The 57,671-nt window shown below is 71.4% G+C and carries 45 protein-coding genes (1 of these 45 cut by a window edge); 13 read left to right on the top strand and 32 right to left on the bottom strand.

All coding sequences use genetic code 11. The annotated features are described in order from the left end of the window. On the top strand, positions 1–1,073 hold the 3' portion of the coding sequence (locus tag ACYVK5_RS04715; RefSeq protein WP_460702302.1) for a LacI family DNA-binding transcriptional regulator. It extends 115 nt beyond the left edge of the window; the window shows 1,073 of its 1,188 coding nt (coding positions 116–1,188); its start codon lies off the left edge, out of view; it ends in the stop codon at positions 1,071–1,073. A gap of 54 nt (positions 1,074–1,127) precedes the next feature. Here the strand turns inward: ACYVK5_RS04715 and ACYVK5_RS04710 are convergent, their stop codons facing one another. Together ACYVK5_RS04710 and ACYVK5_RS04705 are read right to left on the bottom strand one after the other, a co-directional pair. Beyond that, positions 1,128–2,543: an RICIN domain-containing protein gene (locus ACYVK5_RS04710; RefSeq protein ID WP_460702300.1), complete on the bottom strand. Its 1,416-nt coding sequence runs from the start codon at positions 2,541–2,543 to the stop codon at positions 1,128–1,130. A 218-nt stretch (positions 2,544–2,761) separates the two neighbouring features. Further along, positions 2,762–3,235, bottom strand: a complete 474-nt coding sequence (locus ACYVK5_RS04705) for a nitroreductase/quinone reductase family protein (RefSeq protein WP_460702298.1) — start codon at positions 3,233–3,235, stop codon at positions 2,762–2,764. Positions 3,236–3,514: 279 nt separating this feature from the next. On the opposite strand from ACYVK5_RS04705, the gene ACYVK5_RS04700 reads away from it, so the two are divergent. After that, entirely contained in the window at positions 3,515–3,967 is a 453-nt protein-coding gene (locus ACYVK5_RS04700) for an SRPBCC family protein (RefSeq protein WP_460702296.1), read from the top strand. A gap of 59 nt (positions 3,968–4,026) precedes the next feature. Here ACYVK5_RS04700 and ACYVK5_RS04695 read toward each other — a convergent pair whose 3' ends face one another. The 4 genes from ACYVK5_RS04695 to ACYVK5_RS04680 all read right to left on the bottom strand — a co-directional run bounded on the left by ACYVK5_RS04695 (position 4,027) and on the right by ACYVK5_RS04680 (position 9,209). Beyond that, entirely contained in the window at positions 4,027–5,829 is a 1,803-nt protein-coding gene (locus ACYVK5_RS04695; protein ID WP_460702294.1) for a glycoside hydrolase family 35 protein, read from the bottom strand. A gap of 115 nt (positions 5,830–5,944) precedes the next feature. After that, positions 5,945–7,285, bottom strand: coding sequence for an extracellular solute-binding protein (locus tag ACYVK5_RS04690; protein WP_460702292.1), 1,341 nt, complete (start codon positions 7,283–7,285; stop codon positions 5,945–5,947). A 77-nt stretch (positions 7,286–7,362) separates the two neighbouring features. Then, positions 7,363–8,268: a carbohydrate ABC transporter permease gene (locus tag ACYVK5_RS04685; protein ID WP_460702290.1), complete on the bottom strand. Its 906-nt coding sequence runs from the start codon at positions 8,266–8,268 to the stop codon at positions 7,363–7,365. Further along, complete coding sequence (locus ACYVK5_RS04680; protein ID WP_460702288.1) at positions 8,268–9,209, bottom strand: carbohydrate ABC transporter permease; 942 nt, start codon at positions 9,207–9,209, stop codon at positions 8,268–8,270. Before ACYVK5_RS04680 ends, ACYVK5_RS04685 begins: the two co-directional genes overlap by 1 nt. Before the next feature lie 182 nt (positions 9,210–9,391). On the opposite strand from ACYVK5_RS04680, the gene ACYVK5_RS04675 reads away from it, so the two are divergent. Then, positions 9,392–10,381: a LacI family DNA-binding transcriptional regulator gene (locus ACYVK5_RS04675; protein ID WP_460702286.1), complete on the top strand. Its 990-nt coding sequence runs from the start codon at positions 9,392–9,394 to the stop codon at positions 10,379–10,381. On the opposite strand, the gene mmsB is transcribed toward ACYVK5_RS04675, so the two are convergent. The 3 genes from mmsB to chvE form a co-directional block, all read right to left on the bottom strand. Then, positions 10,372–11,538 (bottom strand): multiple monosaccharide ABC transporter permease, encoded by a 1,167-nt coding sequence (mmsB, locus tag ACYVK5_RS04670; RefSeq protein ID WP_460702284.1) that lies wholly within the window; start codon positions 11,536–11,538, stop codon positions 10,372–10,374. The genes ACYVK5_RS04675 and mmsB overlap by 10 nt on opposite strands. Continuing rightward, complete coding sequence (gene mmsA, locus ACYVK5_RS04665) at positions 11,535–13,085, bottom strand: multiple monosaccharide ABC transporter ATP-binding protein (protein WP_460702282.1); 1,551 nt, start codon at positions 13,083–13,085, stop codon at positions 11,535–11,537. Before mmsA ends, mmsB begins: the two co-directional genes overlap by 4 nt. Positions 13,086–13,199: 114 nt before the next feature. Further along, the gene (gene chvE, locus ACYVK5_RS04660; RefSeq protein ID WP_460702280.1) at positions 13,200–14,336 is read right to left on the bottom strand and encodes a multiple monosaccharide ABC transporter substrate-binding protein; all 1,137 of its coding nucleotides are present in this window, start codon (positions 14,334–14,336) and stop codon (positions 13,200–13,202) included. Positions 14,337–14,491: 155 nt separating this feature from the next. Here chvE and ACYVK5_RS04655 point away from each other — a divergent pair, with 155 nt between their 5' ends. Further along, entirely contained in the window at positions 14,492–15,658 is a 1,167-nt protein-coding gene (locus tag ACYVK5_RS04655) for an ROK family transcriptional regulator (RefSeq protein ID WP_460702278.1), read from the top strand. 15 nt (positions 15,659–15,673) lie between these two features. Then, the gene (locus ACYVK5_RS04650; RefSeq protein WP_460702276.1) at positions 15,674–16,450 is read left to right on the top strand and encodes an ATP-binding cassette domain-containing protein; all 777 of its coding nucleotides are present in this window, start codon (positions 15,674–15,676) and stop codon (positions 16,448–16,450) included. Here the strand turns inward: ACYVK5_RS04650 and ACYVK5_RS04645 are convergent. Beyond that, on the bottom strand, positions 16,428–16,934 hold the full coding sequence (locus tag ACYVK5_RS04645; protein ID WP_460702274.1) for a GNAT family N-acetyltransferase: 507 nt from the start codon (positions 16,932–16,934) through the stop codon (positions 16,428–16,430). The two genes, ACYVK5_RS04650 and ACYVK5_RS04645, sit on opposite strands and share 23 nt — an antisense overlap. 6 nt (positions 16,935–16,940) lie before the next feature. Between ACYVK5_RS04645 and purU the strand changes: the two genes are divergently transcribed. Then, positions 16,941–17,822, top strand: coding sequence for a formyltetrahydrofolate deformylase (gene purU, locus ACYVK5_RS04640; RefSeq protein WP_460702272.1), 882 nt, complete (start codon positions 16,941–16,943; stop codon positions 17,820–17,822). A gap of 48 nt (positions 17,823–17,870) precedes the next feature. Here the strand turns inward: purU and ACYVK5_RS04635 are convergent, their stop codons facing one another. The 5 genes from ACYVK5_RS04635 to ACYVK5_RS04615 form a co-directional block, all read right to left on the bottom strand. Then, positions 17,871–18,257, bottom strand: a complete 387-nt coding sequence (locus ACYVK5_RS04635) for a DUF4190 domain-containing protein (protein ID WP_460702270.1) — start codon at positions 18,255–18,257, stop codon at positions 17,871–17,873. Positions 18,258–18,375: 118 nt separating this feature from the next. After that, positions 18,376–23,868, bottom strand: coding sequence for a pullulanase-type alpha-1,6-glucosidase (pulA, locus tag ACYVK5_RS04630; RefSeq protein WP_460702268.1), 5,493 nt, complete (start codon positions 23,866–23,868; stop codon positions 18,376–18,378). A 119-nt stretch (positions 23,869–23,987) separates the two neighbouring features. Then, positions 23,988–24,515 carry a GNAT family N-acetyltransferase gene (locus ACYVK5_RS04625; protein WP_460702266.1) on the bottom strand — a complete coding sequence of 176 codons (528 nt, stop codon included), beginning with the start codon at positions 24,513–24,515 and terminating at the stop codon, positions 23,988–23,990. A 54-nt stretch (positions 24,516–24,569) separates the two neighbouring features. Continuing rightward, positions 24,570–28,277, bottom strand: coding sequence for an ATP-binding cassette domain-containing protein (locus ACYVK5_RS04620; RefSeq protein WP_460702264.1), 3,708 nt, complete (start codon positions 28,275–28,277; stop codon positions 24,570–24,572). Between the two features lie 74 nt (positions 28,278–28,351). Continuing rightward, positions 28,352–30,151, bottom strand: a complete 1,800-nt coding sequence (locus ACYVK5_RS04615) for an HNH endonuclease signature motif containing protein (RefSeq protein ID WP_460702262.1) — start codon at positions 30,149–30,151, stop codon at positions 28,352–28,354. A 268-nt stretch (positions 30,152–30,419) separates the two neighbouring features. Between ACYVK5_RS04615 and ACYVK5_RS04610 the strand changes: the two genes are divergently transcribed. Further along, entirely contained in the window at positions 30,420–30,623 is a 204-nt protein-coding gene (locus ACYVK5_RS04610) for a helix-turn-helix domain-containing protein (RefSeq protein WP_460702260.1), read from the top strand. Positions 30,624–30,673: 50 nt separating this feature from the next. Continuing rightward, on the top strand, positions 30,674–31,207 hold the full coding sequence (locus ACYVK5_RS04605) for a Clp protease N-terminal domain-containing protein (protein WP_460702258.1): 534 nt from the start codon (positions 30,674–30,676) through the stop codon (positions 31,205–31,207). A 39-nt stretch (positions 31,208–31,246) separates the two neighbouring features. On the opposite strand, the gene ACYVK5_RS04600 is transcribed toward ACYVK5_RS04605, so the two are convergent. Then, positions 31,247–31,858, bottom strand: coding sequence for a TetR/AcrR family transcriptional regulator (locus ACYVK5_RS04600; protein ID WP_460702256.1), 612 nt, complete (start codon positions 31,856–31,858; stop codon positions 31,247–31,249). A gap of 50 nt (positions 31,859–31,908) precedes the next feature. Here ACYVK5_RS04600 and ACYVK5_RS04595 point away from each other — a divergent pair, with 50 nt between their 5' ends. Next, positions 31,909–32,544, top strand: a complete 636-nt coding sequence (locus ACYVK5_RS04595) for an NAD(P)-dependent oxidoreductase (RefSeq protein ID WP_460702254.1) — start codon at positions 31,909–31,911, stop codon at positions 32,542–32,544. Between the two features lie 103 nt (positions 32,545–32,647). Here the strand turns inward: ACYVK5_RS04595 and ACYVK5_RS04590 are convergent, their stop codons facing one another. Both ACYVK5_RS04590 and ACYVK5_RS04585 read right to left on the bottom strand, forming a co-directional pair. Next, a complete protein-coding gene (locus ACYVK5_RS04590; protein ID WP_460702252.1) occupies positions 32,648–34,867 on the bottom strand; it encodes an NADP-dependent isocitrate dehydrogenase in 2,220 nt (739 codons plus the stop codon). A gap of 134 nt (positions 34,868–35,001) precedes the next feature. Then, positions 35,002–35,988 carry a malate dehydrogenase gene (locus ACYVK5_RS04585; RefSeq protein ID WP_460702250.1) on the bottom strand — a complete coding sequence of 329 codons (987 nt, stop codon included), beginning with the start codon at positions 35,986–35,988 and terminating at the stop codon, positions 35,002–35,004. Between the two features lie 189 nt (positions 35,989–36,177). Between ACYVK5_RS04585 and ACYVK5_RS04580 the strand changes: the two genes are divergently transcribed. Then, positions 36,178–37,086 (top strand): MIP/aquaporin family protein, encoded by a 909-nt coding sequence (locus ACYVK5_RS04580; protein ID WP_460702248.1) that lies wholly within the window; start codon positions 36,178–36,180, stop codon positions 37,084–37,086. A gap of 98 nt (positions 37,087–37,184) precedes the next feature. Here ACYVK5_RS04580 and ACYVK5_RS04575 read toward each other — a convergent pair whose 3' ends face one another. Then, on the bottom strand, positions 37,185–38,543 hold the full coding sequence (locus tag ACYVK5_RS04575) for an NAD(P)/FAD-dependent oxidoreductase (RefSeq protein ID WP_460702245.1): 1,359 nt from the start codon (positions 38,541–38,543) through the stop codon (positions 37,185–37,187). Positions 38,544–38,626: 83 nt separating this feature from the next. Here ACYVK5_RS04575 and ACYVK5_RS04570 point away from each other — a divergent pair, with 83 nt between their 5' ends. Continuing rightward, positions 38,627–39,073, top strand: a complete 447-nt coding sequence (locus ACYVK5_RS04570) for a DUF3017 domain-containing protein (protein ID WP_460702243.1) — start codon at positions 38,627–38,629, stop codon at positions 39,071–39,073. A gap of 6 nt (positions 39,074–39,079) precedes the next feature. On the opposite strand, the gene ACYVK5_RS04565 is transcribed toward ACYVK5_RS04570, so the two are convergent. The 8 genes from ACYVK5_RS04565 to ACYVK5_RS04530 all read right to left on the bottom strand — a co-directional run bounded on the left by ACYVK5_RS04565 (position 39,080) and on the right by ACYVK5_RS04530 (position 49,902). Then, entirely contained in the window at positions 39,080–40,072 is a 993-nt protein-coding gene (locus ACYVK5_RS04565; protein WP_460702241.1) for a septum formation family protein, read from the bottom strand. 74 nt (positions 40,073–40,146) lie between these two features. After that, on the bottom strand, positions 40,147–41,781 hold the full coding sequence (purH, locus tag ACYVK5_RS04560; protein WP_460702239.1) for a bifunctional phosphoribosylaminoimidazolecarboxamide formyltransferase/IMP cyclohydrolase: 1,635 nt from the start codon (positions 41,779–41,781) through the stop codon (positions 40,147–40,149). Positions 41,782–42,087: 306 nt separating this feature from the next. After that, a complete protein-coding gene (locus tag ACYVK5_RS04555; protein ID WP_460702237.1) occupies positions 42,088–43,818 on the bottom strand; it encodes a BCCT family transporter in 1,731 nt (576 codons plus the stop codon). Between the two features lie 122 nt (positions 43,819–43,940). Continuing rightward, entirely contained in the window at positions 43,941–44,585 is a 645-nt protein-coding gene (purN, locus tag ACYVK5_RS04550) for a phosphoribosylglycinamide formyltransferase (RefSeq protein ID WP_460702235.1), read from the bottom strand. A gap of 10 nt (positions 44,586–44,595) precedes the next feature. Continuing rightward, the gene (locus ACYVK5_RS04545) at positions 44,596–45,993 is read right to left on the bottom strand and encodes a cell division protein PerM (protein WP_460702233.1); all 1,398 of its coding nucleotides are present in this window, start codon (positions 45,991–45,993) and stop codon (positions 44,596–44,598) included. 251 nt (positions 45,994–46,244) lie between these two features. Then, positions 46,245–47,141 (bottom strand): succinate--CoA ligase subunit alpha, encoded by an 897-nt coding sequence (gene sucD / locus ACYVK5_RS04540; protein WP_460702231.1) that lies wholly within the window; start codon positions 47,139–47,141, stop codon positions 46,245–46,247. 39 nt (positions 47,142–47,180) lie between these two features. Further along, positions 47,181–48,350, bottom strand: a complete 1,170-nt coding sequence (sucC, locus tag ACYVK5_RS04535; RefSeq protein WP_460702229.1) for an ADP-forming succinate--CoA ligase subunit beta — start codon at positions 48,348–48,350, stop codon at positions 47,181–47,183. A gap of 226 nt (positions 48,351–48,576) precedes the next feature. Further along, positions 48,577–49,902 (bottom strand): AGE family epimerase/isomerase, encoded by a 1,326-nt coding sequence (locus ACYVK5_RS04530; protein ID WP_460702227.1) that lies wholly within the window; start codon positions 49,900–49,902, stop codon positions 48,577–48,579. 74 nt (positions 49,903–49,976) lie between these two features. Here ACYVK5_RS04530 and ACYVK5_RS04525 point away from each other — a divergent pair, with 74 nt between their 5' ends. Continuing rightward, the gene (locus tag ACYVK5_RS04525) at positions 49,977–52,109 is read left to right on the top strand and encodes an alpha-galactosidase (protein ID WP_460702225.1); all 2,133 of its coding nucleotides are present in this window, start codon (positions 49,977–49,979) and stop codon (positions 52,107–52,109) included. Between the two features lie 53 nt (positions 52,110–52,162). Continuing rightward, entirely contained in the window at positions 52,163–54,025 is a 1,863-nt protein-coding gene (locus tag ACYVK5_RS04520) for an acyltransferase family protein (RefSeq protein ID WP_460702223.1), read from the top strand. A 182-nt stretch (positions 54,026–54,207) separates the two neighbouring features. On the opposite strand, the gene ACYVK5_RS04515 is transcribed toward ACYVK5_RS04520, so the two are convergent. From ACYVK5_RS04515 to ACYVK5_RS04495, 5 genes are all read right to left on the bottom strand, one after another. Further along, complete coding sequence (locus ACYVK5_RS04515) at positions 54,208–54,693, bottom strand: type II toxin-antitoxin system RelE family toxin (protein ID WP_460702221.1); 486 nt, start codon at positions 54,691–54,693, stop codon at positions 54,208–54,210. Further along, complete coding sequence (locus tag ACYVK5_RS04510) at positions 54,690–55,088, bottom strand: hypothetical protein (protein ID WP_460702219.1); 399 nt, start codon at positions 55,086–55,088, stop codon at positions 54,690–54,692. The genes ACYVK5_RS04515 and ACYVK5_RS04510 overlap by 4 nt, the downstream gene beginning before the upstream one ends. Further along, on the bottom strand, positions 55,085–55,459 hold the full coding sequence (locus ACYVK5_RS04505; protein WP_460702217.1) for a hypothetical protein: 375 nt from the start codon (positions 55,457–55,459) through the stop codon (positions 55,085–55,087). The genes ACYVK5_RS04510 and ACYVK5_RS04505 overlap by 4 nt, the downstream gene beginning before the upstream one ends. A 245-nt stretch (positions 55,460–55,704) precedes the next feature. Further along, positions 55,705–56,925, bottom strand: a complete 1,221-nt coding sequence (locus ACYVK5_RS04500; RefSeq protein WP_460702215.1) for an HAD family hydrolase — start codon at positions 56,923–56,925, stop codon at positions 55,705–55,707. Positions 56,926–57,190: 265 nt separating this feature from the next. Continuing rightward, positions 57,191–57,671 (bottom strand): GntR family transcriptional regulator (locus ACYVK5_RS04495; protein ID WP_460702213.1); only part of this gene is annotated, 481 nt, incomplete at its 5' end.

Raw genomic sequence — 57,671 nt, 5'->3', positions numbered from 1 at the left:
CACCTGTGACGGTACGCCGCGATATCGCCCTGCTCGCCGAGGAGGGCGTGCTGGAGCGCGTGCACGGCGGAGCGCGGCTGGTGCCCGGATCCGGGCGCCCCGACGCGCCGGACGGCGCCGATGTCGTCGCCCGCGCGGCCGCCCCCGACGGCGGGCTAGCCCGCAAGCCCGCGAGCTCGCCGGGCTCCCGGCCCGACGCGATGTGGGCGGACCCGTCCGGCACGGCGACCGGGACCAAGACCCTCACCATCGGCATGGTCGTGCCGAGCCTCGACTACTACTACCCCGAGGTGATCCGCGGAGCACGGGTCGCGGCCGCCGGCGCGAACGTCCGGATCATCCTGCGCAACGGCTCGTACGACGCCGCGGAGGTGCGGCGCCAGGTTGCCGCGCTGGCGGCCGCCACGGACGGGCTGCTGGTCAGTCCGCCCGTGGACGCGCCCGAGCTGACCGAGTGGCTCACCACGCTCGGCGTCCCGGTGGTCCTCGTGGAGCGGCGCGGCCAGGCCGGGCCGTTCCACGAGCCCCTCGAGTCGGCGGTGACGGACCACGCCCTCGGTGCGGCGGTGGGAGTGCGCCATCTCGCGGCCGAGGGGCACAGCCGGATCGGCCTCGTGACCTCGCGGACCAGTCCGACCAGCCGCGGTGTCCGCGCCGGGTGGCGGGAGGCCGTCGCCGAGCTCGGGCTCGGCGACGGCTGTCTCGACCTGGACACGGTCTCGCACCGGGACGGCGGCTGGCACGACGACGCCGAGCGCGTCCTGGACGCCTGCGCCGAGTCGGGGACGACGGCGCTGCTGGTGCACTCCGACCCGGAGGCGATCAGCCTCGTGGAGCGGGCCCGCGATCGCGGCCTGCGCGTCCCGGAGGACCTGGCCGTCATCGCGTACGACGACGAGGTGGCCGGGCTCGCGGACCCGCCCATCACCGGCATCCGGCCGCCCAAGGCCGCACTCGGCGCGGCCGCGCTCGACCTCCTCGCCCGCCGGATCGCCGATCCCGCGCGCCCGGTGCACCGGATCCAGCTGGGTCCGCAGCTGATCGTGCGGGCGTCGAGCAGCACCGCACGATGAGGGATCGCGCGGGTAGGCGTGGTCAGCACCTACCCGCGCGATCCCGAGGACGTGCTAGCCGCGTTCCCACTGCTGGTTGTTCTGGCCGTTGCACGCGTACGTGATGATCTGGGCGCCCGAGCTGGTGCCCGCGCCGCTGACATCCAGGCACTCGCCCGTGTTCCTGGCCAGAATGTTCAGGTAGCCGCCGCCCGCGGACTGGCTCGACCACTCCTGGTCTGTGCCACCGTCACAGGACTCCTGGGTGATCGTGGCGGCGTTCTCCTGAAGGCACATGCTCGAGTGCTCCGTCACGATCTCGACGTAGCCGTTGCCGGCATCGCGGAACCAGAAGCTCTGGTTGCCCTGGCCGTTGCAGGTGTAGGTCTTCAGCTCCTCGCCGGCCGTGGAGTTGTTGTTCGTCACGTCGGCACACGTGCTCGCGTGCCGCGGTTCGAGCGTGAGGAACGGCCCGCCCTGCCCCGTCACCGTGCCGGTGTCGGTGTCGATGACCAGCTCGGCGAAGTAGTCGACCTCCATGGTGGTGCTGTCCGGGAACTCGATCGGGGCCCAGACGTACCGGGAGTCGTTCACCAGCCCCCCGATCGAGTTGCCCCAGCGGTCACCCATGTACAGGTAGTCGGTGCCCTGGCTGCCCTGGATCGGCAGTACGAACGCCGTCTGCGAGCCGTACATCGTCGAGTCGCCGACGTTCTGCATCGCGGTCCAGGGCCCGGTGATGCTCGGCGCGGTCGCGTACTTCTGCTGGTTCGGCGACCAGCCGGTCGAACCGGAGGTCAGCATGAAGTACGTGCCGCCCCGCTTGAACAGTGCGGGCGCCTCACGGTGGTCGCCGTGCCACGGGTCGGCCACGAGCTCGTCGATCTCCGCGTAGTCAGCGGTGAGGCGGTAGATGTGCAGGTCGTAGTTCTCCCGGGCGGCGGAGTACATGTACCCGGTGCCGTCGTCGTCCACGAACACGCCGATGTCGCGGGACATGTGGCCGAGCGGCCGGAAGCTGCCGCGGTAGTCGTAGCTGCCGCACGGCTGGTTCGTGGTGGAGACGGCGACGGCGGCCCGCGCCTCGCTGTAGTCGGCGCCGTTCTCCTTGTGCGCCCAGATCACGTACCGGTCCGTGGCCGCGTTGTACATGATCTTGGGCCGCTCGATCTTGGCGTCCTGCAGCTCCGGGTCGCTGGACTGCGTCAGGACGTTGTTGACGAACTCCCAGTTGGCCAGGTCCGTGGACCGGTAGCAGCTGACGTAGCGGAAGCCGTTGTGGTCCTGGTGCCGGTTCTCGCCGATCCAGTAGTAGTAGCTGCCCGACTTCACGACCCCGCCTCCGTGCGCGTGGACGGGGCTTCCGTTCGTGGTCGTGAACTGGGTCGCGTTCTGCACGGTGACCTCGTCGGCACTGGCCGGCAGGCCCAGCGCCAACGTCGAGGCGACCGCGCAGCACAGGGCCGCGACAACCCCGTAGATGCGTCGCATGACGAACCACACTCCTTCATCGCAGTGCATGTCACTGTCCCGCGGCCGCCATCGGCCCGAGACCGGTTCCGGCCTGGAGCCGACGGACCCCAGGCGCGCACAACGCTATGGGAACGCTAACATCGGGTCAATTTGCTGCCTGACGCAGTTTCGATCGCTTTCGAATGCGCAATTCAACTAGATATCCTGCGAGTGGGTTGCGGCTCAGCCGAGGCTCGTCACACGTCCGGGACCGGGTCCAGCACGACGATCGGAGTCTCGACAGGACGGCGCGCCGCGAATCCTTCGATGTCGCCCCAGCCCTCGGTCGCGCCGAGCTTCTGCCAGAGTTCCTCGCGTTCGGTGCCCGAAGCCTCTCGGGCCCGGACCCGTACGACGCCGTCGACGGTCTGCGCCGTCGCATCCGGATTCGCCTGGAGGTTGAGCCACCACAACGGCGGCGTGTCGCCCCACCCGTTCATCGCGAGCGTCACGAGGCGCGTGCCGTCCTGCACGTACGCGAGGATGACCGCGCGCTCCTCGCCCGTCCTGCGTCCCGTGACGAGCAGCCGGAGCATGCCGCCCTTCCCGGGCGCCGCCTTGCGCAGGAGCCTCTTGCCGCCCACCCGATACAGGAAGCGATGGACGCGCCAGAAGGTCCGGATGAACCATCGCGGCGGGAGCCGCAGAGCCTTGCCATCGGTACTCGTCATCTCGACCTCGGGGGTGCTGATCCGCGAGTGGTCTCACGGGTCGTCGGATGCTGCCAGGTCAACAGGCCTCACCCTATTGCCCGACCGAGCGGCGAGGAAGGAAGCGTTCTGCGAACGGTGGCAACAGGTGTCATGGCACTGATCAACGGCCGGGGCTTCTACCCGGCCCTCCCCAGTTGCATCGCGGCCCTGACCTCGGGCGGCACAGCGTCACCATGCCGTGCCGCCACCGCCTGGTCGACGGCCGCGCAGGGCAGCTTCCCGCCCTACGCTTGCGGCATGCCCCGCATCCGGCTCGAGACAAGCGTTCCGACGACCATCGACGAGTGCTTCCGCATGAGCCTGTCGGTGGACGCCCACACCGAGTCGATGTCCGCGTCCGGGGAACGAGCGATCGCGGGGGTGACGCACGGCCTGATGGATCTCGGTGACACCGTGACCTGGCAGGCGCGGCACTTCGGGATCCCGGTCCGGATGACGTCCGGGATCACGGAACTGGACCGGCCGCGCCGCTTCGTCGACGAGCAGCTTGCCGGACCGTTCGCCCGGTGGCGCCACGAACACCTTTTCACTCAGGTGGATGCCGGCACCCACATGGTCGACGTCATCGACTTCCGTGCGCCCCTGGGACCTCTCGGCGTCCTCGTCGATCGGCTGGTCCTCACGCGGTACATGGCTCACCTGATCCGCGAGCGGAACAGCTGGCTCGTCGCGACCGCGGCCGCCTCATAGGACGGACCCGAGGCGGCCGCTGATCGTGATGCGCAACGGGCACGTTGCCCGTCAGGCGCTCACTCCTCGTCGTTGCCCAGCTCCGGCCCCGCCACGAAGCGCACCTCAGCCGAGGCCGCCCCGTGCAGCTCCAGCACGACGAGCTCGTTGTGCTCGCGCATGACCGGTCCCGGCACGTACATCGTCCGGGTCGGGCCGTGGCTCCAGTAGCGGCCGAGCGGCCAGCCGTTCACCCAGGCCAGGCCCTTGGTCCAGCCGTCTAGCCGCAGGAAGTGGTCCGCTCCCGGCTCGCTCGTGAACTCGCCCCGGCACAGCACGGGCCCGGCCACCGGCCCCGCGGAGCCGCCCGATGTCTCCGCCCCGGCGAGCGCCTCACCCACCGCGGAACCCAGCAACCCGTCCTCGCCCTCCAGCCCCAGCGGCGTCACGCTCCAGTCCGTGATCTCCCGCGTCGCCGTGCGCGCCGGGCCGATCAGCCCCTTCGCCTCGCCGATGCGGGGCCCGTAGTTGACGCGCCCCTGATCCTCGACGAGCAGGGTCAGCTCCCCGTCCACCGCAGGCAGTGGCAGCGTGCGTTCCCCGAGCGTCCGGCTCAGCGTGCCGACGGGCGCCCCGTCGACGAACGCGATCGCCCGGTCGCGGACCTCGCCGAAGGTGATCGCGCCGTCGTCGGCCCGGATGCGGGTCGCGTAGACGCTGAGTCCGGACCAGTGTCCGACGTCGTCGTGCGTGGGGAGGCCGTCGTGCCGCTCGGCGCGCCCCAGGACCCCCGCGACCTGGGCCAGCGGCACCCGCTCCCCCAGCGTCACGGTGAGCACAGGCGCCGGGACCGTCACCGCGGGCACCTCGTCCGGCACCTCGCGGTACCGCCCGATCACCTCGCGCATCGCGAAGAACTTCGGCGTCGTGGCGCCGTGCTCGGCCAGTGGTGCGTCGTAGTCGTACGACGTCGTGATGGGCAGGTACGTGCCCTTGTCGTTCGCGCCGCTGGTCAGCCCGAAGTTGGTCCCGCCGTGGAACATGTACAGGTTCACGGACGCGCCCGCGGCGAGCAGGTCGTCGAGGTCCTGGGCGTTCGTGTCCGGTGCCGCCACGTGGTGGTGCTGTCCCCACGAGTCGAACCAGCCGTTCCAGAACTCCATGGACATCAGCGGTCCGGTCGGCTGGTGGCGGCGCAGCACCTCCAGGCGCTCCGTCGCCCGCGACCCGAACGACGCCATCTTGTGCAGCTCGGGCAGGCCGCCCCGGGACTGGTGGTGGTCGTTCGCCTGGTCGACGGTGAACAGCGGCACGTCGAGGTGTTCGCGCAGCATCCCGACGAGCGCCCGCAGGTACTCCTCGCGGCGCGCGGGCGAGTCGTCGCCGTAGGCGCCGTACTCGTTCTCCACCTGCACCGCCAGCACGGGACCGCCCGCGGTGACCTGCCGCTTCGCGACAATCGGCAGCAGCGCGCCGAAGTACTCGGCGATGGCGGCCAGGAACTCCGGGTCCGCACACCGCACGGCGGCCGCGCCACGACCGCCGTCGTCGGCGAACAGCCAGGCCGGGAGGCCGCCGCCGTCCCACTCCGCGCAGATGTACGGCCCGGGCCGCACGATCGCGTGCAGGCCCTCGGCCGCGACGAGGTCGAGGAACCGCCCCAGGTCGTACCGCCCGATGGTGCGGAACTCCCCGCGCGACGGTGCGTGGAAGTTCCACGGGACGTACGTCTCGATCGCGTTCAGCCCCATGAGCCGTGCCTTGCGGATCCTGTCGGCCCACAGGTCGGGGTGCACCCGGAAGTAGTGCAGCGCCCCGCTGACGAGTTGCACGGGCTCCCCGTCGAGCAGGAAGTCCCGCTCGCCGATCTCGAACGTCCCCATGATTCCCTTCCTCAGCCCGGGCAGCATTTGGCGGCCGCCCGCGTCCCATCCGGTTCAGTAGTCGGCAGGCTGGCAGGCCGGCCGGTCGCCGTGACCGGCCGGCCTGCCCGCTGGATCACTCGGCGACCGTGAAGCCCTGGTCGGTGCCGTACTGCTCGTTCTCCGCCTGCCACGCGGCCAGGCCGTCGGCGAGGGTCGTCTCGCCGAGCCACGCCTGGCCGACGGTGTCGGCGAAGATGCCGTTCGCGTACGACTGCCACGGCAGGTACTGCCAGCCCTCGACGACGTTGTCCGCGCCGCCCGCGAGCACCTCGTTGATCGCCTGGCCGCCGAAGTACTCGGACTCGTACGTGAGGAACTCCTCGGACTCCAGCTGCTTCACGGTGGCGGGGAAGCCGCCGCTTGCCATGAACTCGTCGATCGACTCGTCGCTCGAGTTGAGCCACTTCAGGAAGCCGGCGCCGAGCACCTTGTTGGGCGCGTCGGCGGGCACGGCCTCGGAGGAACCGCCGTTCTCGGCGTTGACCGGGGTGCCGTCGTAGGTCAGCATCGGGGCGATCCGCCAGTCACCGGCGCCGTCGGGCACGCTGCCCTCGAGGATGCCCGGCCCCCACGCACCGAACGTGATCGACGCGATGGTGCCGTCGTTGAGGGCCGCGAACCACTCGTCGGTCCAGCCGGGGATGTCGCAGAGGATCTCGGCGTCGATGACCTGCTGGTACATGTCGGTCCACCGGGTGGTTCCCTCGTCAGTGAGGTCGATCGTGACCTGCTCGCCGTCGGTGCGGAAGGGCTGCCCGCCGGCCTGCCAGATGAGGCTCGTGGTGAGGCCGGCGTCACCGGTGTCGTTGCCGACGCAGACGTCCGGGTCGGCCTCCTTCAGTGCCTTGCCGGCCTCGATGTACTCGTCCCACGTGGTGGGGACGTCCACGCCGTGCTCGGCGAACAGCGCGTCGTTGTAGAAGAACGCCATGGGGCCGCTGTCCTGCGGCAGGCCCCAGATCCCGTCGTTCTGCGACACCGCGCCCCAGGTCGACGGCGTGTACTGGTCCTCGAGCTCGCCGAACCCGTACTCCGTCAGGTCCGTCAGCTGCCCAGGCAGCTGGAACTGCAGCAGGGACTGGTACTCGATCTGCACCACGTCCGGGACACCGTCCCCGGCGGCGATGGCGTTCTGCAACGCCTGGTTGGAGTCGGCCGCGCCGGACGTGTCGACCAGGTTCACGGTCACGTTCGGGTAGGCGGCCTCGAAGGCCTCGACCTGCGCCTCGGCCTGCGGCGTCCACGTCCAGTAGGTGAGCTCGCCACCTTCCTGGAGCGCGGCCTCGATCTCGTCGGCGGTCGCGCCGCCGTCGCCCCCGCCGCCCTCGGACCCGCCGCCGCAGGCGGCGAGCGTTCCGGCCAGGGCCAGTCCCGCACCGGCGGCGAGCGCCCGGCGCATCGTGTGGTTCTTCATGGTCTTTCTCCGCATCGTTGTCGGTGAGATGTGTCGGTGGTGTGGCGCACTCCCGCAGGGGCGCCGCCGTCAGGCCGTCATTGTTTGACAGATCCCGCGCTCAGCCCGGACTGCCAGTACCGCTGCAGCACGAGGAAGACGATGACGATCGGCACGATCGTCAGGAACGCTCCCGTGATGACCAGGTGGAACACGGGCGCGGCCCCGACCCCGGACGCATCCGCGAGCCATCGGTACAGGCCGAGCGTGAGGGGGAAGAGGTTGGGGTCGTTGAGCATGATCAGCGGCAGGAAGTAGTTGTTCCACGTCGCGACGATCGCGAACAGCGCCACCGTGACGATCCCCGGGACCAGGAGGCGCAGCGAGATCGTGAAGAAGGTGCGCAGCTCGCTCGCGCCGTCGACCCGGGCCGCCTCGAGCAGCTCGGTGGGGACGGCCTCGGCGGCGAACACCCACATGAGGTACAGCCCGAACGGGGAGACCAGGGAGGGCAGGATGATCGCCCACATCGTGTTGGTCAGACCGAGCTGGCTGAACAGCAGGAACGTCGGGACCGCCAGGGCCGTGCCCGGAACGGCGATCGCGCCCAGGACCACGGCGAACACCGCGTTGCGGCCGCGGAACCGGTACTTCGCGAGGCCGTAGCCGCCCGCCGTGGCGAGCAGCGTGGCACCGCCGGCGCCCACCACGACGTAGACCAGGGTGTTGAGGAACCAGCGGGAGAAGACCCCGCCGTCGTAGGTGAACACCTGGGCCAGGTTGTCGAACAGCGCGAAGCCGTCGCCGAACCACAGGCCGAACGAGCTGAGCAGGTCCGGCTGGGACTTGGTGACGCTGAACAGCATCCAGGTCAGCGGCAGCACCGAGTAGATCAGCAGGAAGCCCAGCAGCACGGTGAGCGTGATCGACCTGCGGGGGCGGGAGTAGGAGTAGCCCGTCGAACGGCGTGGGCGGGACGACGATCCCGAAATGGTGAGAGCCATCAGCTGTCCCTCCGCATCCCGCGCAGCTGCACGAGGTAGGCGATGCCCGCCGTGATGACGCCCATGACGATCGCGACCGTGGCCGCGTAGCTCACCTGGTTGCCCTGGAAGCTCAGCGTGTAGGCGTAGATGTTGGGCGTGTACGACGTCGAGATCAGGTTCGGCACGAGCCCCTTGAGGATCTGCGGCTCGTTGAACAGCTGGAAGCTCCCGATGATCGAGAACACCGTCGCGATGACGAGCGCACCGCGGATCGCGGGGAGCTTGATGTACCGGACGATCCGGAACTGGCCCGCGCCGTCGATGGCCGCCGCCTCGTAGGTCTCGGAGGGCACCGTCTTCAGCGCGGAGTACAGGATCAGCATGTTGTACCCGACGAATTCCCAGGTCACGATGTTTCCGATGGACACCAGGAGCCACTCCCTGGTGTACGGCACGAGCAGTTCGAAGCCCGCCAGGTCGTTCAGCGAACCGGTGAGGCCCACGCGATCGGAGTACATGAAGCCCCACATCATGGCGGCCACGACGCCGGGCACCGCGTACGGCAGGAAGAGCCCGATACGGAAGAACCTGCGCCCGTGCAGGCGGCCGGAGTCGATCGCGAGCGCCGCCACGAGGGCGATCGCCAGCATGATCGGCACCTGGACCGCGAGGAACAGCATCACGCGGAGCGCGCCGTCCCAGAACTTCGGGTCCACGAACACGGCCGCGTAGTTGTCGAGGCCGACGAACTGCGTGCCGCCCACGAGCTGGTTGCGGAACAGGCTGAGATACAGGGAGTAGACCAGCGGCGCGACGAAGACCAGCGCGAACGCGATCAGGAACGGCATCACGAAGCCTGCCCCCGCGCGGGACACGCGGGCCGTGAGCCGGTCCGCACTGCGCGGCCGAGCCAGCGGCTCTGTGGCCGACGGCCGTGTGGATGGTGGTGCTGCGGACATCCTCGTCCTCTCGCCTCGGTTGTCGGGCACCGCGATTGTTACCCAAGGAATACTGTTAACGCAAACATTTCTGGTGTCAATTCAGCCACGAACCGGCCGCGGCCCAGTATGGTCAAGGCATGAACGCGTCCCGTGGCAGCTCAGGGGCCCGCCGACGGCGGCCGGCACCCCCAGGTCCGTCGATGACCGACGTGGCCGCCCTCGCCGGGGTCTCCGCCCAGACGGTCTCCCGCGTCGCGCGGGACGAGCCGACCGTACGACGGGAGACCGCGTCACGCGTGCGGGCCGCGATGGAGCAGCTCGGGTACACCCCCAACCGCGCGGCGCGGGCGTTGCGGTACGGGCACTACGGGACGGTCGGGATGATCGCGCACCGGCTGGCACGCACCGGCGAGTCGCGCACGGTCGAGGCGGTCGTGGAAGCCGCGCAGGCCGAGGGGTACACGGTGACGCTGGTCGACGTCGCCTCCCCCGCGCCCGACGCCCTCTCCGCGGCCGTCGCACGCCTGTCGCACCAGGACATCGACGGGCTGATCATCGTCCGCGCGGAGACCGTGACGCCGGACACCCTGGTGCTGCCGCCGCACCTGCCGGTCGTCGTGTCCGACTCGCGTTTCGTCGGCCACCATCCCGCCGTCGCCGCCGATCAGGCCGGAGGCGCGCGGGCCGCCGTCGGGCACCTGCTGCGGCTCGGGCACCGCACCGTGCACCACCTGGCCGGGCCGGCGGACTCGACGCCGGCCCGGCAGCGGGAGGAGTCGTGGCGGGAGGTGCTCACGGAGGCCGGCGCGACCGCGCCGGCCCCCGTCCGGGGGGACTGGAGTGCGGCCTCCGGGTACGACGCCGGCGTCCGGCTGGCCGCCGACCCCGAGGTGACAGCCGTGTTCGCCGCCAACGACCAGATGGCTGCCGGGCTGGTCCGGGCCCTGCACGAGGCAGGGCGCGCCGTGCCCGGCGACGTCTCCGTCGTGGGTTTCGACGGGATCGAACTGGCCGCCCAGCTCTGGCCGCCGCTGACCACGGTGGAACAGGACTTCGGGGAGATCGGGCGGCTGCTGGTGGACCTGCTGCTCCGTCAGGTCCGCGACCAGGAGGACCTGACGGGAACCCACCTGGTGGTCCCGGTCTGCCTGGTCGAACGCCAGTCGACGGCCCCGCCCCGTCAGGCGTAGGTGCTGCGGCGCTTGCTGATCACGTCCAGGGCCACCGCCAGGAGCAGGACCAGGCCCTTGATGGTCTGCTGCCAGGCGGAGTCGACCGCCAGGATCGACAGGCCCATGTTGAGCACGCCCATGATGAGCGCGCCGACCATGGCGCCGGAGATCCTGCCGACACCGCCGCGCACGGCGCAGCCGCCGATGAAGCAGGCGGCGATCGCGTCGAGCTCGTAGAGCTGACCGGCCGAGGCCACGCCGGCGCCGGCCCGCGACGTGGTCACGATGGCGGCCACGGCCGCGAGCAGGCCCATGTTGACGAAGATCATGTAGTCGGTGAGACGCGTCCGGACACCCGAGAGCTGGGCCGCGTGCCGGTTGCCGCCGACGGCGTAGATGTGCCGCCCGAACACGGTCCGGTTCAGCACGAACGTGAAGATCATGATGAGGCCGCCCACGATGAGCAGCACGATCGGGGTGGCCCGCAGGGCGAGCCAGTAGGCCACGACGCCGATGAGCGCGACGACCACGATGTTCTTCACGAGGAAGATCCCCATCGGCTCGACCGCGAGGTCGTGCTTGATCAGGCCCCGGCGGGCACGCCACTGGGAGAACACGAAGGCGGCCATACCGATCACGCCGATCAGCAGCGTCACGCCGTCCAGGGCGCCGAGGAACCCGAGCCATGGCGGCAGTTCGCCGCCGGCGATCGCGTTGAAGGCGTCGGGCAGGCCGGCCCGGGTCTCGCTGACCAGCACGATCGCGAGCCCGCGGAAGATGAGCATGCCCGCCAGCGTCACGATGAACGCCGGGATGCCCACGTAGGCGACCCAGAAGCCCTGCCAGGCACCCACCACGAGCCCCAGGACCAGGGCGAGCGCCACGGCGGCCGGCCACGACCAGCCCCAGTCGGCCATCGTGATGGCCGCCGCGCCGCCGATGAACGCGACCACGGACCCGACCGACAGGTCGATGTGGCCCGCGACGATCACCATCACCATCCCGATCGCGAGGATCATGACGTAGGCGTTCTGCTGGATGAGACTCACGACGTTGTTGGGGTCCAGCAGCCTCCCCCCGGTGAGCACCTGGAACAGGGCGACGATCGCGAGCAGGGCGATGACGATGCCGTACTGCCGGGAATTGCGACCCAGGTATTCCGTGATCTCGTTCATCGGGTCTTCTCCATGGTCATGTAGCGCATAAGTGTTTCCTGTGTCGCCCGCTCGCGCGGGACCTCGCCGGTGATCCGGCCCTGCGACATCGCGTAGACACGGTCGCAGACGCCGATCAGCTCGGGCAGCTCGGAGGAGATCACGATCACCGCCTTGCCCGCCTCGGCGAGCTGGTTGACGAGGGTGTAGATCTCGTACTTGGCGCCGACGTCGATGCCTCGCGTCGGCTCGTCGAGGATGAGCACGTCGGGGTCGCTGAAGACCCACTTGGACAGCACGACCTTCTGCTGGTTGCCGCCCGAGAGCTGGCCCACCGTCGACTCGACGGTCGGGGCCTTGATGCCGAAGTCGCGGCGGTACCGCTCGGCGACGGCCGCCTCCTGCTCCCCGCGGATCACGCCCATCCAGTCCATGAGCTTGCCCAGGGCGGAGGAGGAGATGTTCTCCCGGATCGTCTGGATGAGGTTGAGCCCCAGGCTCTTGCGGTCCTCGGTGGTGTACGCCAGGCCGTGCCGGATCGCGTCGGACACGGACCGGATCCGGATCTCCCGGCCGTCCTTGTAGACCCGCCCGGAGATGCCGGTCCCCCACGCGCGGCCGAACAGGGACATCGCCAGCTCCGTGCGGCCGGCGCCCATGAGCCCGGCCAGGCCGACGACCTCACCGGCCCGGACGTTCAGGTTCGCGTGATCCACGACGACGCGTTCGGTATCCGCCGGGTGGTGCACGGTCCAGTCCTCGATCCGCAGCACCTCGTCGCCGATCGTCGCGGCCCGGTGGGGGAACCGGTGCTCCAGCGAGCGCCCGACCATGCCCCGGATGATCCGGTCCTCGTCGACGGACTCGGCGCCGTGCAGGTCGAGGGTCTCGATGGTCCGGCCGTCCCGGATCACGGTGACCCGGTCGGCGACCGCGGTGATCTCGCCGAGCTTGTGGCTGATGATGATGCAGGTCATCCCCTGGTCGCGGAACTCGCGCAGGAGGCCCAGCAGGTGCTCGGAGTCGTCGTCGTTCAGCGCGGCGGTGGGCTCGTCGAGGATGAGCACGTCCACCTTCTTGGACAGCGCCTTCGCGATCTCCACGAGCTGCTGCTTGCCGACGCCGATCTCCGCCGGCGTGATCTCCGGGTTCTCGCGCAGGCCCACGCGGGCGAGCAGGTCCGCGGCCGCGCGGTGCGTGCGGTTCCAGTCCAGCACCCCGGCGCCGGCCTTCTCGTTCCCGAGGAAGATGTTCTCGGCGATCGAGACCTGCGGGATGAGCGCGAGCTCCTGGTGAATGATGACGATCCCGCGATCCTCGCTGTCCCGGATCCCGCGGAAGGCCACCGGCTCGCCGTCGAACACGATCTCGCCGTCGTACGAGCCGTGCGGGTAGACGCCGGACAGCACCTTCATCAGCGTCGACTTGCCGGCTCCGTTCTCGCCGCAGATCGCATGGATCTCACCGCGCCGCACCTGCAGGTTCACATCCTGCAGTGCTTTCACGCCGGGGAACCCCTTGGTGATCCCCAACATCTCGAGGACAACGTCCTCGGAAGTAACTGTCATCGAAGTCTCCTGTACCCCATGGGCAGATCCAGGCCGTATACCTTGCCGACACGGAATCGCCCGGCTGCGCCGGCGGACGGTCCTTACCGTCCGCCGGCGCGGCCAGGCCCCGAGTCAGAGCCCCAGGTCGGACGCTTCGTAGAAGCCGGACCCCACGAGCACGTCCTCGACCTCGTCCTTCGTCACGACCTGCGGCTCGAGCAGGTAGGACGGCACGACCTTGACGCCGTTGTCGTACGTCTCGGTGTCGTTGACCTCGACCTCCTCGCCCGCGACGATCTGGTCGATCATCGTGGCCACCTGGTCACCCAGCGCGCGGGTGTCCTTCCAGACCGTCATGGCCTGCTTGTCGTCGAGCATGTTCTTGACGTTGGCCTCGTCGGCGTCCTGGCCGGAGATGATCGGCCAGTCCTCACCGGTCTCGTAGCCGGCGCCCTCGAGCGCCTGCGCGATGCCGAGCGCGAGCGAGTCGTTCGGGGAGAGCACGACGTCGACCCGCTCGTTGCCCTCGTAGAACGAGTTGAGGCGGTTCTCCATCTCGGCCTGGGCCCGGGTCGACTCCCAGCCCTGGATGCCGATGCCGGTCCACTCGTCGACGGTCGCGGGTGCCTTGCCCGACGGGACCTCGAGCACGCCGTCCTCGACGTACGGCGAGAGCACGTCCCAGGCGCCCTTGAAGAAGAACCGGGCGTTGTTGTCGTCCGGCGAGCCGGCGAAGGGCTCGAGCGTGAACGGCCCTTCCTCGCCGTCCTCGAGGCCGAGCTGCTCCACGATGAACTCGCCCTGGAGCGTGCCCACGAGCTCGTTGTCGAACGTGGCGTAGTAGTCGACGTTCTCCGACTCGTTGATCAGGCGGTCGTACGCGATGACGGTGACGTCGTTGTCGGCGGCGTCCTGCAGCACCGGGGCGAGCGCTGTGCCGTCGATCGACGCGATGACCAGGATGTCGGCGCCTTCGTTGATCATGTTCTGCAGCTGCGTGATCTGTTCGTCGACCTGGTTGTCGGCGTACTGGAGGCTGGTCTCGTAGCCGGCCTCGTCGAGCAGTTCCACGAGGTGTGCCCCGTCGTTGTTCCATCGCTCCAGCGAGCGGGTCGGCATCGCGATGCCGACCATCGTGTCCTCCGGGCCGCCGCCCGAGGTCTCTTCCTCCCCACCGGCGCGCTCGGCGCTGCACGCACCCAGGGCCCCGACGGTGAGCGTGGTGGCGGCCAGGGCCGCGGTGATGCGTCCGAAACGGCGCAGTGACATCGTCGTCTCTCTTTCCTCGTCGAAATGAGTCGTGCGGGACGCTAGCACGATGCGTTCGGCGATCAACCCCAGGATGCCCGATCGTGACCTTTTTGTGTTCGAGTCTCTAACACAAGGTCCCTCCTGGGACCGCCCATCCGGGTTAGAGTCCCAGCGTGCAGAGGAGCCGAACGCCCGGCTCGGCGACCTCCATGCGGGAGGCGAACCGGGCCCGCATCGTTGACGCGGTGAAGCGGTACGGCGGGCTGACCCAGGTCGAGCTCGCGGCCGCCACCGGCGTCTCGACGGCGACCGTGTCCACGATCGTGCGCGAGCTCCTCGCCGCCGGCGTCGTCGAGACGCACTCCACGTCCCGTTCGGGCCGCCGCGCGACCCGCGTGACGATGGCCCGCCAGCTCGGCCTCGTGGCCGGGGTCCAGGTAGGACCGCGCGCCCTGCGCGTCGCGCTGAGCGACCTCGCGCTCGACGTCGTCGCCGACCAGTTCCTGCCCCTGCCGCTCGACCACCGCGTCGACACCACCCTGGACCGGGCCGCGCTGCTCGTCATGGACCTGCTCGACCAGGTGGGCGCCGATGTCGAGGAGCTGCTCGCGCTCGGCCTCGCCCTCCCCGCCCCGGTCGACGCCGGCACCGGCGAGCTCACCGTCCGCGGCGCCATGCGCGGCTGGGAGGACACCGAGCTCGCGCGGGTGCTGTCCCGCCGGATCTCGCGCCCCGTGCACGCCGACAAGGACGCGAACCTCGGCGCGATCGCCGAGCACGACCTCGGCGCGGCGCGCGGCCTGCACGACGTCGTCTACGTCCGCATCGGCCACATCACCACCACCGGGCTCGTCCTCGACGGCCGCGTCCACCGCGGCCGCGCCGGGACCGCCGGCGAGATCGGTCACGTGCAGGTCGACCCCGCCGGCCCCGTCTGCCGGTGCGGGAACCGCGGCTGTCTCGACACCGTCGTCAGCGCCCCGGCCCTGCTCGGCCTGCTCCGCGCCAGCCACGGCGACCTCACCGTGAGCGACCTCCTCACGCACGCCGCCGACGGCGACCCGGGCTGCCGCCGTGTCCTGGCCGACGCCGGCCGCGCCGTCGGTCAGGTGGTCGGCGACCTGGTCACGGCGCTGGGCCCGGAGTCCGTCGTCGTCGGCGGCGAGCTGGCCGCGGCCGGTGGCGTCGTCCTCGACCCGCTGCGCGAGGCCGTCGCCGCCCGGGCCGTCCCCTCCACCCGGGGCGCGGTTCCGGTGATCGGTGGTGAGCTGGGTGACCGAGCCGACATACTGGGCGCGCTCGCCCTGGCGCGCCGCAAGACCCAGATCGAACTGGCCTGAAGGAGGCACGACGACGTGACCCGCCCCCAGCCCGTGCTCTCCGTACGCGGCGTCCACCGTTCCTTCGGACCCGTGCGGGCGCTCGACGGCGTCGACCTGGACGTGCACGCCCACGAGGTGGTCGCCCTCGTCGGCGACAACGCGGCCGGCAAGTCGACGCTCGCCAAGGTCATCGCGGGCGTCCTCGTGCCCGAGGCGGGGACCGTCACCGTGGACGGCAACCCGGTGCCGCCCGGCTCGCCGGCGTCGGCCCGCGCGCTCGGCGTGGCGACCGTCTTCCAGGACCTCGCGCTCGCCGAGAACCTCGACGTGGTGCAGAACCTGTTCCTGGGCCAGGAGATCTCCGGCAGGGCCGGGCTCGGTCTCGACGAGGCCGCGATGGAGAACCGCGCACGCGAGATCCTCGAGTCGCTCACGTCGCGCATCCCGTCGGTGCGCACGCCCCTGTCAGCGCTCTCGGCGGGGCAGCGGCAGACCGTGGCGATCGCGCGCACCCAGCTCGGCTCCCCGAAGGTGGTCGTGCTCGACGAGCCGACCGCGTCCCTGTCCGTGGCCCAGACGGCCGAGGTCCTCACCCATGTCCAGTCCCTGCGGGACCTCGGTCACGGCGTGATCCTCATCAGCCACAGCCTGTCGGACGTGCTCGCCGTCGCCGACCGCGTCGAGGTGCTGCGGCACGGGCACAACAACGGCTCGTTCACGGCGGCCGAGGCCAGCCACGAGGCCGTCGTCGCGGCGATCACCGGTGCGACCCGGATCCCGCGAAGGACTACCCCGTCGTCTCGTCCTTGACCTCGACGGCCCCCAGCACGCGCCGCAGGTAGGTGTACGTCAGGTCGCCGGCCGCCCGGTCGAACTGCTCCTCGTAGCCGTGCTTCGTGTAAAGCGACAGGTTCTGCTTCGAGTCCTTGCCCGTGAACACCCAGATCTCGGTGATCTCCGGCGGCAGGTACGGCGCAACGGCCACGAGCATCTGCGTGCCGATCCCCCGGCCCTGCTTGTCGGGCGCGACGGCGAGCCGGCCGAGCGTCGCCTTCTGCCCCTCCAGCTCCACGCGGATCGAGCCGATCAGCCGGCTGCCCTCCCACGCACCGACGGTCACGATGTCGTCGCGGGCCATGTCCTCACGCAGTTCGTGCAGCGTCTGGGTGAGCGGGGGGATGTGCGGGTCGTCGTAGAGCTGCGCCTCCGTGACGAACGCCGCTCGGCGGAGGGTGAGAAGCTCGCCCGCGTGGTCGTCGTCGACCAGGGCGATCGTCGTAGGTGCGTCGCTCATGGGGCCATGGTCGCATACGCTTCCGGGGTGACCGCACAGACCGAACCCACCCACTGGATCCTCGCGCTCTCCTGCCCCGACGGCCCCGGAATCGTGCACGCCGTCGCCGGCATGCTCGCCGAGCACGGCGGGAACATCACGGAGTCGCAACAGTTCGGGGACCCGTACTCGGGACGGTTCTTCATGCGGGTGCAGGTCGAGTCCGCCGCGTCGCGCGAGGACCTGACCTCGGCGGTCACCGAGCTGGCCGCGCGGTTCGACATGACGTGGAACCTGGACGCGGCAGGGCGGCCGATGCGCACCCTCGTGCTGGTGTCGAAGGCCGCGCACTGCCTGGTCGACCTCCTGTACCGGGAGCGGTCGCAGCACCTGCCGGTCGACGTGGTCGGCGTGGTCGGCAACCACCGCGACCTGGAGGACATCGCCGAGTTCTACGGCAAGCCGTTCCACCACGTCCCCGTCACGAAGGACACCAAGGCGGAGTCGGAGGCGGCGCTGCGGAAGCTCATCGCCGAGACCGACGCGGAGCTGGTCGTCCTGGCCCGGTACATGCAGATCCTGTCGGACGAGATGTGCCGCGACCACGCCGGGCGGATCATCAACATCCACCACTCGTTCCTGCCGTCGTTCAAGGGCGCGGGCCCGTACCGGCAGGCGCACGACCGCGGCGTCAAGATCATCGGTGCCACCAGCCACTACGTCACGGGCGACCTCGACGAGGGGCCCATCATCGAGCAGGACGTGGAGCGGGTGGACCACACGCACACCATCGACGACCTCGTGCGCATCGGCGAGGACACGGAGCGCCGTACCCTCGCCCGCGCGGTCCGCTGGCACGCGGAGCACCGGGTCCTCCTGGACGGCCACCGCACGGTGGTCTTCCGCTGACCGGCGGCAGGCGGACGCCGTCGAGCACGACGGCGTCCGCTGCTGGCGTCACTCGCAGGTGTAGTCCACGCCGTTGACCTCGTACACGCCGGGGCCGGAGACAGCGCAGAACTCCTCCAGGCTCTGCACCGCCGCCGAGCCGGCGTTGACCGCCAGGACGATCGCGATGATCGCGAAGATGACCCCCAGGACCATGAACACGATGCTGAGGATGATGCCCCACTTCGCGAAGGCGTTGTCGAAGCCGGCTGCCTTGGACTTGTTCCGCGCGATGATCGACACGATCAGGCCGGCGAGGGTGAAGACGAAGGCCAGCACGAGACCGACGATGCCGAGCGTCTTGCCGGGGTCCTCCGCTCCGGCCATGGGCTGCTGCCCGTAGGGCTGGGGTGTCGGGGATGCCTGCGGCGGCTGCCCGGCGTCGGAGTGCGTCATGATTTCCTCTCGGTTCCTACAGAAAATGTACGAATACTGCGCGCTGGAGCATGCCACACCCGTACCGCGATGGCTACACCCCACGCGGGTGAATGCGCCGGATGGGTAGTTCTCCCCATCAGCTCGCCGGTTCCAGCAGCACCGCGACCGTGCGGCCCGGGACCGTCGCCGTCCCCGACCCGGCGTCCCACGCGGCCTGCCGGACCACGTCGTCCACGCCGTTCGCCTGGACCGGCGAGAGCACGTACTGCCGGCCCGACAGCTCCGGAAGTTCGGCCGTGGCGTCGTCGGGCGACGCGTTGAACACGATCAGCGCGCCGTCCAGGTCCGGGTCGACGTCGGACGAGCCGGCCAGGTCGTCGATCGACATCGCGATCACGCCCGGCAGGTCCTCCGCGCCCGCGCCCTCGGCCGTCCCCGGGAACGTCACCTTCTCCCGGATCAGGTCCGCGGAACCCAGCCGCAGCAGGTCGGTCGACCCCCGCAGTTCCAGCAGTTCCGCGGCCTGTGCCGACGCGAGGTCGATGTCCTCGGGCGACGGCTTCAGCCCCGGGTCCGCCAGCAGCGGCGCCTGGTACGGCCACTTGTCCTCGTTGTCCGCCGCCATCGGCAGGCCGCGGCCGAACCCGTTGTCCTGCCCCGTCCAGTCGATGGCGTTGAACCAGTCGCCGGAGTCGTAGGAGTTCCGGTCCAGCGACTTGGACCGCAGCAGGTCCGTCCCGGCGTGCCAGAACGAGGGCGTCTGGGCGAGCGCCGTCGTCGACAGGTTCACCGTGTTCATCCGCAGCCGCTCGTCCATCGGCGTGTCGGCCGGGAGCTTGAGCGTCAGGAGGTCGAAGAGTGTCTCGTTGTCGTGCGCGTCGACGTACGTGACGACCTCCTCGGGCGAGTCCGCGTAGCCCGCGGGCGAGCCCCGGTAGTCGATCTCGTCGCCGCGCCGGACCTCGCCGTCCGCGGTCACGAACTCGTAGTCGCGCAGGTTCCCCGCGAGCCCCAGCTTCACCAGGTCCATCTGGTGCGCGAGATCGCCGGCCTCGTCGGAGCCGCCGTCGTTCACGGACCCCGCGTCGCCCAGCCGTGCCTCCCGGCCGTTCGGGTCGGTGAACAGCCCCGTCCCGACCCCCTGCTGGAACAGCGACGAACCGTCCACCGGTGAGCCGCCGTGCATCGCGTCGCGCAGGCGGTCGCTGAACGTCCCGATGCCGGTCCCGCCCAGGTTGCCCTGGGTGGCCTGCTCGAAGCGTGCGCCGTTCGCGACCTCGCCGAAGTTCCAGCCCTCGCCGTACAGGTAGACGGCCGACCCGTCGACGCCGTCCTCCTCGAGCGTCAGCTCGTCGAGCGCCGCGCGGACCGCGAGCATGTTCTCCTTCGAGTGGTGCCCCATGAGGTCGAAACGGAACCCGTCCACGCGGTAGTCACGGGCCCACGTCACCACGGAGTCGACCATGAGCTTCTCCCCCATGGCGTGTTCCGTGGCGAGGTTCTGGCAGCAGGTGGAGGTCTCCACCTCGCCCGACACGACGTTCTGCCGGTGGTAGTACCCCGGCACCACGCGGTCCAGCACGGACTTCTCCGCCTGGCCGGACGCCGCCGTGTGGTTGAACACCTGGTCCAGGATCACCTGGAGGCCGGCGTCGTGCAGCGCCCCGACCATGCCGCGGAACTCCGCGACGCGTGCGCCCCCGTCGGCCCGGCGGGCGTACGAGCCCTCGGGCGTCGTGAAGTGGTAGGGGTCGTAGCCCCAGTTGAAGCCGTCGTCGGCCTGGATCTCCGCGACCGCCGCCTGCTGCTCCTCGCCGTCCGGCGCGAAGCCGGACAGGTCGCCCGTGGTGGCCTGCGCGTCCCGGTCCTCGGGGATGGTCGCGATGTCGAACGTCGGCAGCAGGTGCACGCCGGTGATGCCGGCGTCGGCCAGGTCACGCAGGTGGGTCATGCCGTCGGAGTCCTCGACCCCGAACGCCCCGTACGTCCCGCGCAACCGGGCCGGGACCGTCTCGTCCGCGACCGAGAAGTCGCGCACGTGCAGCTCGTAGATCGTCTGGTCGACGGCGCGCTCCACGACCGGCGCGGGCGTCGTCCGCCACTCGCGCGGCTGGAACCTCTTGTCGTCCAGCGACACGACGACCGAGTGCGTCGAGTCGAGCGTCAGCCCGAGCGAGTAGGGGTCGGTCACCACGTTGGTCTCGACCTGGCCCGTGCTCGGCACGTACACCTCGACCGCGTAGCGGTAGCGCGCGCCGTACCAGGGGTAGCGCTTGTCCTTCCGCTTGCCGGCGACCGTCCACGCGCCGTCGTCCTGCCGCTTCGCGTCGAACCGGTCGGGCTCGGCGTCGAGGTCGCGTCCCCGGGGCCAGACCAGCAGGTCGACGTCGCGCGCCGTCGGAGCCCACAGGGCGAAGGACGCCCACTTCCGGTTCGGGTGCACCACGGCGCCGAGCTCGCGGTCCGTGGCGAACAGGTCGTCGAGCACGCCCGGGACCTGCACGCCCGTGGCCGCGGTGGGCTCGTCGGGCGTCTCCCCTCCGGCGTCGTACCGCTCCACGCCCAGCGGCCCCTGCAGGGCCGCGGTCGCCGCGTCCGTGTCCATGCCGTCGATCACGAGCGCCTGGTGACCCGCCAGGTGCGGGAAGTCCTCGGCGACGTCCCCGGGCAGCTCGCCCGGGCTCATGGCGTACGACGACGACGATGAGACCAGCCGCCAGGAGTCCCCCTGCCCGAAGCCGTCCGCCGGCACCAGCACGACGTCCTCGCGGACCCAGTGCGCCGCCATCTGCCCCTCGCCGGGCGTGCCCGGCTCGCCGGCCTCGACCGCGGGGACCTTTGTGACCGGGTCCCAGGTGAACGTCACCTCGCCGCCGCCCGTGGTGTACGGGATGTTGGCGCCGTCGCGCTCACCCTCGGCCCCGTAGTTCTCCTCCCAGGAGCCGTTGACGGCGACCTTGAACTCGTAGCTGCCGGCCGGGATCTCGAACGTCCCCGCGTAGGTCCCGTCCTCCTGGAGCGTGAGGCGGGCCGCCTCGCAGTCGGGCGTCCAGTCGCCGGCGCAGCCCATCTCGGAGTTGTGGCTGCCGGGGACGGTGACCATCTCGTAGATGTCGCCGGGCCCGTCATCGTCCACCACACCGCTGACGTCGACACCCACGGACCCGTACGACGATGCCGCCGCGCGGTCGCCGTCCGCGTCCCGCGTCACGGCGCGGTACTCGACGAGCGTGCCCTCGGGCAGGCCCGAGACGTCGTGGAAGACGCGCGGGTCCGTGTCCTCGGCGGTGCCGAGCGCGTGCCACTCGCCGGTGCCGACGGCCCGCCAGGCGAAGGAGGTCTCGGCCCAGGCGTCGTCGATCGCGGCCGCGACGGGAGCTGTACCCGTCACGGCGGCGCCGGCGCGCCGGGCCTCGCCCGGTTCGACGGCGATCGTGCCGGTGGTGTCGGCGGCGACCTGCCGGTCGGCAACGAGGACGACGGCGGAGCGTGCCGGGACGGTCAGGGTGACCTCGCCGTTCGCGTCGGCGGAGACCGGCTGCGCGCCGGTGGCGCCGTCGTACAGCACGCTGTAGGAGGCGCCCGGGGTCAGCGTCGTGAACGACGCCGTGGCCGTCTCGCCCGCGTTGTTCAGCGCGACGAGGTGCTCGACCTTCTCGCCGCGGTCCACGCGGGAGAAGGCGTAGATGCCCGCGCCGTCGGCGGCGAAGCGCTCGATCTGGGCGCCCGTGGCGAGGGCCGGGTGCTCCTCGCGGAGTGCGGCGAGTGCTGCGATGTGCTCGTACAGCGGCGCGTCCGTGTCGTAGCGGTCCTGGCTGCCGGCCTGCTCACCGGTGACGAGGGGCTGGTTCGCGTACTCGTCCACCTGGGTGGCGAAGAGGGTCTGGCGGGCGTCCTTGTCACCGCCCGTGCCGGCGAAGCCCTGCTCGTCGCCGTAGTAGACGACCGGCTGGCCGCGCGTCAGGTACATCAGCTCGTGGGCGAGCTCGTCGCGCTCCAGCGGGTCGTGGGTGCCGGCGAGCATGTAGCCGACGCGGCCCATGTCGTGGTTCCCGAGGAACGTCGGCAGCGCCGTGGCCGAGGAGTCCGGCGTGGTGTAGCGGTCGTCGCTCGCGAAGTGGCCGGCGAGACGCTGTGCGCTGTTGCCGCTCGCGTAGCTGATGGCCGAAGACTGGAAGGCGAAGTCCAGCACGGACGACATGTCCGTGTCGCGCACGTAGGGCGAGGTCTTGGCGGCGTCGGCGTCGAACACCTCGCCGAACGTGAAGAACTCGTCCTTGCCCTGGGCGTGGGCGTGGTCCTGGATCGTGGCGGACCACTCCTCCCAGAACTCGAAGTTGACGTGCTTCGCGGTGTCGATGCGGAACCCGTCGATGCCGAGGTCGATCCACGCCTGGTAGATCTCCTCCATGCCGTCGACGACGGTCGGGTGCTCCGTCATGAGGTCGTCGAGGCCGGCGAAGTCGCCGTAGGTGACCGACTCGCCTTCCCACGTCGAGTTGCCGCGGTTGTGGTACAGCGTCGGGTCGTTGAGCCAGGCCGGGACCTTGAGGTCCGCGTCCTCCGCCGCGATCTGCGGGGTGTAGGGAAAGCTCGTGGCGGCGTCGAGTTCCGGGAAGTCGCCGGTGCCGGCGTGGTCGGCCGGGTCGAACGGGTTGCCGTCGGCGTCGGTGTAGGGGCGGGTGGCCTGGTCGACGTAGTCGTAGGTGCCCTCGGCGTAGTCGACGACGTCGGCCGTGTGGTTCGTGATGATGTCGAAGTAGACCTTGATGCCGCGCGCGTGGGCGTCGTCGATCAGGGCCGCGAGTTCCTCGTTGGTGCCCAGGTGCGGGTCGATCCGGGTGAAGTCCGTGATCCAGTAGCCGTGGTAGCCGGCGCTGACGTCGTCGCCGCTGCCCTGGACGGGGCGGTTGAGAAAGCTGGGGGTGAGCCAGATCGCGGTGGTGCCGAGGCCCTCGATGTAGTCGAGGTGCTGCGCCAGGCCCGCGAGGTCGCCGCCCTGGTAGAAGCCCTTGTCCGTGGGGTCGAAGCCGGTCTCGAGCGGGCCGCCGTCCAGGCCGCCCTCGTCGTTGGACTGGTCGCCGTTGGCGAAGCGGTCGGTCATGACGAAGTAGAAGCGCTCGTCGGAGCCGGGCTGGCGGACCGGCGGCGTGACGAGGGCGTCGTCGGCCTCGGTGTAGCCGCCCGCGAGATCCAGCGGGGTGAGGGCGATGCGGTGGGTGGCGTCGTCGTAGGTGACGCGGACGGTGGTGGGGCCCTCCAGGTTGAGGGGCGCGTTGTCGGTGGTGCCCTCGCGGCCGTACGACTCGTCCCAGGCCCCGTCGAGGGCGACCTTGTACTCGTAGGCGCCGGCGGGGAGCTCGAACTCGGCCGTGAACGTGCCGTCGCCCGCCGGGGTCAGCGTGGTGTCCGCGCAGGTGGGATCCCAGTTCTCGGCGCAGCCGAGGGCGGTCTGGAGGTCGCCGACGAGGGTGGCGGACTCGGCGGTGGTGTCGGCGGCCGAGGCGGTGGCCGAGGCCGCGGCGAGGCCGGCGACGGCGAGCAGGGAGCCGACGGCGGTCAGCGCCGCCGGGCGTCGGAGCAGGCGGCGCGCGCGGCGAGGTGGGCGGACAGGGGGTGCGGCGGGCATGGAGACTCCTTCGTCGTCCTCGGGGGATCCCACGCGTCTGGGCTGGGGCCTCGCCGACTGTAACGCTTGCAACAGTTTGCAGCAACACCCGACAGGAACGCCCGGGAAGGCCGCGCCTCCTACCCGAGGGGTGCGAGAGGCAGCTTGAAGCCCTCGTGGGACTGCTCGTAGCCCAGGGAGCGGTAGAAGCGGTGGGCCTCTGGGCGTCGCTTGTCGCTCGTGAGCTGCGCGAGGACGCAGCCCCGGGCGCGGCCGCGCTCGTGGGCGTGCTCCATCATGAGGCGGCCGATCCCCTGGCCGCGGAGCCCGGCGTCGACGCGGACCGCCTCGACGAGGAGGCGGGCCGCGCCGTTACGGGAGACGCCCGGGACGTAGGTGAGCTGCATGACACCGACGACGGCGAACGCCCGCGCACCTTCATCCGGGGCGCTCGGACGTGCCCAGGCCCGCACGCCATCCGGCAGCTCGGTGACGGGCAGCTCGACGACCACCAGGTCGTTGTCCGGGCTCGCCTGGACGGCCTCGAAGCCGCGCACGTGCGGATCGCCGAACGAACCGGTGCGTGCAGCCGCCACGGCGTCGTCGGCGATCAGCTCGACGATGCGCGGGAGGTCGTCATGGCGTGCGTCCCGGAAGGTGATGTCCACGCCGTCACCGTAACCGCCTGTGCGGCAACGGTGACGACATGCGCATCCGGCCTCTCACCCCGCCAGGTGGGACCACCGCGAAGCCAGCTCGCGCCACGGGCCGACCGCGGCCACCTCGCCCTCGTCCAGGACCACCACCCGGTCGGCGCGAGCCAGGGCGGCTCGCTTCGAGGTCGCGCCGATCACTGTGGTGCCGCGCTCGCGCAGCGCCGCCCACAGCTCGATCTCCGTCGTGGCGTCCAGTGCGGACGACACGTCGTCGGCGAGCAGCAGCTCGGCGTCGGCCGCGAGCGCCCGGGCGAGCGCGAGACGCTGGACCTGGCCTCCCGACAGGCGCACGCCGCGGTGGCCCACGAGGGAGTGGGGGCCGCCGGCGTCGGCGATGTCGGGGGCGAGCCGCGCCGCCTCGACCGGGCCGTCGAGCTCGCGCTCGTGGTCCAGCCGCACGTTGTCGGCGAACGTGCCCGACAGCACGCGCGGGATCTGGGCGACATACGCCACCTGGCCGGGCCGGAGGAACGACTGGGCGTCGGTCACCTCGGTGTCGTTCCAGCGGATCTCGCCGGTGTGCTCCATGAGTCCGGCCATGGAGGAGAGCAGGCTCGATTTGCCGGAGCCGACCTGACCGAGCAGCAGCACGAGCTCGCCGCGCCGCACGGTGAGGTCCACGTCGGACACGCCGATGGTCCCGTCGTCGTGGACGGCGGTGAGGCCTCGCAGGCGGAGGTGGTCCAGCGGCTCGCGGGGGCCGGGCGTCGGCCGGGGCGCCACGCCCGTGTACAGGTCGACGCCTTCGCACCGTTCCACGAGATCGACGCCGCCGGCGAACCGGCTGGTCGCCTTCTGCCAGTTGCGCGTTCCGGGTGCCTCGGTGATCACCATGCCCGCGACCATGCCGAACCAGCCGAACCCGGAGACCGCGCCGGCCACCATGAGCGTGGTCGCGAGGTTCCAGGTGCCCTGGAGCAGCAGGGCCCACGCGACGACGACGCCGGACTGCAGCACCACGCCCGGCACGCCTTCGAGCACGGCGTACACGCGGTGCTCGAAGATCGCCGCCTTCACGCGCCCGCCGTCGACCTGCCGCAGGTGCGCGTGCACCTCCGGGGTCCGGGCGGCGAGCTTCACGGTCCTCGCCGAGTCGAGCGCGGAGACCAGCGCGCGCCCGAACTGCGCGCGTGCCGCCGACGACTTGGTCGCGGACCGCCCGGCGATCGGGCGGCCGATCGCGGACGCCGCCGCCGAGATCACCATGACGCTCACGAGCACGACACCCACGAGCCAGGATCGCGAGAGCAGCGCCGCGACGGTGACCACGATCAGGCCGTTGGCGAAGTCGATCCAGCGGTCCGTGTAGTTCACGAAGCGGTCGGCATCCATCGAGCGCGCGACGATCTCCCCCGGCGGCGCCGCGGGCAGGCGGCGCTGCTTGGTCTGCCCCGCCATGACCGACATCCGCACCCGCAGCAGGATCTCGATCCACCACTTCGGGTAGATGTAGATGGCGTGTGCGAGCAGGACCGGCGAGGCGATGAGCAGGATCGGCAACCCGATGAACTCGACGAGCGGGATCCCCGCACCGCTGTCGACGTCCTCGACGATGCGACCCCACACGAACGTGGTGAGCACGCCCGCCGCGTTGATCATGCTGAACAGGAGGAACAGCACCACGCCGAACAGGCCCCACTGCGGCCGGACGAACACCGCGTGCAGCACGCTGCGCGCGAGGCTCGGGCCGTCGCCCGGGTCCTCGATCTCCGGCGGGGCGCCGCGGCGGCGGCGGGTCCCGACGCTGCCGGTCCGGGTATCGTCGGCCCCGACGGCGGCTCTGGACCTGTCTCCCGACGACGGCGACGCGGCGGCCCCTGCTGCGGCCAGCTCCGCCCCGCCGACGGGCGGGACGCCCTCCGACACGATGACCGACGGCGGCCTCGCTCCGGTCGCGTCCTGCGCGACCGCCTGCGTGGTGATGGTCGCCTTCCCGTCGTGCCCTTCCTCCAACAACCCGTCCTCTGTGGCGTGCGAGGCGCTGGCCGCCAGCAGGTCACGGAACGGACCGGGGGCCGTGGCGAGCTCGGCCCTCCGTCCCTGCTGCACGACCCGGCCGTGGTCGAGGACGGCCACGTGCCCGGCCCGTTCGATCGTCGTGAGCCGGTGGGCGATGAGGACGCCGGTGCGCCCGGTGAGCAGCCGGTCGGCAGCGGCCACGACGCGAGCCTCGGTCAGCGGGTCCATGCGTGCGGTCGCCTCGTCCAGCACGACCACCTGCACGTGACGCACGAGCAGCCGCGCGAACGCGACGAGCTGCTCCTCCCCTGCCGACAGCCGGGTGCCGCCGGGTCCGAGGAGGGTGTCCAGGCCCTCGGACAGCCCGTCCACCCAGTCGGTGAGGCCGAGTTCCGCCACGGCTGCCTCGACCTGTTCCCGCGACACGTCGGCGAACAGGGTGATGTTCTCCGCGAGGGTCCCGCCCAGAATCTCGGTTCGCTGCGTCACGACGCCGACCGATCTTCGCAACGCCTGCAGGTCGAGGTGCCGGACGTCGACACCGCCCAGGAACACGGCGCCCTCCGGGGGCTCCACGGCCCGGGACAGCAGCGACGCCAGGGTCGACTTCCCCGATCCGGTGCGGCCGACCAGCGCAACGGTCTCGCCCGCGGGCACCGACAGGCTCACGCCCTGCAGGGCGAACGTCCCCTCGGCGTACGAGAAATGCAGGTCCCGCAGCTCCAGGTCGAGCGGCGGCTCCGGTACGGGTTCGCCGCCCGCGGGCTCCGGCGCGACGGACAGCATCTGCTTGATGCGGGTCAGCGCGCCGAGGCCCTCCTGGATGTTCGGCAGGTGGTGGATCAGCTGATCGGTCTGCGCCACGAACCCGGCCGTGACCAGGAACAGCGTGACGAGCTGCGCCACCGACAAGTTCCCGCCCGCAGCGAGTGCCACGCCGACGACGGCGACACCCGCGAGCATGGCGTGCAGCACCACGCCGGCCCGCCGGAGCATCACCGACTCGACCCTCACGACGTCGCCGAGACGCTTGTGCACCTCCGCGGACAGCCCGGCCAGGCGCCGGATCGCGAAGGCGCGGCCGAGGCTGGTGCGCAGATCGTCCCGGGCGGCGACGGCCTCCTCGAAGGCTGCGGCGTGGTCGGTCCAGGCCATCTCCTCGACGACCTTGAGCTTCACGATCCGGCCCAGCAGCCCGCGGATCAGGAGGACGGTCAGCGCGACGATCCCGGGGAAGAGGAGCCATGCGGGCCACCACTGCAGCCCGGCGATGATCCACATCGGCACGCACCCGATCACCGAGCGCGCCGCGCCCCACAACTGGCGTCGCACGAGCTGCCCGACGGCATGCGTGTCATCGTCGACGCGGTCCAGGATCTCCCCGACCGCCTGCTCGTTGAGCGTGCCCAGGGGCTGGTGCAGGGCCGCGCGCAGCAGGTCGCCACGCAGCTTCCCCTCCGCCCGGTCCGTGACCCCGGCCCAGGCCACCTGGCCGGCGCTGTCCAGGACGGCGCTGCCGACCAGGCACGCAGCGAGGAACACGATGCCGATCGTGGTGGCGCTCTCGGCGAGCTGTCCCGCGATCACGGACCCGTACGCCTGCACCGTGACCGCCACCATGAGCGCGAGCAGCGAGATCGCCGCGACGGGACCGCGCAACCGCCGCCAGTCGAGCTGTCGCGAAGGGTCGTCAGCCACGCGCTCGTCCCGGGTATCGGTGGCGCGCTGCTGAGGGGTAATCGTTGCCTGGACCATCACCGCTCACGCTACGTGGGGACACTGACATCCCCCTCCTCTTTTTTCTCCAGGCCGACGGGCCGCCTCGCGAGTCAGAACGGCGGCTCCTCGGTACTGCCGGGTGGGACGGTCGACTCGCCCGGGATCGCCGGTTTCCTGGGCGGGCGTGCAAGGGTGAGCCCACTGGGCAGGTCCAGGAACGGAGCGGCGTCGGTGTCAGCGGTCAGGTCCTTGTCAGTGATCAGGGCGTACCGGATCGCTGGGTCGGTGGGATCTGGCCGGTAGACCTGGGTGTGGCCGGTGGGGCTGGTCCAGGTTTCGGTGCCGGTAGCGGGGTCGCGTTCGACGTGCCAGCCGGCGTGGGTCTTGATGTTGTGGTGTTTGCGGCACAGGGCGTGCAGGTTGTCGGCACGGGTCTGTCCGGGCTGGTCGGGGCGGTGGTCGTGGTCGAAGGGGTCGATATGGTCCAGGTCGCAGCGTGTGGCGGGCCGGTCACAGCCGGCGTGGGCGCAGGTGTGGTCGCGGGCCTGGACGGCCTTCCGGAGGCGGGGTGGGGGCTGGTAAGTGGTGGTGGAGTAGTCGGTGAGGATGCCGGTGACCGGGTCGGTCACCAGGCGGTGCCAGACACCCTCGCCCGCGATCTCGCGTGCGGTCTGGGCCGGGATCGGGCCCAGCAGGTCCAGGATGCCGGGCGTGTGGTCGGCCGGGTCGGCGAGCATGCTGGCGGGGACCGTGACGTTGATGGTGGCGGGCACCTCGATGCCGCGCACCACGACGCCGGCTTCCGCCGCATCGGTGGGCGCGGGAGCGGTGGACCACACGCCGTCATCCTCGTCGGGAACGGGCACCAGGTCGGTGTCCTGCACGGGCACCACGAGCACGCCCGGGTCCGTGACCGGGACGCGCAGGGACCCCGGCACAGCCCCAGCAGGCTCGCCCTCGCCGCCTTCCTCGATCGCGTGCGGCACCATGCGCCCGGTGACCAGCGACGTGAGTGCCGCGGCGCGAGCCTGCCCACGCCGGCGTCGCCGGCCCGGCTGCCGCATGAGCTGGTCCGCACCGGCCTGCACGGAGTTGAACACCCGTGCGGCGTCCTTGGCGGGCATGAGCGCGGTCAACAGCGCCATCCCCGGCGCGGCCGTCTCCAGCCACACGTTCGACCCCGCCGCGGCCTCCTGCAGTTCCTCCCCGCTGCCGTGCAGCCGGTTGGCCAGCGCGTTCAACTGATCCGACAGCCACTTCCACGTGCGACGCGGCGCCTCGGGCAGCAGGATCTGGATCGCCGCGGCCCGCTCCTCGTCGGTCAGCTCCGGGGCCGCGCCCAGGAGCGTGTCAGCCTTGCGCGTGTCGATGCATCCGGCGTCCAAGGCGACCAGCACGGCCGGAAAGCGGGTGCACCGATCTGCGCGGTTGACGATCACGCTGCCCTCACCCGCGGTCACCCGCAGCCGGTCCTTGACCACGGTCCCTGCCTGATCCACCCCCAGGATCCCGCCCTGGGCGTCGACCAGCGCCGCGGCTGCCCGCGCCTGCAGGCTCCGCGCCCAGGACGCCAGCCGCTCCGTCGCCGCGACCACGCCGGCCAGCTCCACGGCATCCAACCGGCCCAGTACACCCGCCCGCCCGGAACTGCCGTCCTCGGACCCGCTCAGGGTGGGCTCGGCAGCAGCGGGCACAGCACCGGGCGCGGCAAGCAGCTCCAGCACGCCCGCGAGCCACGGACCGGGCTCACCCGAGCGCAGCTGCGCCACCAGCACATCCACCGAGGCGTCGTCCAGTGCGCCGTCGTCCGGTCGTCCACGGCCCAGGGCTTCTCCACCGGCCCACCACGCCCCCGGCAGCACGACATCCAGCCGCGCGGACCCGCCGTCGTGCAACCTCGGCTCGCCCATCCTGCTCACCCCCTGAACGCCTGGAACCCGGCCCTGTCATCTACGTGTTCGCTCTGCGTTCGATCCTATAATTGCCATCCGCCAGCAGCCACCCGAGGACAGAATCTGTGGATAATCGGCATCGACGGCTGAGCCATGAGCGACTCCAGGCGACCCATACACCAGATGCCGACCGCCCTGCGGACCGTCGATCCACGTCGGCGCCTGCCCGCCCTGCGCCCGTCAACCTAGGTTGACAGCTTGCCAATCCGTCAACCATGGTTGACACATGAACTCCTCTCTCACCGCCAGCGCCACCGGGGACGACCCCCGCGCCGGGCTGCGCGCCGTGCGTTCGCTGCGCGAGCTGGCCGATCGCCTCGAGATCCTTCAGGTGGAACGCGCCCGCGACCTCGGCTGGTCGTGGCAGGAGATCGCCGACGCGCTCGGCGTCAGCCGCCAGGCCGTCCACAAGAAGCACCGGCGCGCGTAGCCGACCCGCACCCGCACCCACCGCCCGCCCACCACCCAGGAGGCCCTGACATGTTCGAACGGTTCACCCGCCAGGCACGCGCCGTCGTCACCGACGCACAGATCGTGGCGCGCGGCCTGCACTCACCCGCCATCGACAGCCGCCACGTCGTCATCGCGCTCGCGGAGACCGACGGTTCCGCGGCCCGCGCCCTGCGCTCGACCGGCCTCACGCCCGGCACGATCGCCTCGGCCGTCCGGCGCGAGATCGCCGGCGACGGCGGACTGGACAGCGAGGCCCTCGCCTCGCTCGGCATCGACCTCGAGGCCGTGCGCGTGACCACCGACGCCACGTTCGGCGACGGCGCGTTCGACGCCGCAGCTCGCCGGAGCGGCCCGAAGGGCCACATCCCGTTCACCAGGGACGCCAAGAAGTCACTGGAACTCGCGCTGCGCGAGGCCGTGCGCCTGCGCAGCAAAGACATCGACGAGACCCACCTCCTGCTCGGCATCCTGCGCGACGGCCACGCTCCCGGCGCCAAGGCGCTGTCCGACGCCGGGGTCGACGTCCCGGCCCTCCGGGCGGCCCTGGAGTCACCGGCCTGAGGCCGCCGCACCGCCCGCCTGCACCGCCCGCCGACACCGTCAGCCGGGATCGCCCGGCACCAGCCCCGGCAGCAGCATGCCCACCAGCGCACGCGCATGCTCCCCGGCTTCCGGCCGCTCGACGAACTGCCCGAGAAACGCGTACTGCAGGCACGCCCCGAGGAGCAGCGACGCCGCGGCGTCGGGGGCCGCGTCGGCACGGACGCGCCCCAGCTCCTGCTCGGCCCGCAGGTAGTCCGCGAGCCAGCGGTTCACCACCTGCGGCCCCGCGCCACGCTCCAGGAGGGCAGCCCGGTACGCCTCGAACATCTGCCGCTCGAAGAAGATCGAGACCGCGGTGAGGAACGACTCGCAGTAGAAGGCGAGCGCCCGGTCGGCCACCTGGACGAGGTGCTCCTCCACGGTCCGCTGCCCGGCGGCGTCGCGCAGCCCGACGAGGAACGCGGCCAGCTCCCCGGGCGTGCGCTCCTGCAGCACCGCGACGAACAGGTCGACCTTGGCCCGGAAGTGCTTGTACAGCAGCGCCTCCGAACAGCCGGCGACGGCTGCGATCTGCTTCGTGGTCGCCCGCGCGATGCCCTGCTCCCGCATGACGGCCGCGGCGGCATCGAGGATCCGGTCACGCGTGGTCCTTGACAGGTGAGTGTTCACTCACCCATCGTAAGGGTGAGTGAGTACTCACCCACCCCTGAGGAGGAACCATGCAGGTCGTCGTCATCGGTGCCAGCGGACGGACCGGAAGTGCCGTCGCACAGCAGGCGCTCGACGCCGGGCACGCCGTCACGGCAGTCGGCCGTGAGTCGTCGTCGTTCCCGTTCGACCCCCACGAGCGGCTCCGCACGGTCCGCACCGACGTGCTCGACGCCGCGGCGCTCGCCCCCGTCGTCAAGGGCGCCGACGCGGTGGTGTCGGCGCTCGGGCCGCGCGAGTCCGGCCCGAGCGAGGTGTGCCGCCGGGGCGCGGCCGCCGTCGTCGACGCCATGTACGACGTCGGCGTGCGCCGCCTGGCGGTCGTGAGCGCCAGCGGCGCGTTCCACGGCCCGGGTGACGGGCCCGTCACCCGGGCGATCGCCAAGCCGATCCTGCAGCGGGTCCTGCGGCACTCGTTCGAGGACACGCGCGCCATGGAGGGCGTGGTGCGCGCCAGTGGCCTGGACTGGACGCTCGTCCGCCCGCCGCGCCTGCTCGACAAGCCCCGCACCGGCAGGTACCGGCATGTCATCGACGCATTCGTCCCCGGCGGCATCCAGATCGGCCGGGCCGACGTCGCCGACTACCTGCTCCGCTCGCTCGACGACCCCGGGACCACCGGCCGCTGGGTGGGCCTCGGCTACTGATCCGAACGACGACGGCGGTCGTGGTGGCGTCCCGTACGGAACGGCACCACGACCGCCGTCGTGCATGCAACCCACGCGGGCGAGGCCACGCGCGGGAAGACCGTCAGAGCGAAGCGAGGGCCTCGTTGAAGATCGCGCTCGGGCGCATCACGGCGCTCGCCTTCTCGTCGTCCGGCTGGTAGTAGCCGCCGATGTCGGCGGGCTTGCCCTGGACGGCGATCAGTTCGGCGACGATCGCCTCCTCCTCGGCACCCAGCTTCTCGGCCAGGGGCGCGAAGGCGGCGGCCAGTTCGGCGTCGTCGGTCTGCGCGGCGAGCTCCCGCGCCCAGTACAGGGCGAGGTAGAAGTGCGAGCCGCGGTTGTCGATGGTGCCGAGCTTGCGGCCGGGGGAACGGTCCTCGTGGAGGAACGTCCCGGTCGCCGCGTCGAGCGTGTCGGCGAGGACCTGGGCGCGGGCGTTGCCGGTGAACTTCGCCAGGTGCTCAAAGGACGCGGCCAGCGCGAAGAACTCACCGAGCGAGTCCCAGCGCAGGTAGTCGTCCTCGACGAGCTGCTGCACGTGCTTCGGCGCGGAGCCGCCCGCGCCCGTCTCGAAGAGGCCGCCGCCGTTCATGAGCGGGACGATCGAGAGCATCTTCGCCGACGTGCCCACCTCGAGGATGGGGAACAGGTCGGTGTTGTAGTCACGGAGCACGTTCCCGGTGACCGAGATGGTGTCCTCGCCCTTGCGGATACGTTCGAGGGAGTACGTCGTGGCCTCGGCGGGCGCCATGATCTCGAGCGTCAGCCCGCCGAGCTCGCCGGCGGAGCCGTCGTCGAGGTACTCGCGGACCTTCTCGATGAGGCGGGCGTCGTGGGCGCGGTTCTGGTCGAGCCAGAACACGGCCGGCACGCCGGTGGCGCGGGCACGGGTGACGGCCAGCTTGACCCAGTCGCGGATGGCGACGTCCTTGGCCTGGCAGGCACGCCAGATGTCACCGGCGCGGACCTCGTGCTCCATGACGGTCCCGCCGGCGCCGTCGACGATGCGGACCACGCCGTCGGACGGGATCTCGAACGTCTTGTCGTGCGAGCCGTACTCCTCGGCCTTCTTGGCCATCAGGCCGACGTTCGGCACGGAACCCATCGTGGCCGGGTCGAGCGCGCCGTTGGCCTTGCAGTCCTCGATGACGGCCTGGTACACCCCGGCGTACGACGAGTCGGGGATGACGGCGAGGGCGTCCGCCTCGTTGCCGTCGGGGCCCCACATGTGGCCGCCGCCGCGGATCATGGCCGGCATCGAGGCGTCGACGATGACGTCGGACGGGACGTGCAGGTTGGTGATGCCCTTGTCGGAGTTCACCATGGCGAGCTCCGGACCGGCGGCGAGCGCGGCGTCGAACGCGGCGCGGATCTCGGCGCCGTTCGGCAGGCCCGCCAGGCCGGCGTAGATCGTGCCGAGGCCGTCGTTGGCGGACAGCCCGGCCGCGGCCAGGTCGGCGCCGTACTTCTCGAAGACGCCGCCGAAGAACGCCTTGACCACGTGGCCGAAGATGATCGGGTCCGAGACCTTCATCATCGTGGCCTTGAGGTGCACGGAGAAGAGCACGCCCTGCTCCTTGGCCTGCCGGATGGCGTCGGCGAGGAACGCGTCGAGCGCAGCCGCCGACATGAAGGTGCCGTCCAGGACCTCGCCGGCGTCGACCTTCAGGCCGTCCTTGAGGACCGTGACGGCGCCGTCGGCGGCGACGTGCTCGATCCGCAGGGTGTCGGCGGCCGGGACGACCACGGACTTCTCGTTCGAGAAGAAGTCGTCGTGGCCCATCGTCGCGACGACGGTCTTCGAGTCGGCGCTCCACGCGCCCATGCGGTGCGGGTGCGCCTTGGCGTAGTTCTTGACCGACGCCGGGGCGCGGCGGTCGGAGTTCCCCTCGCGGAGCACCGGGTTGACGGCCGAGCCCTTGACCCTGTCGTAGCGGGCGCGGGTGTCGCGCTCCTCGTCGGTCGTGGGCTCCTCCGGGTAGTCGGGCAGGTCGTAGCCCTTGCCCTGGAGCTCGGCGATCGCGGCCTTGAGCTGCGGCACGGACGCGGAGATGTTCGGCAGCTTGATGATGTTGGCGTCCGGCTGCGTGGCCAGCTCACCGAGCTCCGCCAGCGCGTCCGGCTGGGCCTGTTCCGGGGTCAGGCGCTCCGGAAACTGCGTGACGATACGGCCGGCCAGCGAGATGTCGCGGGTCTCGACGTCCACGCCCGCCTTGGCCGCGTAGGCCGAGACGATCGGGAGGAAGGAGTAGGTCGCCAGCAGCGGCGCCTCGTCCGTATGGGTGTAGATGATCTTGGCCATGGGCAGAACAGGCTCCTGGATCAGTTGGCAGACGATTTCTTGACATCAAGATACCGTGCCGAAACCTGGATCGAGGCATCGGGTAATCAGCCTCACACCCTGCCCTTCCGGGCCAGATCGTCAGATCCAGACCGTCAGATCAGGCCCAGGGATCGCACCGCGTCCCGCTCGGCCGACAGCTCGGCCACGGACGCGTCGATCCGCTCGCGGGAGAACGGGTCGATCTCCAGCCCCTCCACGATCTGCCAGTCCCCTCCGGCCGACGTCACCGGGAACGAGGACACCAGGCCCTCCGGCACACCGTACTCGCCGTGACTGTGCACGCCCGCGCTGGTCCAGTCCCCCTCGCGGGTGCCGAGGGTCCAGTCCCGCACGTGCTCGATCGCCGCGTTCGCCGCCGACGCCGCCGACGACGCACCGCGCGCCTCGATGATCGCGGCGCCGCGCTTCGCGACCGTCGGGATGAACGTGTCGGTCAGCCATTCGCGGTCCGCCGCCACGTCCGAGCCGGGGATGTCACCCACCGTGGCCTGGAACAGGTCCGGGTACTGGGTCGCGGAGTGGTTGCCCCAGATCGTCAGCCCGCTGATCCTGCTGACCGGCGTCCCGGTCCGGGCTGCCACCTGCGAGAGCGCGCGGTTGTGGTCCAGCCGGGTCATCGCGGTGAAGCGCTCCGGCGGCACATCGGGAGCGTGGGCCGACGCGATGAGCGCGTTCGTGTTCGCGGGGTTGCCGACCACGAGCACCTTGACGTCCGACGCCGCTCCGTCGTTGATCGCCCTGCCCTGCGGCCCGAAGATCCCGCCGTTGGCCTCGAGCAGGTCGGCCCGCTCCATCCCGGCGCCGCGCGGCCTGGCCCCGACCAGCAGGGCGACGTTCGCCCCCTCGAACGCCTTGACCGGGTCGTCGAAGATGTCGACGCCGGCCAGCGTGCCGAAGGCGCAGTCGTCAAGTTCCATCGCCGTACCCTCGGCCGCCTTGACGGCGGCGGGGATCTCCAGGAGGCGGAGCCGGACCGGTACGTCCGCGCCGAGCATCTCTCCCGCTGCGATGCGGAAAAGGAGCGCGTACCCGATCTGGCCAGCGGCTCCGGTGACGGTGACGTTCACGGGTTCAGTCATGGGGCCCACTCTTGCATCCCACGGATGGCCGTGCCCAGTGCTCACGCGAAATTCTTCGCGAAGTCGTGACCGAAATCGTGACCAGGGTCCGAACTCGCCGCATTCAGGTCATGTTCAGGTGATTGCTGGCAGGATGCTCCCCGAAACCCGGCACGCATCCGCGTGCGCCACCCGAAAGGATCATCCCTCATGGCCAACGCGTACGCCGTGTCCGACGGCGCGCTCGACGCCCCCACCGAGTCCTCCGGCTCCGGCACCCTCTCCCGCGTGCTCGCCGAGGCGTTCGGCACCTTCGTCCTCGTCCTCGGTGTGCTAAGCATCGGTGTGTACAGCTTCCTCAACCAGTCGGGCGCCATCGGCGTCGCGCTGACCGCAGGCTTCGCGTACGCGGCGGCGCTGGTCGCCGTCGGGCACGTGTCCGGCGGCTGGTTCAACCCGGCGATCACGCTCGCCCAGGCCATCGCCGGCCGGGTGCGCTGGACCGAGGTCCCGCTGTACTGGCTCGCCCAGCTCGTCGGCGGCTTCGCCGCAGGCGCCCTGCTCCTGGGGACTCTCCCCGACAAGCTCTTCGAACTGCTCCAGCTGGAGGACAAGTACGCGCTGTACGCCCAGAGCGCCAACGGCTGGGGCGACTTCTCCCCGCTCTCCACGCTCTCGCAGGGCGGCGCGACGTTCACCATGCTCCACGCGGGCATCGTCGAACTCATCGCGTCGGCGGCGCTGGCCGGCATCGCCCTGGCCGTGGGCACGAAGAACCGCGGCACCATGGCCGCGGCCGGTGGCGCCGGCCTGGCCGTGCTCAGCATCGTCACGTACCCGGTGACCGGCGCCGGCCTGAACCCCGTGCGCTCGACCGTCGCGGCGGCCTTCGCGTGGGACTGGGACGGCGTGAGCGGCCAGGTCTGGCTGTTCTGGGTCGCCCCGCTCGTGGGCGCAGGCATCGCCGCGCTCTTCGCCGTCGCCTTCGGCCCGCAGGAGTCCCCGGAGAGCATCGACGCGTTCGGCGCCGAGGCCGACGCCTACGACGACGAGGACGAGGACGACGCCGAGACCGACGCCGACGAGACCTCCGGCACCGACGAGAAGAAGACGGACTGACGTCCCCCCCCCGCGACCACGACGCGCCGCCGGGGCAGCGGGTCCCACCGACCCGCTGCCCCGGTACCTCTCTGTCGCGGCAGGCCGGCGGGCGACGATCAGAGCACGGCGTCGCGTATCCGTACGGAGGGGTCGACAATCTTCTCCAGGTCCACCATGAGCGGCTCGGGACGGTTCATCAGCTTGCGGACCTGACCGACCTCCCGCGGCGAGTCCGCGAGCAGCACGGCCCGGAGACGCGCGACGTGATGCCCCTGGTCGGTCATCCTCGGGTTCCGGTGCATGCTGTGCTCCACGTAGAAGGCCGCCCAGTGCCCGCCGCTCACGGGGTCGCCCCGGAAGGCCACCTCCTCGAACGGCGACGGCACGCCGAAGAGCGCCAGGTCGTGCCCGAGCTGGCGGCTGAACACGTACGGTGCCTGCGTGCGCAGCGGCACCAGGCCGAGCCGTGCGCGTACCGCCTCCGGGTCGGCCGGGCGTTCGTCGACGCCGAGCATGGCGCGCGCCGTCTGCTCCGGGTCGTGCAGCGCGGCGGACCAGTGCCCGCCCGGGACGGGCCCGAACACGGGGTGGTCACGCGTCGCGATGTCCCCCACGGCCCAGACCCGTTCCAGGGCGTCGGCGTGCAGCCGCCCGGCCGGGTCGCCCGGCATGGACAGCCCGAGGAATCTCCCGGCGCGGTTGACGCGCAGCCCGCCGCGGGCGTCGAGCGGGAGCGAGCCACGCAGCCAGCGCGACGCCGGCCGCGCGCCGACGGCGGCGAGCACCAGGTCCGCCTCGACGTGCTCGCCCGAGGCGGCGCGGACGCCGTCGTCGGACACCTTCTCGACGGGCGTGCCCGTGACCAGACGGACCCCCGCCTCCGCGAACCACGGCGCGAGGTGTGCCCCGACGGTGCCCCCCAGCTGCCGTTCCAGCGGCGCCGCGCCCGCCTCCACGACGGTCACCTCCGCGCCCGCCCCGGCCGCGACGCCCGCCACCTCGGCCCCGATCCAGCCCGCGCCGACGATGACCACCCGCACACCGGGTCCGATCGCGGCCCGCAGCACCTCCGCGTCGCGGTAGGTGTGCAGCACGGCGGCCGCGTCCCAGCCCGGCGGCAGGACGGGCTCCGCACCGCAGGCCAGCACGACCGCGTCCGAGGTGATCGTGTCCGACGACGCCACCTGGGTGGCCACGCCCTCCCGGGTGACCGACAGGCGGGTGGCCGGGTCGTCCAGCCGGACGTCGTCGGCCAGCACGGACAGGTCGACACCCAGGTCGTCCGAGATCCACAACGGTTCGGTGCGGGTGAGCAGTTCCTTGGACAGCGGCGGGCGGTCATAGGGCGGCACGCCCTCCGCACCGAGGACGGTCAGGTGCCCGGTGAAGCCGTGGGAGCGGAGCGCGGCGGCGGTCTGTGCGCCGGCCAGGCCCGCACCGACGATCGTGATGGACCGGGGCGAGGACGACGGCATGAACTCACCGTATCGTCGCCCCGGTGGTTGCAGCCTGATCACGGTGGACCCCGTCTGTCCGATTCGCCGGTAGGCTCTGCGGCGTGGATCTCAGCAGGACTCCGACCGGCAGCGAGCACCACCCCGGACAGACCGGAGGAGGCACCGCGACGCTCGTCGCGCCTGACTGGCGGCAGCCCTCGGACGAGGCAGGCTGGAACGACGGCACGCCGTCACCCGAGCGTGCCGGGCATCGTCCCGCCGAGGAGGATCCATTGGACGCGGAGCACCCGTCGCGCAGGAGCACCAGCGCGGTCTGGTGGCTGCTCGGCGGCGTCGTGCTCTCGCTGCTGCTCGGTCTCGTGGTCGGGGGGCGGGCGGGATCCCTCGGGATCGCCGTGACGCTCGCGGTCGCCGGGATCTTCCGCGCCGTGCTGCGCGGCCCGGGTCCCGTCGGCCTGGCGATCCGCACCCGGGGCCTCGACGTCGTCATGTACATGAGCGCGGCGGTGATGATCGGCGCGCTGGCCGTCGTGGCGCCGATCGACTGAGCGTCGTCACCGCCGGGCGCCCTCCAGCGTCCCGGTGACCGGGTCCTCCGACTCGACGATGCAGGCCACCTTGCGGTCGCCTTCCTCCCAGCTCTCCCGGGACGGCGCGACCGGCCAGTAGGTCAGCTCGGACGCGGCCCACGCCTCGCCGACGAACTCGTCGAACTCCGGGTAGCAGTACGCGTCCGCGGCCTCCCAGAGCTGCGCCTGTGTCGGCGCGCTGCCCGAGCCGCCGTCGGCCACGGAGTCGTCCAGCCGCGTCACGCCGAAGACCTCGCCGTGGTGCGGCTCGTCGCACGGCACCACCGGGATCCAGTACAGGAGCGCGACGCCGTCGACCTCCTCGGTGTCGAGGCAGTCGCCGCTGTCGAGATCGACGGGCCTCGTCCGCGACGGGTCCTCGGCGTCCTCCTGCCCCGCGGTGGTCTCCTGCCCCTCGGTCGCCCACCACTCCGCGAGGTCCTCGCCCTCGGCGGTGCCCGGCGTCGGGAGCACGCCGAACGGGTCGGCAGTACCGTCCGGAGGTCCGGAGGACGCGGGAGTGTCCGACGACGGGACCGCCGCCTCTCCGGGATGTTCCGGGCCCGACGGCGCGAGCCCCGCGGCCTCCGCGAGCGCCGGCGGGACGTACCCGACGGCGCCCGCGGGCAGCCAGGCGGGAGCCATGACGACCGCGGCGGCGGAGCCCGCCAGGAGTACCGTGCCCGTGCAGATCGCGGCCACGGCGAAGCCGAGCGCCCGCCGGGAGGCGGTTCGCGCGGCGTCGAGGTGGTCCGCCGCCGCGTTGCGCGCCGCCCGGACCGCCTGGACGAGCGCGGGCACGGCCAGCGGCCAGAACAGCAGGAACGCGGCCACCACCCAGCCGGTTCGTGCGGAGACGCGGACCTCGGTCGGACCGGCGCCGTCGGTACCGGTGCCGGTGTCGTCGTCAGGCTCGGCGTCGGCGTCGTCAGGCTCGGCGGGGGCGTCGTCGGGCTCGGCGGGGGGATTCTGGGCCACGACGCGAGATGGTATCGCCATCGCCTGACAAGGCCCCGATTCCGGCTTTGTCAGGCGACGCGCAGGCGACGCTCTCAGTGGGCGAAGTGGCGTGTCCCCGTGAGGTACATCGTGATGCCGGCGGCCTTCGCCGCCTCGACGACCTCCTCGTCGCGGATCGACCCGCCGGGCTGCACGACGGCGCGTACGCCGGCGTCGAGCAGCACCTGCAGCCCGTCGGCGAACGGGAAGAACGCGTCGGACGCCGCCACGGCGCCGCGGGCCCGCTCCTCGCCGCCGACGAGTGTGTTGGCCCGCTCCACGGCGAGCCGGCAGGAGTCCACGCGGTTCACCTGTCCCATCCCGATCCCGACGGCCGCACGGGAGGCCGCGAGCAGGATCGCGTTCGACTTGGCGGCTCGCACGGCCCGCCACGCGAACGCGAGGTCGGCGAGGGTGGCCTCGTCGGCGGCCGGACCGGCGGCGAGGGTCCAGGACGCCACGTCGTCGCCGGCGGCCTGGAAGACGTCCCGCTCCTGGACCAGCATCCCGCCGCTCACGGGCCGTAGCTCCATCGGCGCCGGCCCCGCTCCCCGGTCGCGCGAACCGGGCGCCGCGCACACCAGGATCCGCAGGTTCTTCTTGCGACGCAGCACGTCGACCGCGTCTTCCTCGTACCCGGGCGCGACGATGACCTCGGTGAACACCTCGGTCACCTGTTCCGCCATGGCGACCGACACGGGCCGGTTGACCGCGATCACGCCGCCGAACGCGGACACCGGGTCCGTGGCGTGCGCGCGGCGGTGGGCCTCCGCGACGTCGGAGCCGACGGCGATCCCGCACGGGTTCGCGTGCTTGATGATCGCGACGGCCGGCTCGTCGTGGTCCCAGGCCGCCCGCCACGCGGCGTCGGTGTCCTGGTAGTTGTTGTACGACATCTCCTTGCCGCCCAGCTGTTCCGCACTCGCCAGGCCGTCGGTCCCGTCCCCGTAGAGGGCGGCGCTCTGGTGCGGGTTCTCGCCGTACCGGAGTGAGGTCGTCAGCGTCCAGGTGCGTCCCGCAAACGCGGGCCACCCGTCCGCGTCCTCGGCGGCGGGCACGTACTTGCGCGCGAACCACTCGGCGACCGCCACGTCGTAGTCCGCGGTGTGCGCGAAGGCCGCGGCGGCGAGGGCCTTGCGCTGGGCGAAGGTGAAGCCGCCCGCCGCGACCGCGGCGGCGACGTCGTCGTACCGGGACGGTTCGACGACGACAGCGGCGCTGGGGTGGTTCTTCGCCGCCGCGCGGACCATGGACGGCCCCCCGATGTCGATCTGCTCGACGACGGCGTCCGGCTCCGCACCCGAGGCCACGGTCTCGGCGAAGGGGTAGAGGTTCACGACGACGAGCTCGAACGGCGCGATGTCCAGGTCCGCGAGCTGGTCGAGGTGGTCCTGCTTGCGGGTGTCGGCGAGGATGCCGGCGTGCACGCGCGGGTGCAGTGTCTTGACGCGGCCCTCCAGGCACTCGGGGAAGCCGGTGAGCTCCTCGACCGGAGTGACCGGAAGGCCCGCGTCGGCGATCCTCGCCGCCGTCGATCCGGTCGAGACCAGCTCGACGCCCTCGCCGTGGAGCGCGGTGGCGAGCTCCACGAGGCCGGTCTTGTCGTAGACGCTCAGCAGCGCACGGCGCACCGTGCGCTGCGAGTCGTCGGCGAGCTGGGTATCGGGGGTGGTCGGGGCGCCGGACATGGCGAGGTCTCCTCAATCAGGGTGCGGCAGGTCGCGGGACAACCCTGGCACCCAGGCGGGCGGCGCGCATGGCGGGCTCGACGCCCGCTCGTCGCGGGCGGCTCGGCCGCTCCCCGGTGGTGCCCCACCCTCGCCAGTCACGGCCGGGACGAGTCTACCGACGCTCCGGCCGGCGATACCGCACTGCCCGCGATTTCACCCGGGTCGGCGTTGGCCGGACTCGACGCCCGATCCCCGACGGGTCCGCCGTCGAACCGCGGGGATCGCGGTTCGACGGCGGAGATCAGGCCGGGTGGACGGGGCGGATCACCCTTCCCTGTCCCGGCTCCGGCCTCGGCGCTTGGCCCTGCCCCTGTTGCCCCTGTCGTTCTCGAGGTCGTAGATGTCCTGCGCGATCTGGGTCGCGTACCAGCGTCGCTGCTCGCGCTCACGCAGCCGGTTCTCCCGCAGGAGCGCCCTGCCCGTGGCGAAGCACATCATGAGCATCACGATGCTGAACGGCAGAGCCAGCAGGATCGCCATCGTCTGCAGCGCACCCAGTGGATTGACGTCGAGTCCCGCCTCCGCGGCCTGCAGGCCGACCCAGAGCAGGACCGCGGCGATCGCGCCCTCCATCGCCGCCCAGAACGCGCGGCTCCACACCGGCGGGTTCGGGTCACCGCCGGAGCCGAGCATGTCGACCACGAACGAGCCCGAGTCGGAGCTCGTGACGAAGAAGATGACGATGAGGATCAGGGCGACGACGCTCGTCACCGCCGCGAAGGGGAAGCCGTCGAGGAGCTGGAACAGCGCCGTGTTCGAGTTCACCAGGCCGTCCGCGTCCACGAGGCCACCCTCGCCGAACAGCTCGCGGTACAGGCCGCTGCCGCCCAGCACGGAGAACCACAGGAACGTGACGATGGTCGGCACCAGCAGCACGCCGAACACGAACTCGCGGACGGTGCGCCCCTTGGAGATGCGCGCGATGAACACGCCCACGAAGGGCGCCCAGCTCATCCACCAGCCCCAGTAGTAGGTGGTCCAGCCGCCCAGCCACTCCTTGCCGCCCTCGGTGAACGGACGGGCGTTGAAGGTCAGCGCGAAGAAGTTCGTCAGGTACGAACCGATCTGCGTGATGAAGTCGCTGAGGATGAACACCGTGGGCCCGACCACCAGAACGAAGGCCACGAGCGCGATCGCCAGGAACATGTTGATGTTCGACAGCCACTTGATGCCCTTGTCCACACCGGTCACGACCGAGACGAGCGCGATCGCGGTGATGACGATGATCAGGCCGACCAGCAGCCAGGCCGCCGGGTTGCCGGCCTCGTCGAGCTCGACCAGGCCGAGGTAGCCGAGGCCGGCGCCGATCTGGCTGACGCCGATGCCGAGCGACGTCGCGACGCCGAAGAGCGTGCCGAGGATGGCGATCACGTCGATGACGTCGCCCCAGAAGCCCCTGATCCTGTCGCCCAGCAGCGGGTACAGCGCCCAGCGGATCGAGATCGGGTTGCCCCGGCGGTGCACGGAGTAGGCGATCGCGAGACCGACCACCACGTAGATGGCCCAGGCGTGCAGGCCCCAGTGCAGGAAGGTGACGTTCATGGCGGACTTCGCCGCCAGGGCCGCGGTGGCCCCGGCCTCTCCCGGGGGAACCGACGCGAAGTGGCTCAGCGGCTCGGCCACGCCCCAGTAGACGAGACCGATCCCCATGCCGGCCGCGAAGAGCATCGCGAACCAGGAGCCGAGTGAGAAGTCCGGCTCGTCGTCGTCGTCCTTGGCGAGCACGATGGCGCCCATCGGCGACACGGCCAGCCAGATCGAGAAGAAGACGAAGAACGCGACGACCCCGATGTACCACCAGCCCAGCTCCGCGACGACGGTGGAGTTCGCCACGCTGATCCAGCTGCCCATCCACTCGGGAAAGGCCGCCGTGGCCAGCACGAAGGCCACGAGCAGCCCGGCGGCCGGATAGAAGACCCGAGGTGCCGCGATCAGCCTCCTCCGCTCGGGGACTTCTTGCTCGTCGGATGCGGATACCTGCTGGTCGACAGCCATACGACCTTTCCTTGCTCTCGGAAGCACTCTGACCGATCGGTCACTCACGCTAGCGAGAACTTGTTACGGACAGGTGAGCCACCCTGCGCCTGGGGCAATCTTGATCAAGACGTGACCCAAGTTCACCGTCCGATCGTCGCGTGCCTCCCGGCCACGTACAGCCCCTCACGCGCGATCCGCCCCACGGTCTCGACCAGCAGGGCCCGCTCGGCGCCCTTGATGCGCTCGTGCAGCGTGGACTCGTCGTCGCCGTCCTGCACCGGGACGGCGGCCTGCGCGAGGATCGGGCCCGTGTCGACGCCGTCGTCCACGAGATGCACCGTGCAGCCGGTGATCCGGACGCCGTGCGCGAGCGCGTCGCGCACGCCGTGCGCGCCGGGGAACGAGGGCAGCAGCGCGGGGTGCGTGTTCACGATGCGCCCCTCGAACCTGTGCAGGAACTCGGGCGCGAGGATCCGCATGAACCCGGCGAGCACGATCCAGTCCGGCTGGAAGACCCGCACGGCCTCGACCATGCCCCGGTTCCAGGCGGCGCGGTCCTCGAAGTCGTTCATGGAGACGACGGCGGACGCGACCCCGGCGTCGCGCGCGATGTCGAGGGCGCCGATACCCGACCGGTCGGTCACGACCCCGACGACCCGCGCCCCGTAGGCGGGGTCGTCGTGCTCCGCGAGCAGCGCCGCGAGGTTGGATCCTCCCCCCGAGGCGAGGACGACGAGCCGCGAGGCGGAGCTGGGATCGATCACATGGCCGGACGGAGTCTGCACGTCGCTCAGCCTACGTCGCGGGGGCGAGCCGGTTCCGGAGGTACACCGGCAGCACGACCGACGCCGCGCCGACGAGCAGCTCGCCCGCGACGAGGAGAGCGACCAGCCACGGCGTCCCGCCGACGTCGGACAGGCGCGCCGCCCCCGCGGTGCCCGATGCCGCGGCCTGCAGCACCCCCACCAGCAGTCCGGCCGTCGCGACGAGGCCACCCAGCACGAGGGCGACGTCGTGCCACCGCAGCTCGCCGGGCTCCAGGCGCCGCCACGCGAACCAGCCCGCGACCGCTCCGCACGCCACCACGACCAGCGGCACCGCCCAGCCGAAGCCGCCCGTCCAGTCCTCGCCCGGCAGCGCGGCGAGCAGCGGCACCGCGGGCAGCGGCCCGGCGTCCACCCCGAACGGCGTGAAGCTCGTCCCGCTCCCGACGGCGAACCCCGGGCCGCCGATCCAGGCCATCGCCCACAGGACCAGGTCCGGCAGCAGCGCGAGCTGCGCGACCGCGAGCACGATCCCGCCGGCCCACCCGGGGTCGAGCGCCCGGATGATGTCCGACGACGTCGCCCGGCCCGCCACCGCCCACACCCCGACGAGGAGAGCGGAGACGCCGCCGAGCAGTCCCGTGCCCACCAGGCCGGCCCGGGCGCCGAGCCGCAGGGTGGGCGGGCACCAGCCGCGCAGGAGGCGGTCGACACGCTCGCCGAGCTCGGCCGGGGCCGGGGCCCCGTCACGCACGAGCGTCCCCGTCCCGAACCCGAGGCCGCCGACCACCGCGCCCGCCACCGGAGCCGCGAGGACCGACCAGGCGGTGACGCTCGGGACCGCCGCCGCGACCGCCGTCGTCCCGGTCGCATAGCAGGCCGTCGCCACGATCCACGTGCGCAGGGACACCCGAGCCGCGTGACGCGCGGTGACGTGGCAGACGAAGAGAACGACGGCGGTCAGGCCGAGCGGGACGAGCGTGAACGTCGCACCCGAGGCCGTCACCGGCACGCCATGTCCCAGCAGCCAGATCCCCGAGCCGACCTCCAGGGGCGTGCGCCAGTTCTGGTCGCCTGCGCCGTCGGCTCCCGGCACCGTCTCCGGCCCGGCGCCGGCCGCCGCCGCGACGAGGTAGGCGACGAGCGCCGGGAGCACGACCACGGCGAGGGACAGGCCTGCTGCCTGAACGGCGGCGAGGACTCCGGAGATCGCGTCCGCGACGGGCGCGGCGAGCGGAGAGGCGGGGGCGTCGTCGGCCTCCACCGTCCGGGGGCGGTCAGCTCGGCGTGAGCGGTCGCCTGAGCGGTCGTCGGTACGGGGGCGGACGCTCCCGTGCGAACCGTCGCCGGAACGGGGCCCGGCGTCGGGACGAGGCCGGGAGGCCGGGCGGGACCGGGACACGGCGCGGCCCCGGGTTGGTGCACTCACCGGGCCATACTCACCCGCGACGGAGCGTCGCCGGGGGCAACCGCCCCCGGCGCGTCGGCGGGCGTGCGCTGAGACGTCCGGCACACTTCACCGGAACAGGACGGAACCGGGCGCATCGCCGAGCCACGGTCGGAACCCCTACAGCTGTGGTCGGGGGTTTGCCGTGTGGTCGGGCAATCACTTGACCGACCACACGGAAAACCCCCGACCACACGGCCCGCCCTGGCGGTCAGCCGGGGCAGCGGCCAGTGTCAGAGAGCCTTGAGGATCTCCCGCATGAGGTCGGCGGTCTCGGACGGCGTCTTGCCGACCTTGACGCCCACCGCCTCGAGGGCCTCCTTCTTGGCGGCCGCGGTGCCGGCGGAGCCGGACACGATGGCGCCCGCGTGGCCCATGGTCTTGCCCTCGGGGGCGATGAAGCCCGCGACGTAGCCCACCACCGGCTTGGTGACGTGCTCCTTGATGTACGCGGCGGCGCGCTCCTCGGCGTCGCCGCCGATCTCGCCGATCATCACGATCGCCTGGGTCTCCGGGTCGTTCTCGAAGGCCTCGAGGGCGTCGATGTGCGTGGTGCCGATGACCGGGTCGCCGCCGATGCCGATGGCGGTGGAGAAGCCGAGGTCGCCCAGCTCGTACATCATCTGGTAGGTCAGCGTGCCGGACTTCGACACGAGACCGATCGGGCCCTTGCCCGTGATGGTGTGCGGGGTGATGCCGGCCAGGGACTCGCCCGGCGTGATGATGCCCGGGCAGTTCGGGCCGATCATCCGGGTCTCCTTGCCCTGCAGGTAGGCGAAGACCTCCGCCGAGTCCTGCACCGGCACGCCCTCGGTGATGACCACGAGCAGGCCGATGCCCGCGTCGATGGCCTCGATGCACGCGTCCTTCGTGAAGGCCGGCGGCACGAACACGACGGAGACGTCCGCGCCGGTCTCGGCCATGGCCTCCTTGACCGTGCCGAACACCGGGAGGGTGACGTCGTTGCCCTCGTGGTCCTTGTGCTGCACCGTCGTGCCGGCCTTGCGGGCGTTCACGCCGCCCACGATCGTGGCGCCGGAGTCGAGCATCAGGGCGGTGTGCTTGGCACCCATGCCGCCGGTGATGCCCTGGACGATGATCTTGCTGTCCTGGTTCAGGTAGATGGACATGTCAGTCAGTCTCTGCTCTCTGTGGCGTCGTCGCGGGGCTCAGGCGTTGGCCAGCTCGGCTGCCTTGTCGGCGCCGCCGTCCATGGTGTCCGCCAGGGTGACCAGCGGGTGGTTGCGCGTGGCGAGGATCTCGCGGCCCAGGTCCACGTTGTTGCCGTCGAGACGCACCACCAGCGGCTTGGTCGCGTGGTCGCCGAGCAGGTCGAGCGCGCCGACGATGCCCTTGGCGACCTCGTCGCAGGCGGTGATGCCGCCGAAGACGTTCACGAACACCGCCTTGACCTGCTCGTCACCGAGGATGACGTCCAGGCCGTTGGCCATGACCTCGGCGTTCGCGCCACCGCCGATGTCGAGGAAGTTCGCCGGCTTGACGTCGCCGTGCTTCTCGCCGGCGTAGGCGACGACGTCGAGCGTCGACATGACCAGGCCCGCGCCGTTGCCGATGATGCCGACCTCGCCGTCGAGCTTGACGTAGTTGAGGTTGTTCGCCTTCGCCTTGGCCTCGAGCGGGTCCGTCGCGGCCTTGTCCTCGAGCGCCTCGTGGTCGGGGTGCCGCACCTCGGACGCGTTCTCGTCGAGCGTGACCTTGCCGTCCAGCGCGACGATCGCGCCGTCCTCGGTCTTGACCAGCGGGTTCACCTCGACAAGCGTCGCGTCCTCGTTCTTGAAGACGGTCCACAGCGTCTGGATGGTCGCGGCGACCTCGGCCTTGATGTCGTCGGCGAAGCCGGCAGCGTCCACGATCTCGGCGGCCTTGGCCTCGTCGATCCCGGTCAGCGGGTCGACGGCGATCCTGGCGAGGGCCTCGGGCCGCTCGACGGCGAGCTGCTCGATCTCCACGCCGCCCTCGACCGAGCACATGGCCAGGTAGTTGCGGTTGGCACGGTCCAGCAGGATCGAGAAGTAGTACTCCTCCGCGATCTTCGCCCCCTGCGCGATCATCACGCGGTGGACCGTGTGTCCCTTGATGTCCATGCCGAGGATTTCGGCGGCCTTCGCCTCCGCCTCCTCCGGCGAGTGGGCCAGCTTCACGCCGCCGGCCTTGCCTCGACCTCCGGTCTTCACCTGAGCCTTGACGACGACGGTGCCTCCGCCGAGCTTCTCAGCGCCTTCGCGAGCTTCCTGCGGCGTCGTCGCGACGACACCGCCCAGCACGGGTACACCGTGCTTCTCGAAGATGTCGCGCGCCTGGTATTCGAACAGGTCCACCCTGCTGCGTCCTTCCATCGGTCTCGCCCCCACGCGCGCTGCACGATCGCAGGGGCCTGCTAGGCAGATGTCCCTGGTCGAGTGGAAAACGCAGCGGATGACCGACGGCGTGTGCCTCACGGTCGAGGGCCGCTCGTCGATACCGGCCAGTGTCTCGACGTCAAGACATCGCGTACAGCGTAGCCCCGTTGGCAGCCCCGCATAAGTTCACGTTGTGGGAATCGCGTCACACCGGGCCGGCAGCCAGGGCCGCCGCGAGCGTCGGGGACAGCGGGAGCCTCGGGATCAGGGTGACCTGGAAGGCGTGGTAGAGGTCCGGCTTGCCCGGCCAGACCGCGGCCGCCGGGCGGTTGTCCGCGTCCAGCTCGTGGCGCCAGGAGCCCTGCCGGCGGTCGATCAGGTACCGCTCGGCGTAGTCCCACCAGCGCGAATACCACTCCGCGAACCGCGCTTCGCCGGTCCGCGCGTGCAACGCGGCCGCGGCACCGATCGCCTCGGCCAGCACCCAGTGCATGCGCGTGCGGACCACCGGCTCGCCGTCCCAGTCGGTGGTGTAGACGAACCCGTCGGCGCCGTCGGCCGCCCAGGCGTCCGCGACGGCGCGGTCGAACAGCGTCGCCGCGGTCCGCACCAGCCCCGCGTCGGGCCCGGTCGCGGCCTCCAGGTGAAGGATCAGCCGCGCCCACTCCAGTCCGTGGCCCGGCGTGGCGCCGTAGGGCTTGAACCTGTCGTCGGGCTGGTCGCGGTTCAGGTCGAGGTCCGGGGTCCAGTCCGGCCCGAAGTGCTCGGGCAGCCGCCCCTCGTACGCGTCAGCGAGGTCCGCCACGAACGCGACGGCCCGCGCGGCCCGCTCCCGCCAGGCGGCCCCGTCGCCGTGCCTGAGGAGAGCCGCGACGGTGTCCGCGCTCACCGCCTCCGTCCTGGACCCGCCATCGCCGACGACGGCGGTCGTGGCGGGGCTCGCGGTGAGCACGTCCAAGGCATCGGCGACCGCGAGCATCGCCTCGACGGAATGCATGGTCGCGTTGAGGCCGCGGTAGTCGTCGCAGCTCGTGAAGGCGACGTCCCAGGTGTCGACGGGGCGGCCGGCGTCGTCGTCCCAGAACCTCGCTACGTAGACGCGCGTGGCCTCGCCGAGCAGCTCCGCCCCGCCGGGCCGCCCGGCGAGGGCGGCCGAGGAGGCCGCGAGCATGACGAAGGCGTGGTCGTAGCAGGACTTGCCGCCGGCGGCGTCGGGCGTGCGGTCGGTGGCCAGGGCGTGGTACCAGCCGCCGTTGCCGTCGTCCCGGAGCGGGCCGGTGAGTCCGGCCAGGGCGGCGTCGGCGACGGGACCGCATCCCGGGATCCCGAGCAACGCGCCCACGGAGTAGACGTGCACGGTGCGGCACGTGATCCAGGTCTGCACGCCGTGCGCGAGGTCCGGGTGCCCGTCGTCGTCCAGGTAGGCGGCGCCGCCGCCGGGCAGGCCGGCCCCGAGGCCGAACGAGAGCAGGCGCCGGCACTCCGCGTCGAGCCAGGCGCGGTGGGAAGGCAGATCGGTCCACGGTGTCACACGCCGAACCTACTACGCGGGGAAGCGCTTACGACAACGCTGTCACAGTCGTGGACACGGGGATAATTGGCCCGATGACTACGACCACCCTCCGGCGCGACGGCGTCGCCATCGTCCTCGAGCACCCGGACTCCGGCCTGCCGTCGGTCCTCCACTGGGGCGCCGACCTCGGGCCGCTCTCCGCCGCCGACCAGGCGGCCCTCGGTGCCGCGACCGACCCGCGCACGCCGCCGGGCGCGCTCGACGCCGGCCCGCGCGTGCCGCTCCTGCCGCAGGAGTCGGACGGCTGGGCGGGCCGCCCGGGGATCCTCATGCTGCGCGACGGCCGCCCCGTGTTCCCGCGCTGGACCGTGACCGACCGTACGGGCGACGACGCCACGCTCCGGCTCACGGCGACGTCGGACGGGCTGGAGCTCCGCACGGTGCTCGCCGTCGGGCCCGGCGGACTGGTGACGCTGCGGCACACGCTCAAGAACACGGGCGAGGGCACCGTGACGCTGGACCAGCTCGACGCGACGCTGCCCGTGCCGCGCGCCGCCGACCACCTGACCGGCTTCACCGGCCGCTGGCCACGGGAGAAGAGTCCGGTCACGACGGCCATGCCGGCCGGGGCGGCGACCGTCACGAGCCGGCGCGGGCGCAGCGGGCACGACGCCCCGTGGGTGCACATCGCGTCGGCCGGCGTGCCGCGGAACCGGACCGGCGAGGCGTGGGCGGTCCACCTGGGATGGTCGGCCGACGTCGTGCACCGCACGGACCGGATGACCGACCACGAGACCCTGCTCGGCGCGGGCGAACTGCTCCGGCCCGGCGAGATCCGCCTCGCCCCGGGGGAGACGTACGAGGCGCCGGTCGGCTACTTCGCCTGGTCCGACGAGGGCCTCGACGGGCTGTCCCGCCGGTTCCACACGTGGCTGCGGGCGCGGGAGCAGCACCCGCGCGGCGTGCGGCCCCTGGTGCTGAACACCTGGGAGGCCGTGTACTTCGACCACGACCCGGAGCGCGTCACGGCGCTGGCGCGGGCGGCGGCCGCCGTCGGCGTCGAACGGTTCGTGCTCGACGACGGCTGGTTCCACGACCGGCGGGACGACACCCGCGGGCTCGGCGACTGGGTGGTGGACCCGGCGGTGTGGCCCGAGGGGCTGGAGCCGCTGGCGGGCCTGGTCCACGAGCTCGGCATGCAGTTCGGGCTGTGGTTCGAGCCGGAGATGGTGAACCTCGACTCCGACCTCGTGCGGGCGCATCCGGAGTGGATCCTGGGGAACCCGGCGTCGGTGCCGTCGCCGGACGGGCTGTCGTTCCGGAACCAGTACGTCCTCGACCTCGCGCACCCCGAGGCGTGGGAGCACGTGCGGAGCCAGATGTCCGCGCTGATCGACGCGCTGGGCATCGACTTCGTGAAGTGGGACCACAACCGGGACCTCGTGGAGGCCGTCCACGTCGAGGGAGGCACGCCTCGTCCCGGCACCCACGCGCAGACGCTCGCGGCGTACCGCCTGATCGACCGGCTGAAGGCCGATCACCCGGGGCTCGAGATCGAGTCCTGCTCCTCGGGCGGCGCGCGGACCGACCTGGGCGTGCTCGCGCGGACGGACCGCGTCTGGGCCTCCGACTCGAACGACCCGGCCGAGCGTCAGGACATCCAGCGGTGGACCGAGCTGGTGCTCCCGCCGGAGCTGATCGGGGCGCACGTGGGGCCGTCGCCGGCGCACTCGTCGGGGCGCGCCGCCGACCTGTCCTACCGCGTCGCGACCGCCCTGCAGGGGCATGCCGGGTTCGAGTGGAACATCCTGGAGTGCACGCCGGACGAGACGGAAGCCATCAGCGCCTACGCCGCCCTCTACAAGGAGCTCCGCGGCCTGCTGCACTCGGGGACCGTGGTGCACGGCGACACCGCGGACCCCGAGTTGCGGGTGCGGGGCGTCGTCGCGCCGGGCGGGGCGGAGGCGGTGTTCACGGTGGCGACCGTCGGCGCCCTGGTCGACGCGAGGCCGGAACGGGTCACGCTGCCGGGTCTCGACCCGGACCGGCGGTACGCGGTGCAGGTGCGCCAGGAGGCCGGGACGGCGAAGTGGTTCGGCGGCATCCCGCACTGGATGAGCAAGGACGCGGGTGACATCCCGGGGGCGGTGCTCGGGCGTGTCGGCCTCCAGATCCCTCCCATCTGGCCGATGCAGGCGCTGGTCCTGCACCTGCGGGCGGTCTGATCACCCGCGTGGGAGATCCCCCTCCGCCGGGGCGTGTCCGGTAGCGTCCTCGTGTGGCCGCTGTGACCACCGAACAACTGCCCCGGCGGGCCCTCGGGCCCCGCATCCGCGGGCTCGACGGGCTGCGCGCGCTCGCCGTGGCAGCCGTCGTCGGCTATCACCTCGAACCCGGCCGGTTGCCGGGCGGTTTCCTCGGCGTCGACATGTTCTTCGTCGTCAGCGGCTTCCTCATCACCACGCTGCTGCTGCGGGAGATCAGCTCCACGAGCTGGGTCGACCTGCCCGGCTTCTGGACGCGGCGGGCGCGGCGCCTCCTGCCGGCGCTGCTGCTCGTGCTGCTCGTGTCGGTCCCGGTGGCGCGCCTGGTCGAGCCGGACCTCACCGTCGGCATCGGCCGCCAGGTGCTCGGCGCGGTCACGTTCAGCACGAACTGGCTCGAGATCTCCGCCGGCTCGGACTACTTCGACGAGACCGCGCCCGAGCTGCTGCGGCCCCTGTGGTCCCTGGCCATCGAGGAACAGTTCTACCTGGCCTGGCCCGTGCTGCTCATGGTTCTGCTGCTCGCCGTGCGATCCGGGCGGTGGCGCCCGCTGATCGTCCTCGCCGGAGCCGTCGCGTCCGCGGCGGCCATGGCGCTGCTGTACTCCGCGGGCGACGACCCCACCCGGGTCTACTACGGCACCGACAGCCACGCGTTCGGCCTGCTGCTCGGCGCGGCCGTCACGCTGCACCAGGCCCGCGCCCGTCCGCTGCTGCCCCGGGCGTGGTCCCGCCTGCTGCCGCCGCTCGCGCTCGCCGGCCTGATCGCCCTGTGTGCGCTGCTGCGCAGCGACGACCCGCTGACCTATCCGGGCGGGCTCGTGCTCGCGTCGCTCCTGACGGTGGTGCTCGTGCTGGCGTGCGCGTCGGGCACGCGGTGGCTGACCACGCTCATGGAGCTGGCTCCGCTGCGCTGGATCGGGGAGCGGTCGTACGGCATCTACCTGTGGCACTGGCCGGTGCTGCTGGTGGTCGAGGTCGGCACCCAGCCGGGGTGGGCCGCCGACGGGACGGTCGTGGTCGCGACGCTGGCCCTGTCCGCGGCCTCGTACCGGTTCGTGGAGACGCCGGTGCGGCGGCTCGGCTTCCGGGGCGCGTGCCGCGCGCTGTGGGCGCAGCTCGCCGCCGGCGTCCCCGACACGCGGGCCTGGGCCGCCCGGGTCGCCGTCGGCGCCACCGTCCTGGCCCTCGCGGGGACGACGACGGCGGTCGCCACCGCACCGCGCGTCTCGGGCGCGCAGCAGGCGGTCGAGGCCGGGCTGGCCGCTCGGTCCGCCGCGGATCGGGACCGTGGCGGGGCGGATGGGTCGGGTGACGGCGGCGCCGAGGGAGGGGACACGGCCGGTCCCGCCGACCGGGAGGTGCCACCCGGCGTGGGGCACGGCAGGCGCATCGTCGGGTACGGGGACTCGGTGCTCTCGGCCGCGGTGCCGGCGCTGATCGACCGCTGGCCCCGCTCAGACATCGACGCCGTGCCCAACCGCAAGTGGGTCGACGCGCCGGGGATCGTGCGGGACGCGAGGAGGAAGGGCACGCTGCGCGACGTCGTCGTCCTCAACTTCGGCACCAACGCCGGGTTCCAGGAGGACGGGTCCGTCGCGGCGGCGGAGAAGACGCTGGAGCTCCTCGGGCCGGATCGGCTGGTGGTCCTGGTGAACACGGTCGGCATCTCGTACTGGGTCCCGGACGCGAACGCCACGCTCGAGGAGATCGCGGCGGGCCGGGACAACGTCGTCGTCGTGGACTGGAACGCCGTGTGCGCGAAACGGCCCGAGTTGCTGCACGCGGACGCGACCCATCCCACGATGGAGGGCATCGCGGTCTACGCGGACCAGATCCAGAAGGCCTTCGACGAGCTGGAGGGGCGCTCGTCGTAGACGGCTCCGGAGCCCTCGCCGGGGGTGGTCATTCGTCGTCCTCGGTGATGAGTTCACCGTGGAGCGTGCACAGGGCCCCGCCGCTTCGGGCCAGGAGGTTGGTTACGCCTCGACCGGTCTTGGCGTAAGCAGGCTCCTGGCCCGTAACCAACCTCCTGTTCCTCCCGTTCGCGGGAGGTCTGTCAGTAGACGTTCTTGCGGTCTCCGGCTTCGAGGATCAGGATGTGGAGTTCGTCGTCGTCGATCTCGTAGACGACTCGGAATTCTGTTCCGATTTTGATCCGGTACTGGAAGTCCCTGCCCATCATCTTCTTGACGCCGTCCGGGCGGGGTTTGTGAGCCAGAGCGTCGATCTTGGCCTTGATCTGCTCGTACGCTCTGCGGTTGGTCTTCTTGATGCGGTCGAGTTGTTTCTGCGCGGAGGGGCGGATCGTGATCCGGTACCGGCTCACCTCGACCGTGACCGTGGTGACCACGAGCCGGTCACGCTCGGCAGTCAGGCGGACCCGGTAGATCCCGATCTTGACGTCCTGCACGGGTCGCGGGACGGCGGCCTGCTTGGCGATGTCGGCCTTGATCTTGTCGAACGTGCGCCAGTTCTTCTGCTTGATCCGGCGTAGTTCACTGTCCGCGGCGCTGGTGTACGTGATCTTGCGGGCGGCGGTCATCCGTCGTCGTCCTCGGTGATCAGGTCACCATCGATCGTGTACCGGGTGCCGTCGTCAGGTTCCTCGCGTTCCCTGCGGTCCATCCACTCCGACTCGGCCTCCAGCTCCAGCCCTTCGAAGTTCTTCAGATCGGTCGTGTCGATCAGTACGGCGATGACCTGACCGTTCTTGGTGATGCCGATCTTGCGTCCCGGATCGGTGGCCAGTTCCTGGGTCATGCGGGTCAGCGCCTGGCCGGTGCGGTCGAGGTCGACCATGTGTTCCAGGTCCACGTCCGTGCGCACGGTGGCCCGGTCGATGAAGCCGAGACTCGCCTCCTCGTCCGTCAGCCCGTCGCCGAGGTCGTCGCCGAGGTCGTCGAGGTCGTCGCTGAGGTCGCTGGTGAAGTCGTTCATGCCCGCTCCTGCGCTCGGCGCTTCTCGTTCTCGATCGTGCCCGTGCTGACTCGCGGAGCGCGGGCCTGGTGCTCGCCGGGCATGTCCTGGTAGCGGACCTGCAGGTGCTCGAAGATCGACGCGTCCACGCGGTCCATGACCACGCCGATGACGAGGCCGTCCTTGACGAGCCCGAACCGGCTGCCCAGGTTCTCCAGCCAGTACTCGAACAACGCCGCCGCAGGCGCGTCCAGGTCACCGATGTCGTGGACTTCGTCCAGGTGGATCGGGGTGGTCTCGAACCGGCTCTCGCCGTCATCACTGGCCATGTCCGGCACGCTATCGCGCACCCGCGAGGCCGTCAGCGGCAGGGGCGTGAAGGACTTCCTCATGCGGGCCTCCTCGTGTGGTTCGGCCCGCTCTCACGCGGGTGCGGTGCGGTGGTGGTCACCATGTCCTCCAGGTGCGTTGTCGGTGGTGCCTAGGGGTGCGGGCCGGGACCGAGGGGCGTCGGGTCCCGGCCCTTCCGGGGATGCCCGCCCAGGGATGGGCGGGCTTGCGGTCGGGCGTTGTGCAGGAGGTGCAGGAAGGGAAGGGACTTCCTGGGGGTGCACGCCCAGCCGCAAGTACAAGGGGGTCAGGAAGCCGGGGTGAGGGGCAGTTCGAAACCTGGGGGCCGGTGGGAGTGCCGTCCGGTGACGGCGGCGGTGGAGCGCCAGTGGGCGCGGCGCCGCCCGACATGGCCGCGGGGGAAGGTCAGGCCCGCGTCCAGGGCGGCGTAGGCGACATCGTGCATCGTGGCCCCGCGCGCGGCCGGAACTGGAGCATGCCGGGTCCAGTCAGATGAATCGGGAGGGCGGGTCCAGATCTCGGCGCCGGCCAGATCGGTGTCCGCGTCGTTGTCGGCCTCGTGCCAGATCCGCACGACCACGTCCGCGCCGGGCATCGTCCCGGTCGCCGTCGTGATGGCGGCGGTCAGTTGCGCGGCCAGGGGCGTGAGCCCGGGCCGCAACGCCTCCGCGGGGACCAGAGAACGCAAGACGGCCACGACACCGTTGGCCTCGATCGAGCCGGTGACCTCATCGGCTACCGCGCGCACGTGTTCGGGTGCGTGGCGCATGGCCACGCCGCGCGCGGCCCATTCCAGCAACGGCACATCGTTGGCGCCATCCCCGACCGCGACTGTCGCCCCGGAAGGGATGCCGAGCATCTGGCGTACCGCATCGACGGCGGTGGCCTTGGAGACGGTCGAGGCCGTGGCATCGCACCAGTCGTTCCCGGCTGGAGTGACAGTGAGCCGAGTCAGGGAGGCCAGCGCGTCGGCATGCGCGGCGATCCCGGGCGCGTGGATCGCGACCCGCGTGGTCGCCTCACCGCTTAGGTCGTTGTTGGTGACCACCGACTGAGGGCCGTTGAGCAGGCCGGGACCGAACTTGTGGTTGACCTTCCACCGGTCCCCGATGCTCTCCACCGCGACCAGCACACCAGGCATCAGCGCCTGGACCTGCCGGACCAACGGAGCAGGGTCGAACGTGGCGGCGTCGATGATCTCGTACCCAGACGGCATTCCCGGATCCAGATGTACGGTCGCCGCTCCGTTGGAGCAGATGGCGTACCCATCGGTCAGGCCGCACTGCCGCGCGATGGGCAGCAACCCGACCAGACTCCGCCCCGTCGCCAGCACCACCTCATGCCCCGACGCCCGCACCAGCTCCAACGCCTCGATGGTTTCGACCGGCACCTTCCGGCCCGACCCGACGATCGTGCCATCCACATCCAGAGCTGCCAGCAGCTTGCTCCACGCTGCTGAACCGGCGACCAGCGCCTGCGCCGTCGTCGCGGTCACTGCCGGGTTCACGGGGTCGCCTCTGTCACGTCCGCCGTCTCGACCAGCGGTTCGACCTGCGCTACCAGCGCGGTTTTCACCGGTGGAGTCGTCATCACATGCATCGCGTACCCCCTTGGAGAACTCCAGCATCATCCGTACTAGTACGCCAACTGTATGCGTACTAGCGCGCAAGCGCAAGGGCTCCACCTCGTTCACCGAAGACCGGCAGCGTCAGGGCACAAAGAAGCAGTCCGCCCCTCCATCGAGGGCCGGCCTGCGAGGCGTGCGTGCAGTTCTATGCGGTGAAGTCGTAGGTGAGCCAGTAGTCGGGCGGGTTGACGCCTTCGCCGTACTCCAGCACCTGTCCCGTCTCGGCGCGGAACCATGAGCGCTGGAGCAGGACGGGTGAGCCCTCGGGGATGGCGAGAGCTTCCGCATCACCGGCGGACGCGACGCCTGCGCTGATCCGGTCGCTGCCGCCCGCGAGCCGGACGCCGACCGTGTCGGCCAGGTAGCCGAACGTGCCCTTCGGGATGCGCTCGGTCTCGAGCAGGAGCGGGGCGGACTCGACGTAGTCGCCGGGCAACCAGGACACGGACTTGGCCACCGGCGTCTCACCCGCATAGGTCACGCGCTCGCGACGTACCACCGACGCGCCGCCGGCCAGGCCGAGCGCCTCGGCGACGTGATCAGGCGCGGCCACGAGCTCGGACGAGATGATGCGCGCCTTCTTCTTCCCGTCATAGATCTTCCCGACCGTGGCCGACGCGTGCATG

Source organism: Myceligenerans halotolerans, from assembly GCF_054782975.1.
This window is presented reverse-complemented; position numbering and strand designations above follow the sequence as displayed.

Bases quoted from the DNA above. Each gene is read 5' to 3' on its own strand.
- ACYVK5_RS04710 (WP_460702300.1), bottom strand. From the start codon at position 2,543: ATGCGACGCATCTACGGGGTTGTCGCGGCCCTGTGCTGCGCGGTCGCC.
- ACYVK5_RS04705 (WP_460702298.1), bottom strand. From the start codon at position 3,235: ATGACGAGTACCGATGGCAAGGCTCTGCGGCTCCCGCCGCGATGGTTC.
- ACYVK5_RS04700 (WP_460702296.1), top strand. From the start codon at position 3,515: ATGCCCCGCATCCGGCTCGAGACAAGCGTTCCGACGACCATCGACGAG.
- ACYVK5_RS04695 (WP_460702294.1), bottom strand. From the start codon at position 5,829: ATGGGGACGTTCGAGATCGGCGAGCGGGACTTCCTGCTCGACGGGGAG.
- ACYVK5_RS04690 (WP_460702292.1), bottom strand. From the start codon at position 7,285: ATGAAGAACCACACGATGCGCCGGGCGCTCGCCGCCGGTGCGGGACTG.
- ACYVK5_RS04685 (WP_460702290.1), bottom strand. From the start codon at position 8,268: ATGGCTCTCACCATTTCGGGATCGTCGTCCCGCCCACGCCGTTCGACG.
- ACYVK5_RS04680 (WP_460702288.1), bottom strand. From the start codon at position 9,209: ATGTCCGCAGCACCACCATCCACACGGCCGTCGGCCACAGAGCCGCTG.
- ACYVK5_RS04675 (WP_460702286.1), top strand. From the start codon at position 9,392: ATGACCGACGTGGCCGCCCTCGCCGGGGTCTCCGCCCAGACGGTCTCC.
- mmsB (WP_460702284.1), bottom strand. From the start codon at position 11,538: ATGAACGAGATCACGGAATACCTGGGTCGCAATTCCCGGCAGTACGGC.
- mmsA (WP_460702282.1), bottom strand. From the start codon at position 13,085: ATGACAGTTACTTCCGAGGACGTTGTCCTCGAGATGTTGGGGATCACC.
- chvE (WP_460702280.1), bottom strand. From the start codon at position 14,336: ATGTCACTGCGCCGTTTCGGACGCATCACCGCGGCCCTGGCCGCCACC.
- ACYVK5_RS04645 (WP_460702274.1), bottom strand. From the start codon at position 16,934: ATGAGCGACGCACCTACGACGATCGCCCTGGTCGACGACGACCACGCG.
- purU (WP_460702272.1), top strand. From the start codon at position 16,941: ATGGTCGCATACGCTTCCGGGGTGACCGCACAGACCGAACCCACCCAC.
- ACYVK5_RS04635 (WP_460702270.1), bottom strand. From the start codon at position 18,257: ATGACGCACTCCGACGCCGGGCAGCCGCCGCAGGCATCCCCGACACCC.
- pulA (WP_460702268.1), bottom strand. From the start codon at position 23,868: ATGCCCGCCGCACCCCCTGTCCGCCCACCTCGCCGCGCGCGCCGCCTG.
- ACYVK5_RS04620 (WP_460702264.1), bottom strand. From the start codon at position 28,277: ATGGTCCAGGCAACGATTACCCCTCAGCAGCGCGCCACCGATACCCGG.
- ACYVK5_RS04615 (WP_460702262.1), bottom strand. From the start codon at position 30,151: ATGGGCGAGCCGAGGTTGCACGACGGCGGGTCCGCGCGGCTGGATGTC.
- ACYVK5_RS04610 (WP_460702260.1), top strand. From the start codon at position 30,420: ATGAACTCCTCTCTCACCGCCAGCGCCACCGGGGACGACCCCCGCGCC.
- ACYVK5_RS04605 (WP_460702258.1), top strand. From the start codon at position 30,674: ATGTTCGAACGGTTCACCCGCCAGGCACGCGCCGTCGTCACCGACGCA.
- ACYVK5_RS04595 (WP_460702254.1), top strand. From the start codon at position 31,909: ATGCAGGTCGTCGTCATCGGTGCCAGCGGACGGACCGGAAGTGCCGTC.
- ACYVK5_RS04590 (WP_460702252.1), bottom strand. From the start codon at position 34,867: ATGGCCAAGATCATCTACACCCATACGGACGAGGCGCCGCTGCTGGCG.
- ACYVK5_RS04585 (WP_460702250.1), bottom strand. From the start codon at position 35,988: ATGACTGAACCCGTGAACGTCACCGTCACCGGAGCCGCTGGCCAGATC.
- ACYVK5_RS04580 (WP_460702248.1), top strand. From the start codon at position 36,178: ATGGCCAACGCGTACGCCGTGTCCGACGGCGCGCTCGACGCCCCCACC.
- ACYVK5_RS04575 (WP_460702245.1), bottom strand. From the start codon at position 38,543: ATGCCGTCGTCCTCGCCCCGGTCCATCACGATCGTCGGTGCGGGCCTG.
- purH (WP_460702239.1), bottom strand. From the start codon at position 41,781: ATGTCCGGCGCCCCGACCACCCCCGATACCCAGCTCGCCGACGACTCG.
- ACYVK5_RS04555 (WP_460702237.1), bottom strand. From the start codon at position 43,818: ATGGCTGTCGACCAGCAGGTATCCGCATCCGACGAGCAAGAAGTCCCC.
- sucD (WP_460702231.1), bottom strand. From the start codon at position 47,141: ATGTCCATCTACCTGAACCAGGACAGCAAGATCATCGTCCAGGGCATC.
- ACYVK5_RS04525 (WP_460702225.1), top strand. From the start codon at position 49,977: ATGACTACGACCACCCTCCGGCGCGACGGCGTCGCCATCGTCCTCGAG.
- ACYVK5_RS04515 (WP_460702221.1), bottom strand. From the start codon at position 54,693: ATGACCGCCGCCCGCAAGATCACGTACACCAGCGCCGCGGACAGTGAA.
- ACYVK5_RS04510 (WP_460702219.1), bottom strand. From the start codon at position 55,088: ATGAACGACTTCACCAGCGACCTCAGCGACGACCTCGACGACCTCGGC.
- ACYVK5_RS04505 (WP_460702217.1), bottom strand. From the start codon at position 55,459: ATGAGGAAGTCCTTCACGCCCCTGCCGCTGACGGCCTCGCGGGTGCGC.